Here is a 57,671-nt window from a genome sequence, read left to right as displayed (position 1 = left end):
TGCACTCTTCGAACATGTACTCGAGCAAATATGGCCCAGTGATGCACAGACCGAGTCCGTGGGGAAGTTGTTCGTTGAAGCCACTCAAACCGTGCTCGATCGCATGGTTGGCGATGACACCCGTGAGCGTTTCTGTGATACCCGCTTCGGTGCTCGCCCAGGCGAGGTTCGTTCTTGCCTCGATGTCCTCACCGTTCACGTAGGCTCTCATCAAGAAAGAGACGATCCTCTTCATCGAGTCTATGGCGAGAAGATCGGAATAGGGATTCGCATCGATGTTCAAGAAGGCTTCAAGTGAGTGGTAGAAGGCGTCCATCGAGGTGTACGCAGTTTGATCTTTTGGAAGAGTGGTCATGAGTGAAGGATCGACGATGGAGATCTTCGGGAAGATCACATCGTAGCCTATTCCAACCTTTTCCTTCGTTCTGGGGTTGGTGATCACCGCAAAGGGATCTGCCTCGGTGCCAGTCCCATGGGTGGTGGGGATCGCGATCACAGGCAAGGCTTTGTCTGGTTTCTTGTTGCCACCAGCGTTCGTGTAGTTCCAAAAGCTGTCCTTCATAGCGGCGGCAATCGCTACGGCTTTGGCAGAGTCAATAGCGCTTCCTCCACCAAGTCCAATGATGAATTCAACGTTCTGTTCGATTGCGATCTTCGCAGCTTCATCCACATGGTCACTGATGGGATTGGGTTGGACCTTGTCGAACACCAAAACTTCGATACCGACTTTCTCCAGCATCGCTTTCACTCTGTCCAAAAGGCCTGTGACCTTCGTGCTTTTTCTTCCGGTAACGATCATGGTTTTCTTGCCAAGGTTTGTCACAAGCTTTGGAAGTTTTTCAATCGCACCCACTCCGAAGACGATCCTGGTGGGAAGATAACTTTCGAACATGAAAATCCCTCCTTCAAGAGAATTTCTGTGCGATCTTCTCGATCATCTTGGGATCTTTGTACAAAGCCGTTCCGACGCTGATCGCGTTGGCACCGACTTTGAAGAACTGTTCGGCGTCTTGTTCGTTCATGATCCCACCCGAGGCGATGATGTAGAGGTTGGTTTTCTTCCTCACCTCGTACACCGCCCTCAACGCGATGGGCTTGAGCACGGGTCCTGAGATACCACCTTTTATGATCCTATCGCCGTCCACGTGGAGCGCTCGGATCGTGTTGATCAACGTCACACCGTTCCAACCACAGTCTTCAACGATTTTGGCGATTTCTTCAATGAACGCACCCTCTACGCCAAGTTTGGCGATGAGAAATACGTTCAATCTCTTTCTCAGTTCCGATAGCATTCTCTCGAGTTCAACGACATTGGAGAGCGGATTGAAATGCACGTTCGGACAAGAGAAGTTGCACTCGAATGCGACGAATCTGTCTTGGTAAGGTGCCATCTTTTGAGCGACCAACAGGTATTCTTCGAAGTTTTCCCCTGCGAAGCTGAAGATCACCTTCACCTTCTTGAAGAGTTCATCGTACACTCTATTTTCGAGCTCTTCGATGAACTTCTCAACCCCGACGTTCTCAAGTCCTATGCTGTTGATCAAATAGTTCTGCGTGGCGATGAGTCTTGGCGGAGGATTTCCACGCCTCGGATTGAACGTGATGGTCTTGAGCGTGTAGGCGCCTATATGTTTTGGATCGATCAGCTTGAGATACTCTCCCATGCCTCCAGTTCCAGAAGCTATCACTATGGGTGGTCTCAGCTCCACACCTCTTCACCTCTCAGAACAGGTCCATCGATGCACAGATGTTTCAAACCGTTCTTGGTTTCTTTCGCACAGCCTCTGCACGCGCCGATCCCACAGGCCATGTATTCGTTGAACGAAACGAACACTTCTGCTTTGCCTTTCAAAATATCATAGCTGATCTTCTCCATCTGGTCCGAACCGATCACTAAGAACCAATCGTAACCTTCGAGCGATCTGAGCAGGTTCAAAAACGCTTCGTCTCCCACCACGAGTGGGAAGGGAATTTCGATCGAAAGTTCCTCCAAAGAACCGATGAACACGTCGCAACCGTATCTTTTGTGTAGATCGAGAGCCATTGGTAGACAAGCTGGCGTTGCGATCATCGCACCTTTACCTTCAGGTGGAACGAAGCCTTTGCCGCACGGACCGTGTGCCTCCAAAACGCTCTGTTGTACTATGTAGTTCGTTCCAGGACCTATGATCTGCACTCCTATGGCGAGCTTTCCGTTCCACCGACCGAGGCCGAAAGGCTTTCGAACGATCGAAGTTTCCGTTTCTATCATGATGAACTGAATGGGTTCAAAATCGATCCACTCGTTGAAAGAAATGATGAACGTGTCTGCGGTGAGCTGGACAAGCTCACTCCTCGTCAGAGAGAAATTCTCCATCCCAGTACACCCACCTTCCTGAACGTTTCATTCCCACCACTTTGCCCCTCAGTTTTGTACCATTGAAAACACAATTTTTTCCTTTGCTGTAAAATTTTTTAGCATCAACCACCCATTGAATGCTCGGATCGATCACGATCACGTTGTCCAGCTCGAAGGACCTTTCGATTCCAAGGATCTTTCGGGGTGCCACGGTGAGTTTCTCGATGGTTTTTTCGAGACATTCTGTGGCCGTGTAGAAGGCGCTGAACGCCACTTCGATACCGCTGGTTCCAAACGGTGCCTTTTCGAAATCGTTCGGCTTTTCTGGATGTGGCGCATGATCTGTCGCGAAAACGTCCACCAAATCTTTCTCCACGGCCTCGAGAAGCGCTTCTCTATCTTGCTCAGTGCCGAGCGGAGGATTGATCTTGAAATTGGTGTTCTTCACATCGTCCATGGTGAAGAAGAGGTGGTGTGGTGTGACTTCACAGCTCACCTTGGTATAGTTTCGAAGATGAAGTATCGTTTCGATCGAAAGTTTCGTTGAAACGTGCTGGATGTGGAACCTATTAAAGCCATGTTCGAGACCGAGCATCACGTTTCGAAAGATGGATATGGCTTCGCTGCAGATCGGTCTCTTTGGTACTTCGATCGGTGTAGGTTCGTAGAACAAACCTCCAAGTTCGTGCACCTGACTGTGGTCCAACACGAGGTGTGGTTTTTTTCTCCTGAAAGCGTTCAAGATCTTCAGCGTGTCGTATTCAATACCATCGTTGGAATAGCACAACGTTCTTTCTCCGTCTGGTTCGAGCTCACCGAACAGAGAGACGGACCAGTAGAAATCGACGATCTTGTCCTTGGCGAGTTGAAAGTGCATGTTCAAAACGTCCACGCTCTCAAGCTTTGGATTGGTGTTCGGTTGGATCAAAACAGCACCGAAACCACCTGCGATCGCGGCCTTTTCGAGTGAATCGTAGTCTTCCTGGCCGTTCAACCTCACGTGCGCGTGCATGTCGAAGAAGGTTGGACAAGCCACGAGCCCTTCCTTTGGCTCTGGTAAATCGATCTCAACGTCCAGCCAGCGACGCTTCCATGGATCGTACGCTCTCAACCTCGATCACTCCCATGGCGAACTCCAGAACGGCCATTCTCACGAAGACACCGTTTTTCACCTGCTCCAATATCTTCGATCTCTCCGAGTAAACTACGTCGTCTGAGACTTCAACGTTCCTGTTGAAGGGTCCTGGGTGCATCAAGACGGCGTGTTTTGGTGCGAGTTCTATCGTTTTCGAGTTTATCTGCATCGTGCGGAAGAAGTCGTCGACGTTTGGATAACTTTCCTCAAGTCTTTCCTTTTGGATCCTCAGCGCGTAGATGACGTCGACGTCGTGTATGGCTTCTTCCAGATCGTTCGTTATCAGGCTCACACCTTCGAAGCTCTCCGGCACAAAACCTTTAGGTCCGACCATTCTCACTTCCGCACCGAACTTGTTCAAAAGTTCGGTTAAAGATCTGGCCACGCGCGAATGGACGATGTCTCCAACGATGGCGACTTTGAGTTTGAGCGTGTTGAAATGTTCAACCATCGTCATGGCGTCCAAGAGAGCTTGGGTGGGATGTTCGTTCGTGCCGTCACCTGCGTTCACCACGGGCATTTTCACGTATTTTGAGAACTCCTTTGGCGCACCGTTTCTTCGAATGCGAACCACCAAACAGTCGAAGTCCATCATGTTCAGTGTCAAAATCGTGTCGAGGTCGGTCTCACCCTTCAACAGTGAGGAACTTTCAGGCGCAAAGTCGATGACGTTGGCTCCCAGGTTCATCGCGGCCTTCTGGAAAGAGACCTTCGTCCTCGTGGAAGGTTCGAAGAAGGCGGTGAGCACGAATTTGCCTTCGAGCGTTTTCGGATAAACCTTCAGTGACTTGTACCACATGGCGCGCTCGAGTATGGTCTCGATCTCTTTCCTGCTCAGATCCTTGATGTCCAGCAGATGCCTCACGATATCACCTCCGATGGAGCAAAAATAAAGGGGCCTTTCGGCCCCTCAAATTTCGCTCTTTTTAAAATAAAAGGGGCTTTTGAAGCCCCTTTCGGACTGCTTTCACATCTATTCAAAGCGTGGTCCAAAATCGTGCTCGTTACAGCCAGCACACCGTTCACCCCGTTTTCTGAAACAAAATTATACCCTCGCGCCGGTCTCAATGTGTTTCATCTTCGTTTCTTCACCTTTGAATTTCTGACGGATCGACCCACTCTCGCGAACGAACCGTTCAGCCTCGCTTTTTCGATTCAACGTCCGAGAGCAGGCCAGCCAGAAGAGGTTTTGAGGGAGGTCTGAAGGTGCCCGGATTGAGTTGAGAAATCGAAACACCCTTGGCTTTGGATAACTCCCTGAGCACGATCTCTCTACAGCCTCGTCCTTGACACGGTCCCATCCCGATCCTCAAAAGCCTCTTGAGCTCGCTGAAGGTTGTGAAGCCCATTCGGATGTATCTTCTAACTTCTTCGAGCGTTACTTCTTCGCATCGACAAACGAAAATCTTCTCATCCACGATCTATCACCCTTATCGTCCTGACGTGCATCACCAGATCCTTTGGAACAACCACGTGGACGACGTAGGTTTTATCCTTCCTCGGCTCCTGAACTCTGACGATCTTCGATCGTGCGACTTTTCTTCCACACCTGTCGAGGCAGACCACCTCGTCCCCCACCTGAGGTTTGGCCGACATCTCATAGGGCAACTTCAGAATCGCCTGCTCGCCAGATATGTCGGCGACGAAACAGGCAAGGCCCGGACATGCGGCAACGCACATGGCGCAACCGGTGCACTTGGAATAGTCTATCCTCGGCACATCGTTGATGTTTTCGAAAGGTAGTATCGCACCCGTGGGACAATTGGCATGGCAAGGATCGCACGGAATTTTCTGAGGACACTCTATTATCACCAGACCGTTCTTCTTTTTCTTCCAAAGCTCCATGGGTGGTGCGACGGTTTCAACCATGTTCTCACTCAGCACACCCGATCTGAACTGCTCATCTTGGAGTCGATCTTCCAACGGACTATCACCAACTAACTGAAACAGTGGCAGAGAACCTTCGGTGAAAACCTGACTCAAGCCCCTCCTCACCCTGTAAGAGGTTTCACCCATTCGAAGCTCGTTCAACTTGTTCCAGTATCCTTCGAGTCTGCTCTCGAAGGTGGTTTCATCCACCCTGTTCAAAGCCCTGCTGACGGACAATCCCGCTATGCTTCCTTCGAGCATGGCCGTGGTGGCTTCCTCTATTCCTGCAACATCACCCGCGACCCAGAATCTGGGATTTGAAGTTCTCAACGTGTGATCCCTCTTTGGAACGAAACCACCAAGATCGTTCACGTAAGCCATCTCACAACCCGCTTGCCAAAACAGTTCCACCGTTGGAGACAAACCGACGGCAAGGCAAACCGTGTCGCATTCCACGAATTTCTCTTCACCGATGAGCTCGCCTTTTTCATCCACTTCCTGTATCACAGCACCTTCGACGTGACTTTCCCCTACGACTTTTTTCACCGTGTGTCTGAGCAGTATTGGAACACCGAGACGGCGAACCTTGGCTGCGTGCACCCAGTAGCCTCCAACGCTCGGAGCCAATTCCACGATCGCTGCCACCTCGGCACCAGCCTGGAGCAGTTGGTAAGAAACGATCAGACCGATGTTTCCTGCTCCGACCATCAGCACTCTCTTTCCTGGAAGAACTCCGTAGACGTTCATGAGCGTTTGAACCGCTCCCGCACCGTAGACACCCGGTAAATCGTTGTTCACGAAGGGGACCAGCTTCTCCATCGCCCCCGTGGAGACGATGATGGCCTCTGGCTCAATCATGAAGAGTCTCTTCTCACTCTGCTCGCAGAGAGCCACGTTTTCTTTCGCATAGTAAGCCACGGCGGACGTGTTCGAAAGTACCTTGAGTTGACCTGAACCGATGTATGGACTCAGTTGTCGTTGGAGTATCTGGGCTATCTCTATTCCCCTGACGCCTGCGAAGTCTTTCGATGAACCGAAGAACTTGTGCGTCTGCTTTATGAGCTGGCCACCGAGACGGAGCGATTCGTCGACGAGCGTGACCTTACAACCCCATCGCAGTGCTTCGAGACAGGCAGACAGACCCGCTGGACCGCCTCCGATGATCAGAACCTCGGCCTGGACGATGGACGATCCTTGAGGCTCTTCCAACGCGAGGGTTGAACTTTCAGTGAATCTCCCCAAGCCGTGCTGCGTTTCGATCCTCATGCCTTCCTTGAGTGGTGTGATACAGGTTCTGACGTTCGGTAAACCATCGACCTTCATGAAGCAAGACGAGCACTTGCCTATGGCGCAGAAGAATCCCCTCGGTCTGTGGTACTTCTTCGTGTAGCTGAGAACCTTGACGTTGTTCGCATACAGAGCGACAGCGATGGGTTCGTTCTCGTACCATTCCAAAGGCCTTCCGTCGTGGTAGAAGATGACCTTTCTACCTCTGCTGAAATGTAAGATGGGATGGTCTCTTATGACGTACATTGCTTTTCTCACTCCATCGTTGCACCTTTCCAAGGAAAAGTCCCACCTTTCTCAACGGCAAAGCACACCATGTTCACAAGATCCGTCAGATCGAAGACTGGCAAGTTCGTCACTCTCTGCACATCAGCGGCGAAGGGTGGCAGGTTCGTACACTCAAGCACGATACAACCAAGATCAGATCGTTTTTCAACGAGCTTCTTCGCGGCATCAACAACTTCGGTCCGCGCCTCTTCAAAGTCTATACACCATTCATCGTTCAGCAAAACTCTGCCGAAGTTCGTGTTCTCAAGACCAACGATCTCGACGAAAGCTTCAACTGCTCCCACAGGTAAAAGGTGTGACTGAGAAAGCGCCTGAGAATTCGCCGTCAATATTCCCACCGGCTTCATACCGCAGATTCTGTGAACTAAGGGGACCAACAGCAAAGAGGATGTTACCACTGGCACGCTCACCGCACGAGCGAGCTCTTCCTGCAACACGGCCAAAAATCCACAACTTGTGGTTATCACCTTCACACCCGCAGCTTCCAGCTCTCTCGCAGCGTTCAAGACTTCCTCAACACAGTTCTTTTCTTTCCCTATGATCGCTCTGGGATTCAAACCTTCCAAAACTTTGTACAGCACGGGAAAATTCCAGGTTCTGGCGTTCCCAACGTCTCCCACAATTCTGGGAAAGTGCGTGTGTAGTGTTATCACTCCCAAGGTGAAGCCGTAGAGGGTCTTTCCACCTTGAACGATCATCGTTGACTCTCCAAACTCTTTTCGGACCTCTTCGCTTTGATCAACAAATAGACCAAGACTACGAAAGTAACGGCGGCAATGATATTCCTCGGCATCTTCGCCCAGGCAGCCGAAATGATCAAGAACACGACCACGATTGCGCTCAGGAACCTGCCAAGCGAACTGACGGGCCTGTGGAAGTAACCAGAATTCACCACAGCCAGGAAGTAACTGACACCTGTCATCAAGATTGACACTGAGATCACTTCCATGATCGATCCTTTCAGGAGTATGGCCTTGTTGTAGATGAACAGATAACCTGCTATGTAACCGGTCAGCGACAGTCTCCAACTGATGAATCCAACCCTCATGGGATTCGTTTTCGCGATCGAAGCGGCACAGTAGGACGCTATACAGACAGGCGGTGTCACTTCGGAAAGCAGCGCAAAATAAAGGACGAACAAATGCGCTGCGAGCACGTCCACCCCCATTTTCGTGAGCGCCAATCCCGCGATGGAGGCCGCGATCACGTAGGCCGGTGTGGTTGGCAAACCCATGCCCAGAATCAAACAAACGCCCATCAGCAAGACCAGCGCAGGCAGTAATCTTCCACCGGAAAGACTCGTGATCGCCGAAGCTATGCCCAGACCAAGCCCGGTGTTGGTGAAAACACTCACCACTATTCCCGCACCCGCACAGGCCAGAGCGACCGCGATCATGTTGCGTGCACCCTTCTCAAAGGTGATGACGAGTCTCTTCGGTGTCATAATCGTATCTTTCCTGAAGAAACTCAGAGCGAAGGCGGTCCAGATGGCGTAGTACGCTGCCGAAAAGGGTGAGAAACCCTTGACGAGGAAATAAACCAAAACCACCACAGGCAACAACAGATAGGAATCTCTCACGATCTCACGCCACTTGGGCATCTCCTCTGGGGGTAAACCTCTCAGATTGTCCCTGAGGGCCACCAAGTGCACAGTCAAACCGAGCGCGAGGTAGTAGAACACAGCTCCAAGTATGGCTCTGAAACATATCTCCAAATACGGTACGTTCGTGATCTCAGACATCACGAACGCAGCAGCTCCCATCACCGGTGGAACGAAGATACCACCCGTCGAGGCCACCGCCTCAACGGCGGCTGAGAACTCGGGTTTGTAACCCAACCTAATGCCCATCGGGATGGTGAAGGAACCCGTCGCATAGACGTTGCTCGCGGCCGTTCCACTTATCGTTCCGAACAGGGCGCTGGCTAAAACTCCGATCTTCGCCGGTCCACCAGGTGATGCACCCGTCAATTTCGACGCTATCCTGAGCAAATAATCGCCAACCTTCGTCTGCTCGAAGAACGCTCCGAAGATCACGAACAATGCGACGATGGTGGCAGAGATGCCCGTTATGCTACCGTAGATTCCCGAATCGGTCAGCAAATAAAACATCTCAACCAACCGAGGTAATCTCACAGGCTTGTTGTAAAAGACCCCAGGTAAAAAGGGTGCTATGTAGAGATAACCTATCACACCTAAGATCAGAATGGCCATCGCTGGTGCGACCGCGCGCCTTATCGCTTCGAGGATCAAAACTATGTTGATCAGTCCAAGAACGATCTGAATTGAAGTCACAGGGTCGATGAACTCAAAGCGCATGTTGAGCATGTCATTGTTCAGCATGAGATAGATGGGAGGAACCACTGCGAGTACGGCTAACACGACGTCGAAAATGGTGAATCTGTCTTTGGGAGACTTCTTGGTGGCCGGAAAAAGAAGAAACGCTGCAGGTAAAAGAAACAACAAATGCATGCCCCTCTGAAGTCTCGGTTGCAGTATACCCACGGTCGCGGTGTACAGATGAAACAGGGTGGCGGCGACGAGCCAGCCACCCAGGATCCATCTTTGCCATCCTTTGAGTTGACGCATGTCCCTATCTCCTCGTCATTTCATGTAACCTTTTTCCCTGTAGTACCTCTCCGCTCCGGGGTGCAGAGGAACAGCCACGTGTTGCCATGCGACTTCAGGAACGAAGGTCTTGTTCGCTGGGTGCGCTTGGTATAGTTCCTCGAGGTTTTCACAGAGAATCTTCGTTATCGTGTACACAACAATCTCAGGAACATCCGCGTTCACCAGCAGTTCACCAGCAGTTGTGACTGCAGGAACGTCCTTGTCGAAGCCCGGATACGTGTTCGCAGGTATGAGGCACAAACCGGTTTCTCTGCCGACCGTTCCAAACTTGTTGTGCATGTGGTCGATGCATTCATCCGAGACGGCCAAGAGGACGGACTTTCTGGAGGAGAACATCTCGGTCACCGCTGCTGCAGGAATGGAGAGATGTGTGATGACGAAATCGACATGGCGGTCTTTGTAGAGACTTATCATGTCCGCGTACACCGCGTGGAAGTATTCTCCACCAGCCTTCTTGATGTCATCCAGCGTGACTCCGTAGAAGCGCAGTATTTCCTCCACGATGGGCAAGTCTGATGTTCCTTTCATTGGGATGGCGATCCTCACGGCCTTTTTCGCTTTTATCAGGTCGACGAGTTCTTGTACGGTGCTCAATCCCTTTGCCGCATCCGCCACGAAGTGGATCTGATAATAACCGAAGTAACCTCCGATCGATCTGACCTTCGGGTTCGGTTTCTCATAGAGCGGTGCGGCACCTTCGAGCGCCATCTTGTCGACGAACGTGATGCCCCAACCGAGGTCCGCCTCGCCCATCGAGACACGCACGGGATTGACGACGCCTCCGCCGGGTATGACCTTGATGGATATCTTCGGCTCCTTAGCGTTTATCAGCGCCGCGATGGCACCCGCTTGAGCGTACCAGCCTCCTCCAACACCACCAGCGATCCAGGTCAGTGTTATGGGTTTGAGCTCCTGAGCCAGAACAGTACCGAGACTGAGCACCAGAAGGACCACCACTGCGATCCGTGACAACCTCATCAGAACCTCCCCCTTTCAACAGTTGATTGCTCTTGCTTCTTGGAACTGCGGAATCTCGCAGGGCTCAGTTCGTCGATTGCAAGAGAAGTTTTCTCTCCGCAGATCAGTTGTGTCATCAAAGCACCCGTGATCGGAGCGAGCGCGATGCCATCACCTTCGTGTCCGGTCGCAACGAAGAAACCTGGATTCTCTGGATCTTCTCCTATGACATACTTTCCATCTTCACACGCCGGTCTCAAGCCAGCGAAGGTTCTTATGATACGAACGTTTTTGAAGATGGGAAACAGCTCGACCAGTCGCTTCGCGATCGCAATGAAAGCTTCCAAGCTCGTCGACTTGTCGAAACCCACGTACTCTCTCGTGCTTCCCACCAAATAGTTACCCGGATGAGTCTTCGACATCGCAAAACCGAGGCCAAGCCTTCTGGCGGTCTCATCCTTTTGCATGTGGGACACGTGCTTGGCGATTATGTAGTCAGAATCCCAGACGTTCGTTTCTCCGATCGGTTCGATCGGCTCGGTGACGAGGATCTGCCCTCGCTTCGGTCTGATGGGTAGTTCAAGTCCCACCATCTTGCAAACCTCTCTGGACCACACACCAGCTGCACAAACCACGACTTGAGCTTCGTACTCGTTTTCATTCTGAACCCTCACACGCCAATGATCCGAAGATCTTTCCAAAGCCACGACTTTGGAAAATTTCTTCAACTCCATTCCAAAACGTGCTCCCGCGTTCAAAAGAGCCTTCAGAACACAGAAAGGATCGATCTGAGAATCGTCCGGACAGTGGGTGGACGCCAAGACGCGCTCGCTCACGAAGGGTTGTTTTTTCCTGATCTGCTTTTTATCGAGCATCGTGACGTTCAAACCTATAGATTCTTGCTCAGCGACGAAACGCTCCATGAATGGAAGATGTTCCTCTTTGTCCACGAGGATCATTCCACCGCGCGTTTCGAACCACAGATCCTCACCAAGGTCTCTCTGCCAGGCTTTGTACATCTCAAGACTCAGCAAGGCCATCTTCAAAGGCAGACCCGGAAGTTTCGACTGGAGTAAAATCATGTGATCACACGCACCAGAAGTGCCAGAGCCGACGTCGGATTGTTCCAAGACCAGAACTTTCTTTTTCCTCTGAGCGAGCTGAAAAGCCGTTGAAAGTCCTATTATGCCACCGCCGATGACGACGACGTCATAGAATGGCACTCGTCGACACCCCACCTTGGAAGGTCAGCGGAAACGAATGTGAATCGATGTTTTTATTACTATAGCACCATGCAGACCACATGTCAAGTGAAAGCAGCTACATGAGATCGAGAATCTTGAGCTGAAGAATTCGGTAGAATTTTAGTGACACAGGCTGGGGAGTGATGAACTTGAAAGATTTCAAATGGGCGATCGTGACGGGAGGATCCTCCGGGATTGGCAGAGAGTTCGTTCTGGAACTTTCCAGAAAGGGATTGAACGTTATAGCAACAGGCAGAAATGAAGAAAGACTCAAGCAGTTGGCAGACGAGGTCAAAGAAGAATTCAAGACAGAGATCCACACCTTCGTGGTAGATCTATCCTCACCGCAGGAAGTGGAACGTTTCATCGACGAAGTTTCAAATTTCGAAATAGATCTTCTGGTGAACAACGCAGGTTTTGGCCTTTATGGTGAGTTCGTGAAGCTCGATCTGAAAGAGATGGAAAGCATGATCGAGGTCAACGTTAAAGCGCTCACTGTGTTGAGCCATCACTTCGCAAAACAGATGGTTCAAAGACGTCGCGGAGGCATAATAAACGTTTCTTCCATCGCTGGGTACATGCCGCTCGCTTACTTCAACGCTTACGGTGCCACGAAAGCTTACGTGTACAATCTCTCTTTGGCGCTGTGGGCAGAACTCAGAAAGTACAACGTCCACGTGTTGTGCGTTGCTCCCGGGCCGACTCGAACAAGATTCTTCGAACGTGCGTTCAAAGATCAAAGCTTTCGTACCTTTGGCAAGCTCATGGATCCGAAACAAGTCGCACTCGGTGCGATCGAGGCGTTCGAAAAGAAAAAACCCGTCTACGTACCCGCATTCAAGAACAAGTTGATCAGTTTCACTGCGAAGAAACTGCTGCCAGACAGATTGCTCGCCAGATTCACGGCAGACTGAAACTTCGAGATCTTCACTTGTCCTGGGGACTTAAGGAAGGATTAATAGTTCGACCACGGGGACTGTCAAAAGAATTGTTGTATAATTGTACAATAGTGAAAGGAGGTAATCGATGAGGGTCGAAAAATTGTTCAAAGCTCTTGCCTGCAAATGGAGGATCGAGATATTGAAACAGATCGCCGAACAGGATGTGTGCATGTGCGAGCTTGAAGCTTTGAACCACATAGACAAGACAACGCTATCGAGACACATATCGCTTTTAGAAAACGTGGGAATTGTGGAGTTGAGAAGAGAAGGACAGAGGAAGAGGGTGATTCTGAAAGATCCTCGCGTGATGGAGCTCATCGAACTGGCCGAGCAGATAGCGGAAAAAACTGAGGAGGTGTAGTAGATGGCGAAGAACTGGTATCCGATAATCGATTACAGCAAGTGCAATGGGTGTTTGACCTGTGCCAACTTCTGCCCGCACGGAGTTTATGCAGTTGAAGATGGCAAACCCGTCGTCGTCAACCCACTCGAATGTGTCGAATTCTGCAGAGGCTGTCAAAAGTTGTGTGACTACGGTGCGATAACCTACTCGGCGGAGGTGAGAATCCATGGGTAAAAAGGGTTTGTTGCTCTGTGTCTGTCAGGGGACGTGCCCGTCGTTTCAACAGATGAACATATTCGAGATACTCAACACCGTGAGGAGAGAAAGACTCGTCGACTTTGTGGCGATACACCCACAACTCTGTGCAGAAGACGGAGATGTGTATCTCTCAACACTGCTCAAGGATGAACAGATAGAAAAACTCTACGTAGCAGGTTGCGATCCGAACATGCAGAAAAAGATGTTTCGTGATGCTTTCGAACAGAGTGGTTTTGACAGGTCAAAACATTTCGGTGTGGACATAAGGAACATGACCACAGAGCAAGCCATTCAAGCGATCAGGGAAATGATCCAGAACGGCTGATCTGCAGGAGCAATCAATGCGCAGATGATACTACCGGCCGATGAGGCTGGTAGTATTTTTTCTGAGGTGATCGAATCGTGTGCAGGATGGTGGGCTTCTGTTTTGAAACGAACCAAGAAATCAACGGCTTCTTCGAACATCTACAACGTATGGCGAAAATGGGAAAAAACGCCCCACACAACCACGGCTGGGGCATCTACGCTCTCTTCGATGACGCTGTGATCTACTATCGTTCGCCAAAGCCTGTCTACGAAGAAGAACTCATCCCATTGAAGGCAAGGGTTGGGATTTTGCATGCCAGGAAGGCTTCGGAACATCTGCCTGTGAGTTTCATACAGCTTCACCCATTCACAGACAACCATGGCAAGGCCTTCTGCCACAACGGAACGATCTACGATATTCCTTTCGTCTCGATCGAGAGTGACACATTCTCTTACTTCGTGAAGATCAAAGATTTTTCGTCGTACGAAGAGCTCGCAGAAAGGATTCGCAACGTCGCAGAGAGCCACAAACACACGGGTATGAACTTCTTGATGGTCAACGATGATGAGCTCATAGTGTACTGCGGTTACAGCCAAAACGAAGATTACTACACGCTCTGGTACGACGACAGCTTGGGATTCGTTGTGGCATCAGAGCCCATGAACGACAATTTCAAGCCGATGGAAAACAAAACGATGCTGGTGGTCAGGGACGGAAGAATAGAAAAGGTCTTGAGGGTTTGATTTAATTCTAATGGTTTTCTAATGAACCCACCTTAAAATAGAATCATCTCATCCGAGGAGGGATGGAAATGAAGCGGGCTATCTTGTTTTTGGTGATTTTGGTCAGTGGTTTGATATTTGCTCAGATCGGACAGCTTCAGCCAATCAAACCGAACATTCCCTTCATCCCCATGTTGACGACGACGATCAAGGAATCTCAGCTCATCGGTCCCTACGGTTCTGCTTGGAAGATCTATTGGGATGGTTGGGAAGGCACATTGGTGCTGTTAAAAGGTGGCAAGGGTTACATCGAGGTGAGTGGAACCAGGTACGACCTCGAGTACGTGATCCTCAAGAATCCTCAGGACAACGTTGTGGGAATGACGGGCCCGGGTTACACGGGAAAGAACACCAACCTGGGTCATCGTATCGTCTTCATGGTCGATTTCGCCAGAACACCAACCAACAAGTCTGACGATCAACGCTTCGATGGTTACGTCTTCACCCAAACGATTGATAATGCCAGTAAAAGGGCCATGGCTGGAATCACCTGGTGGGACGGAATACCTTTCGGCTTCTACGCCACCTACTGGTCAGACGTACCGGGCTAAGCCTTCGAGAACCTCGAAATTTGAAGGCGGGCAGCTGCCCGCCGTTTTTTAATACAAAGAATTAGCCACGATTCTCAGATTTTCTCACACCATTCGAGAGTCTCTTCCACGCCTATTGTTGCAACACAGATGCAGGTGTCTGCCGCTCCGTAATAGACGAAGTATTTGCCCTGATACTCAACCATCGCGTCGCTGAAGACGACGTTTGGAACCACTCCGAAAATTTCCCATTCTTCCTCTGGCTCCAAAATCGGTTCTTCACTCCTTTTCAAAACCTTCGTTGGATCGTTGAGATCGAGCAGGATGAACCCCAATCTGTAGATGGGTCTGTCGGCTCTCTCAACTCCATGGTACAAGAGCAACCAACCGTACGGGGTCTTGATCGGTGGCGCACCCGCTCCTATCTTCAAGTTGTCCCAGTAACCTTCTCTCGGTTTGGCTATGCTGACAAAATCCGTCCAGTGGATCAGATCGTCAGAAAACGCAAGCCAAATGTCCGGCTCGATCCTGTGCAACATCACGTATCTGTTGTTTATCTTCTCAGGAAAGAGCGCGGCGTCTTTGTTGTTGACGTCGTGTATCACCACACCGTGTCTTTCCCAGATGAAGAAGTTCTCAGTTGAGGCCATCGACACCCTCGTTCCCTTTGGTGAATAAGCGGTGTACAGCATGTAGTACTTTTCTCCTATCTTCGTGATTCTTGGATCTTCAACGCCGTAAAGTTCGTAGGGGCTGGCCGGTGTGAAGACAGGTCTTTCGAGGCGATTGAAACTGTAGCCATCGATACTGATCGCATATCCGATCCTCGAGACCATGTCCTCTCCTTGAGCCCTGTAAAGCATGTGAAAGACCTTTCCGTCGTGCACCACAGCACAGTTGAAAACACACTTGTTCTCCCAACTGTGCCATGGGATTGGTTCGAGAATAGGTCTTGGATACCTCTGAAGCTTCAACTCCATCTTTTGACCCTCCTTATCTGAGTGACAGGGATATTCCCTGCAAGAAGTACTTTCTGAGCATCAAGAATATTAGAACCATGGGGATGGTTTGAAGCACGGCTCCCGCTAAGACGGGGCCAACGTAACCCGCATACTCATGGTTGAAAGTCGCCAAGAGGACGGCGAGTGGCATCTTCTTGTAGTCTTTCATGACCATCAAAGGCCAGAGAAAGTTGTCCCAGGCACCTATGAAAGTAAAGAGGCCCACTATCGACGCGGTTGATCTCGTCAAAGGAAGCATGAGCCTGAGCACGATCCAGAATCTGTTCGCCCCGTCCAATTTTGCAGCGTCAATGTAATCGTCAGGGATGGTCTTAAAAGATTGCGCAAACATGAAAGCGCCCCAGGAACTCATCAAACCTGGAAGGATCAAGGCCGAATAGGAGTTCATCAGTCCAAGCGTTCTTATTAGCATGAACAACGGTATGAGAAACATGAAACCTGGGAAAAGCATCTGGTACAGAATGAAATTGAGAATCGTTCGAGACAGCAAAAATCTGATCTTTGCCAGCACGAAACCGACAAAGGCAGATGTCATCACAACAGAGAAAGTAACGGTGCTCGCGACGAAAACGCTATTCAGTAATGCTCTAAGGAAAGGTCTTCCGAGTCGACCGGACATGAAGAATATGAACTCATAGTGTTCAAGAGTAAACCTGCTCGGTATGAAAGTCGTGAAGATTTCTCTCGCAGGCTTGAAAGAAGACATGAAGAGCCAAACGTATGGGTAGATCCAAACTAAGGCCAGAGCGATCATCACCGCGTGAAGGATCAAATCAGAGATCTTCATCTTCCTCATACGAAAGCCACTTCCCTTTCAAAGATGCGCCTTATGATCATAACCAGCGAAAAGCTCATGGCCGCAGCTGTTATGGCAACGACCGTAGCATAGGACGGATTTATTCTTCTGAAAGCTGTGTCGTACATGTAGATCAAGAAAGTCGTTGTTCTCATCATTGGTCCACCGCCGGTGATCATGTAAGGTTCGGTGAAGATTCCAAAGGTCAGGGTCGTTGCGAAAACTGTGACCGTTATCAACGATGGATTCAACAAAGGAAGCGTTATGGTCCAAAAAATTTTCCAGTTGCTCGCCCCATCCATTCTGGCAGCTTCAAACACGCTCGTTGGTATGGACTGTAATCCTGCGTATATTATCATCCCGTAGTAACCTATGAACTTCCAGGTGACGATCAGACATATTGAAAAAATGGCGAGCTGTGGATGGTTGAACCACGGAATCGTGAAGCCGAAGAGAGAATACACAAGTCTGTTCACAGGTCCGTTCACTGCAAAGAGATTTGAGAACATTATCGAGTATGCGACGCCAGAAGAGACGTTCGCCACCAGGAAGCTCATCACAACAAATGTCTTAAAATAGCGCATCTTTGAAAGGGCTATGGCGAACAGCAGAGAAGAAAACAAAAGCATCGGAATGAGGTATGCAAGAAAGTTCAGAGTATTCAGCGCCACCCTGATGAAATTGCTGTCCTGAAAAATCCTGATGAAATTCGCAAAACCGACAAAACTTGGTTTACCTACGAATCGCCAGCGTGAGAAGGCTAACATGACCATCCAGACAAAGGGATAACCCCAAAAGATGGCCGTGTGGGCCAGGTAAGAGGCGAGTATTCCGAAGCCAAACCTCTTTTCTTTCGATCTCAAACTGGCCATGGTCACCACCCGACAGTTAAACCTCAGAACAGTATCTTGTTTACTTCTTTAACTGCGTTGTTCAGGATGTCCTTTGGCTCTCCCTTCAAATGCATCAACGGTTCGATCAAGTGTGTCGTCATGGAAAGTTGAACATCTATGGTCTTGTCGATGAGCGCGGGTGGTACGGCGTACGGTACAGATTCGGCGTAAGCTTTGAAAAATGGATCTTCCATGAATTTAGCGAACGCTGAGTTGGTTGCCAGATCTTCTCTGGCAGGTGGCATCCTTGTTTTCTCGATCCACAAAACATCGTGTTCTACGTTCGAAAAAACCCACGAGATGAACTCAAAAGCGGCCTTCTTGTCCTTGCAGTTTTCGTAGATCACCAATCCCTTGGTGTCCGCAAAGGTGTAAACAGGAAGATCGGCTGGATACTCGTCCGGGACAGGAGGTGGAGCCAACCAGACGTGCGGCATCACGTCTGGGAAAGTCTCCTTGGCCCAGTTGATCTCCCATGGTCCTGTGATCTTACCCAGTATGTTGCCCATGTAGAATGGATTTGTACCCAGTTCAACTGCGGTGTGATTTTCCTTGAACATCTTGTAGATGAACTCTGTGACTTTCAGGCCGTACTCGTTGTTAAAGACCGCCTTGCGTTTTTCTGTGTCTATGTAAGCCTTTCCACCGCTGGCTGCGTAGTAGTAAGTTATGAAGTCGAACCACCTGTCCCACCAGTTCCTTCCGGCGATGACCTGCATCACATACCTCTCGTTGATCTTGGTGAATTTAGAGCTCAGTTCGTAGATTTCAGAGTACGTTCTCGGAGGCTTGTCATAACCCAGTTGCTTGAGAAGATCTCCTCTCCACCAGAAAAGCATCGGGTTGGAATAAATTGGAAGTACGTAGTAGTGACCCTTGACTTTCCATCCTTCCACGATGTTTCTCATTTTTCTGTTGCCTACGAGTTTCCAAAATTCGTCCTTGAAGTTGTCCAGCGGGTATATTGCCCCGATGTCTGCCAGCTGGGCCGCGAAACCACTGAATATGTTCTCAGAAATGTCCGGAGCTGTTCCAGCCGCGATCGCAGTGAGAATAGCTTCCTCAGAACTGGCTGCCGCCGGTATGACCGAAACTTCGATCTGAATATCCGGTCTGAGTCTGTTCCACTCCGACACGACCTCTTTCCAGAACTCTTCCTGGAGTGGATTGGGTGCTGTCCAAAACACCAGTTTTGTGGCACCGAATGTGACGACGACCACCAGCATCAGTGCGAAAATCCAGAACCTTCTCACCTCAATTCACCTCCCTCAGACAGACGAAGATCTCTTAACGAAATCCGTGTACAAACACATTCTGTATGGATGGTGACCATGACCGATCAACAGCTCGTACAACCTTTCCACCGCGATTAAACCCATCTCATACTTTTGGACCCTTAAGGTTGACAATGATTCTCTCTCGGCTTGCGGAATATCATCGAATCCTATGACACTGACATTTTCAGGAATCCTGTATCCCCAACTTTTGAGCTCTTTGAGGGCCCTTATTGCAATGATGTCGTTCGAACAGATGAGAACCTGAACTTTTCTGTCTCTGAAAATCTTCTTCAACACCGGAGTTATTTCTTCATGTAAGTCGTCGTACTCGTAGCAGACCGGTAGTAAACCGTTTCTCTGCATCGCTTCCACATAGCCTCTGTATCTGTCTTTGAAGCCGTAAAATCTCAATGGACCATGCAGGTGAACAATGTTCTCAAACCCTCGCTGAACGAAGTCTTGCACGACTTTGTAAACCCCATCGTAGCCGTCGCTCACAACACAGTCGATTCCCAGGCCATCTATGTAGTGGTCCACGAGAACTACTTTCCCGTGCTTGCGGTAGGACATAACCTGCTCAGCAGTCGCGTCGCTTCCTATCAGCAGGAAGCCGTCAAAACCTTTCGGATCGGAAGATTCCAAGATCAATGGAGCTGTCGAGAATCGAAACATTCTTTCCACGTCTTTAATCGCTTGCAGTACTATGGCGTAGAAGTTCCCTGTCTCGCTCCTCAAAAGCTTGTTGATTCTGTCACTTATCACGAGAGCCACCTTGAACAGTCTCTTGCTCGCCAAAGTCCTGGCAGATATTTGCGGTCTATAACCGAGTTCCCTCACCGCTTCCCAGACTTTGAGTTTGGTTTTCTCGGACACGTAGCCTTTGTTGTTCAGAACTCGCGACACCGTCGCTATGGAAACTCCCGCAAGCCTTGCCACATCGTCAATGGACGCCATTGTGAAATTCCTCCATATGTAAGCCTTTTCAGAAAGATTATACCATCACAAGATTTTAGTTCAAATTTAGAAACATCAGATCGAAGGAGAAAACCGAAGATATTTCAAGAAAAAGAAAGGATTTTCACCGTAACTGTTCGTTTCGCCGGCATAATGAGATTCTTGGTCTCATACGGGGTTAGAAAAAACGAAACACGGTTATATAATTAGATATGTAAACGCTTTCAGAAGGGGGTGTTTTGATGAGAAGGTTACTCACTCTGTTATTACTCACGCTCTCGCTCGTGCTCTTAGCCACAGTCTACAAGATACCAGTTAAAGCCGGTGAGGTTGAAGTTCCGATCGTGATCAAAATGAGTGACCTCTTGAGCCTGGTGCCAGAAGACTTCGATGCGGACTGGTCGGCACTGCATGTGGTCTCGGGAAACGCTCACGTGCCCTTCCAGATTGACGACGCCGACGGCAACGGTAGAATTTCTGCAGGAGACTATCTGGTCTTTCTGCTCAAAGATCAAGGAGAAATCGTCATACCAGATGCAGATGAAAACATCGAAGTTCCCAAGTTCGAACCCAAGTTTGACACAACAAAGACTGATGATGGCTGGACCATCACCTCGAAAGATGGCTCATTGAAGTTGCGCGCAAATAAGCACGGTCTGGCACAAGTGATTGCTTTCAAAGGTGTAGAAAAACTACTGCTCGACGAGATCGGTATCGCCCGGGTGAGTGGTTGGCCTGAGAGCACTTACTGGGTCGATGGAAAACTTGGAAATCATCATGAGGAGACCACGGGAAGTTTCAGGATAGTATCGGTCAACGTTTTCAAACCTGGTCCGGTCGCGGTTGGCATCCACGCGCACTTGAAATCTGAAAGGTTTCACGGTTTGAACCAGATCCTGTTGGTATATGTCTTCGCAAACGGCGATATCTTGGTGAACAACACGTTCAAATTCGAAAGTTACGCAGACATGATGAAGCTCCAGACTATGGTTACGCGACCTCTTGTTCCCGCCTTCGACGATGCACTGCACATTCTTCCAGTCTTCAGAAGATTGGTCTGGGCCGATCAGTTGAACATAACACCACTGGAATACTGGAAGATGAGGAATGCGATAATTTACGTCGACGAAACACCTTACATAGCTTTCCCCGCAACCAGCAGTATGAAACCCCTTTGGTGGGGTGCAACTTACATATTCGCATCGATGGAGAGATGGAGGAGTAACTATTCGCCGAACGCCAAGATCGGTGTAGCGCAGATACTACCGTTCGTACCAGTCGTCCATGCGGATTACAAGAAATGGCTCGATTCGGACACTTGGGTCTACGAAAGTTTGGAGTTCCGCGATGGCATATTCAAGTGGATGCCTGGAGAATTCGATGCATACGAATCCACACGCGGAATCTACTCCATGAAGGTTGAGGACATGCCGAATCGCTACAAATTTGGTGATTCAGTCAGCCACCTGAGACTCCTCAGCCTTTACTCGGCACCGAACATCGAGAGCGCAGTGAAATGGATAGAGACCAAGAGTGCTTCTTTCAGATCTGTCAAGGTAGGTGAGTGAAGCCTGGGGGCGGGACCTTACCCGCCCCATGGTGATCATTATGAAAACAGTTTTGATCTGCCTGATTTTATGTTCCCACATCTTTGCTATGAACCTTGTGAAGTTCGACCATCTCGAAAAACTCTCCGAACGGTTCAACTTGAAAAACTCCCTGGTCAAGGGTTACTGGGTCTACGCTGAAAGGTTCAACAGCGATTACAAACCAGTCGGGGCGATCAACGAGGGAGATTTCTGCGTGGACGACGTTGCCAGAGCCGTGCTGGTCTACACCGAAGCCTACCGGTTGACGAAGAATCATGAGTATTTGAACCGGGCAAAAGACGCCTCGAGTTTCTTGATTCAGATGCAGGCCGAAGACGGTGAATTTTACAACTTCGCCTACAGAGACGGAACGATCAACATGTACGGTCCAACGAGTTACAAGTCAACCTCCTGGTGGGCTCTGAGGGCATTCTGGGCTTTGGCTGCGCTTGCCGTTGAGACTGGAGACGAACAGATCGTCGAAGCCGCCCGGAGGTCCCACCAGGCCATATCGAGAAAGCCTCCGATCTTTGCCGATCAACTTTCGGTTTACATTCTCGGTTTGTGCGAGTACAACAAAATCAGGAACGTCACGGATGAGATTAAAGAATCTGTGGAATTGTTGTTGCAATTCCTCATCGTTGAAAATGATCCCATCTTCGGCAGATTCTTCAGCACTCAAAAAGGAGAGTTTCGCTGGAACGGCTGGGGAAACCGCTACGCCGAAGCGTTGATCGAATCGTACAAAGTACTGGGGGAGGAAAACCTACTGAACATCGCAACTGAATCAATTGAGCTGCAAATACCTTTGTTCTCCTCAAGTGGTTTCATTTACAACGTGGGTAGATATGTGAAACTCACACCGGAGTTATCGTATGCCGTCGAGCCTTTGGTCGTCGCAGCTGCCAAAGCGTACGAACTAACGAAGGACGAAAACATGGCTTTTCTCTCGGCTCTGACCGCGGCCTGGTACTTCGGCGCGAATAGACTGAACGAAAGAATGTACGGGCCCAACGGGGAAGGTTACGATGGACTCGAGTACGTGCACGTCAACAGAAATGCTGGTGCGGAATCGACGATCTGTGCCATCAGAAGCATGATCTATCTGAGCTCTTTACCAATTTTCTTTCAAAAGCTTGCCACGTCGATGGAAAGCTTCGCCCAGAAAGGAATGCTTGTACTGGAAGCGGAAACAGCAGACCCAGGCATTTCACCAATATCATTCGTCACGGGTGATTATGGAGCGAACGTTGCTTGCAGGTTCGAATCGAGAACGCATTTGAGATGGACTGATGTTCCTGAGGGGAAGTATTATGTCTACGTATCGGGGGAGTTTGCCAAAAACCGTTGCACAATTTCGAGTGGCCCCAAATCTATTTCCACAACGTTGGATGGAAATGGGGTCTTCTACGCTGGACAGATCGAAGCCGTTTCGAATTTGAGGCTCAGTCTTGAAGGCTCTGGTGTCGTTGATCAGCTCATTTTGATTCCGGTAGTCTTCGGTGTGTCCTTTGAACTTGAAAATCAAGCCTGGACCGTGGCTTACTCAGTTGAGGAATCGAAAAAACTCAAGATTGTGCCAGAAAGATATTTTCATCGCCAAGCAGCGAAAAAGGAACAAGTTTTCAACGTTCATTTGGAAAAGATCGATCGCTTTCTGCTCGTACGGCTCGAAGAAGTTTTCAACAACGACGGGATAGCCACTCCCGAAATGCCTGGTAATTTCGACAACCTTGGTGGAGCTGTTGGAGCTTACTTACCTGTGGAAGAACTCAGTGAAGGTGTGAAAGTCATCAACGGCATATCATTTTTACTCAAACCGATCGGCTTGGACAACTTTCGTGTGTCAGACCAAAAACTCATACTGCCAGAGGCTGTGAAAGTGAAAAGTGTGCATTTGCTGGCTGCTTCAAACCACGGAGATTATGAGCTCACACTTATGTGTGATGGAGACAAATTTTCTGTTCTGGTTTCCGATTGGTGCAGGGGACAGAAGGATTTGGTGCTCGACTTTCGCTACACGGCGAGCGGGCAAAAAGAGTTCATAAAATGTGGTTTGAAAGTTCATTCGTTCGAATTGAACAAGTCCATCAAGGAAATGTTGGTCTCAGGGAACATTAACACGCACATTTTTGCGATAACTCTGGAATTGGAAAACGAATGATCGCATCGATCTTTTCGAAAGGCGGGCAGCTGCCCGCCTTTCAACTTACAGTTTGTACACTACGATTTTTTGAACTTCGAAAGAACTTCAAGTCCCTCAGATCAGTACTGCACTATTACACCTCTACTGCGAAGAGTCTCGATGTTCTGCACATCGTCAGAGCCTGGGGAAAGGTCCAATAGATTGTTTCGAAGTTCAACCAGTTCCCCTTTTCCTAACCCAGTGTTTCTGACCAACGCGCCGATGTCACTTATCTGGTTGTTGTTGAGGATCAGCCATTTGAGGTTGGTCAGGTTGGTCAACGGACTGATATCGCCTATCTGGTTGTTGGAAAGGTCCAACCATTCCATGTTAACGAGATTGGCCAACGACTGGATGTCACTCACGTGGTTGTTCGAGAGGCTCAACGTGTGCAAGTTAAAGAGGTTAGCCAGCGGAAGAATATCACTTATCTGGTTGTAGTCCATGTACAACCACTTCAGGTTCGTAAGAGTACTCAACGGACAAAGATCACTTATCTGGTTGTTGTTGAGGCGCAATTCTTTCAAGTTGATCGCGCATTCAAGTCCAGAGAGATCCTGTATGGACTTGTTACGCACAGAGAGGCTCGTCAACCTCGCCATGTCCGCTCTGGTGATAGGTTGGTCCGAGGATATCTTCAAAGCATTCCGCACGGCTTTTTCAAGGTTGAGATCCACAAACGTCACTGGTTGCTTGGGATCGCCAACGCTCACGCTCACCGTTGGACTGGTCCTCACATTGCCAGCCTTGTCGTAGACCTTCGCTTGGATCGAATGAACAGAGCCACGCTCAAGCGTATCCGTGTTCCAGCTGTACTCGTATGGAGCAGAACTGTCTTCTTCCACTTTGATTTCATCAACGTAGATTTCCACCTTCACTGCGTCCACGTTTTGATCGACGGCTATCAGTACAAGGATTGTGCCAACTACCACTGAGTTGTTTGCTGGGTGAACGACGATCACATCTGGTCGCGTGGTGCTTTGACCTGCTAAAAGTACAACTTGTGCCATCAGAAACAAAGCAAGCACCACAAACCTTCTCATACCCCTCTCCCCCCCTATTGTTCCTCGCCGTGGTGTTCTCATTATACCTCGTTGTTCTCATTAGAGTTGCGAATCACCATCGTCGAACCTTTCCACAACTCAGCAGAGAGTGTCACATAGAGCTTCTCAGACACATAGATGTTAACAGCGTTGACATGGAAAGTAACATGTGGTAAAAATAGGGTAGAAAGTTTTCTCTGTGGATGGTAAGTACGAAAAAAATTTTCACCTATAGGAGGGGGTGTTCACATGAGGAAGTTGCTGGTTGGTTTGATCCTGGTTGGGTTCGTGGCATTTGCTTTCGCAAAAGTCAACTTCGGTTCCACACAGATGACCCCGGCGGCGGAAAGGGAGTTCATGATCAGGCTGCTGGGCGATTTCTCGAAGAGATCCGGTGTCCAGATTGAGTTCCTGAACTTCGAGTACACCGATCTTCTGAGCAGGGTCGAAGCCGAGCAAAAGGCCGGAAGAATTGTTCTGAACTTGATCGCGGACCTTCAGAGCGGTCTCAACACGATGGGTGCGAGCGGATTTCTCGCAGACCTGTCTGGCGTGAAGTTCGAAGGCAGAACCTTCGTACCGACCTTCGAACGCTACACCTACGTCGGCAAAGAAAAAGTCTTCATCCCATGGTTACAAGCAACCTACGCGATGGCGATCAACAAGAAGGCTTTCGATTATTTGCCCAAGGGTTTGACTCAGCAGGATGTGCTCAACGGAACGGAAAAGTGGACCTACGATGCGCTTCTGGAATGGGCGAAAAACCTGCAAGAAAAGACAAAACAACCACAGCTTGGCTTTCCGCTGGGTCCAAAGGGTCTGTGGCACAGATTTCTGCATGGTCACATCTATCCTTCCTACACCGGCGCACAAGCGGTGAAGTTCGATAGCGTGAAAGCCATTGACATGTGGAACTACATGCGTGAGTTGTTCAAGTACGTGCATCCTGCGTGCACGACGTGGGACAACATGGACCAACCGCTCCTCAGAGGCGAGGTCATGATCGCTTGGGATCACACGGCCAGACTCAAGCAGGCGATCGTTGAAAGACCGAACGACTTCGTTGTCGTCCCTGTGCCGAGAGGACCGATGGGTAGAGGATACATCATCGTGCTCGTGGGCCTCTCGGTGCCGAAGAACGCGGACATGACCGAGCCGTTGAAGGTGTTAGACTTCTTGACGAGTCCAGAGGCTCAAACCGCGATCCTCGAGAACGTGGGCTTCTTCCCTGTGGTTCAGGAAGCGATAGGTCGAATACCCGAAGGTGGCTTGAAGATCCTCGCGGAAGGTGTGGTGAGACAATCTTCAACGCCCGATTCGATCGTGTGCTTCATCCCTGGGCTTGGAGCGAAGGGTGGCGAGTTCAACGAGACTTACCGCCAGGCGTTCACAAGAATTGTTTTCAACAAAGAAGATCCCGCAAAGGTGATCTCAGAGCTCGGTGAGAAAATAAGACAGCTCTTCAAAGAAACTGGTGCGCCACTGCCAGAACCCGACTCGAGCCTGTTTTGAGGACGTGGCGGGTGGTCGAACACCACCCGCCCTTCAAACTCTTCCTGGAGTGAGATCCGATGAGGAGAGAATCTTTCGTTCCATTTCTTTTGATCCTTCCGACGCTCGTTTATCTCATGGTGTTCATAGGTTATCCCATAGTGGGAACCTTTCAGCTTTCCTTCACCAGCGATGAGGGATGGCTTGGAAATTTCAAGTACGTCTTTTCTTCCAAAGATTTTCAGAACGCCTTTTTGAACACGCTGATCCTGGGTGCGGTCGTCATACCGATTCAGTTCGTGCTCGCGATCTTGTTCGCGCTGTTGGTGAACAAAAAATGGCGTGGCTACAGAACGCTTTTGTACATCATCGCGGCACCGCTCGCGCTCAGTGACGTTACGGCCGCGCTGATCAGTTATTCCATCTTCGCGCCCAACGGTTATCTCAACAAAATCCTGCTCAGTTTGAACTGGATCGAGAGGCCTTTGTACTTCTTCGGATACATGTTCAAATCCAGAGAGTTTCTTGTCATCGTTCTCACGGAAATTTGGAGGGCGACACCTTTGGTGTTCGTGATCTTGCTGGCAGGACTTCAATCTATAAACACAGAGTATCTTGAAGCAGCGGATGTTTTTGGCTTTTCATCGTGGAAGAAGTTCTTCAAGATCACCTTACCCTTGTTGAAACCTTCCATCGTCTCTGCACTCTTGATCAGAACTTTGTTCGCGTTCCAGATCTTCGGTGTCGTTTGGCTTCTGGCTGGCAGGGACATTACGGTGCTGGCGGGAGAGACTTACTATTGGTACGTGCTCAGAAACAACAGATACATCGCAAGTACTTACGCGTTGGTGATAGCTGTACTCACGTTCATCGTTGGTTGGTTCTACATAGGCACGATTCGTTCCAAACACCTCGAAGAGGGTGTGAGACAATGAAAAAGTTCTTCTACGCGCTGGCCTTCGTCGCGATTTCGCTGTGGTTCTTGGGACCACTGTTCTTCATATTCCTCGCATCCCTGACCCCTTCTTCCGAATTTTACCAATGGGACAGGATCTTTCCTTCTAAGCTCACCTTCGATCACATATACAAGCTACTCGTGAACCTGGGTGGCTGGCGAGCCATGCTTTCCAGCATTCAGGTCGCAGGCATAGCGATTGGAATCTCTTTCGCTCTGGGCATTCCTGCAGGTTATGCGATCACGCGTTACAAGTTTCGTGGTAAGGACTTCATAAAGCTCGTGATGCTCTTCACAAGATCCATCCCACTCGTGGTGATCGCGGTTTCCTTGGTGACGCTGTATTTGAGATTGAATCTGGCCGACACGGTGTTGGGCGTTGGTCTGGCGCACGCGGCGATGGTTCTACCCTTCGTCGTGCTGATCACTTCGAGCATCTTTTCTGGAGTCTTCGTGGAGTACGAAGAAGCGGGGATGGTCTTTGGGCTTTCAAGGTTTGGAGCTTTCCTGAGGATCACGATGCCTTTGGCACTGCCTGGACTCGCTGCATCTGCGATCTTCGCGTTCATCATGTCGTGGAACGAGGTCTTCGCAGCCTCGGTGCTCGCGATAACGAACAGAACTTTGCCCGCACACATTCTGAACACCGCGATGGCCTCACCCGATTATTTCAAATTTGCTGCGGGCACGATCATGGCTGTTCCAGCATTGGTGTTCATATTCATAATCAGAAAGTATTTGATCTCGATGTGGGGAATATCGCTCAAGTAGGTGATAAGATGGCCAAAGTGAGGATCGAAAATGTGAAAAAGTACTTCGGTAGCGTGAAAGCGTTGGACGGGATAGATCTGACGATCGAGGAAGGTTCTTTCGTGGTATTGCTCGGTCCTTCGGGTTGTGGAAAGACGACTTTGATGAGATGCATCTCGGGACTTGAAAAACTCACCGAGGGAAAGATCTATTTCGATGACAAAGATGTTTCCAACGTTCCCCCAAAGGACAGAAACGTGGCGATGGTGTTTCAGAGTTATGCGGTTTGGCCTCACATGAAGGTGAGAGACAACATCGCATACCCCCTGAAACTCAAGAAGGTGCCGAAGAACGAGATAGAGGAAAGGGTCAAATGGGTCTCGGAACTTCTGCACATAAGCGAGCTTCTGGACAGGTTCCCCGCGCAACTTTCCGGAGGTCAGCGACAGAGGGTTGCCGTGGCGAGGGCGATCGTGCACCAGCCAAAGGTGCTGCTCATGGATGAACCACTGTCGAATCTGGATGCACTGTTGAGAGTGAAGATGCGAAGCGAGCTGAAAAAGCTGCACGAGAGAGTCAAGGTCACCACGATATACGTTACCCACGACCAGACGGAAGCCATGACCATGGGCGACAAGATAGCGGTCATGAACGCTGGCAAGATCGTTCAGTTCGGCACTCCCGAAGAGATATACAAAAAACCAAAGACGATCTTCGTTGCGGGTTTTGTTGGATCGCCCCAGATGAACTTTTTGAGCATGAAGGTCGTGTCCTCTGGGACGCAATTCCATGCGGAGAACTTCGGTCTGAGAATTCCTTTGAAGAGCGATCCAAAGTCAGAACACGTCATAGTTGGTATCAGACCGGAACACATACACCTGCAGCAGACTGAACGTTGCGTTCCGATCACTGGAACGGTCTACTTCGCCGAAAAGCTCATGTCGGAAACGGTGATACATCTTTCCATAGACGCCGAAAAGAACTTGGTCATTAAGGTACCGTACGATCTGTCCGTGAAAGAAGGCGAGAAGATGCAGGTGTATTTGGATTTAGATCAAATTCACTTCTTCCATCCAGACACTCAGGAGCGGATCGAGCTTTGAACCGTGTGATCTGTCACACACATTGGGACAGGGAGTGGTTCGCCCCTTCATTCGTCACAAACGAATGGCTCAAGGAGCTCTTCGAAAGGCTTCTTGATCTGATTTCGACAAAAAGAGATTACCGTTACGTTCTCGATGGTCAAACGCTCATCTTGGAAGATCTTCTGAGCACAGCACCAGAGTTCCGGGAAAAAGTGAAAGAGCTTGTTCGGTCCGGCAACCTCTTTATCGGACCTCTTTACGCTCAAATAGATTTCAGGCTCTCTCCAGAGGTGGCTATCATCAAGAACTTCGAGCTTGGAAAAGAGGATGTGAAGAAATTCGGCGGCGATGCGTCTGTTGCTTGGATGGTGGACAACTTCGGCTTCATATCTCAGCTCCCGCAGCTTTTCAAACGTTACGGCATCGAAGGTGCGTTCCTCTGGAGGGGAGTGAAGCTTGAAAAACCTTCCATCGAGTTCTTGTGGGAGTCGAAGGATGGCTCTTCTGTGAAATGCATCTTCCTCATAGGTGGTTACAGAAACCTCTATGGACTATCACGCACCAGAGATTTGGCTAAGAAGCGATTGAAACACGAGATAGAAAAGCTCAAGATCTTTTCTCTTTCCGGCTTCGTACCGCTCTTGGATGGTTACGATCTGGATGTGAATCCGGAAGATCCACGCGATCTTCTCAATGAAGAAATCGAACTCTCATCTCCAGAGAAGTATTTGAATGAAGCCTTTTCGAAGATCGCAGAACCTCCAAAGATCAGTGGAGAACTGCTGAGTGGAAAGTACGCGTGTGTCTTTCCTGGCACGTTGTCTTCGAGGGTTTATTTGAAGCGTCAGGCTTACGTCGTGGGCAAATTGCTCAGATACGTCGAACTGTTGAGTTCTCTTCACAACGAGCGCGTCGATGAACTGTACAGAACGTATCTGAAAACGCTTGTGCACGACAACATCTGTGGAGTCTGCGTGGACACGATTCACAGAAAGATGCAGTCTGTCTACAAAAAGTTGTTCGGCTCGCTGGAAAAATCTCTCAAGAAAGAGTTGAAAAAACTCGCAACTCACCTCGAAAAGGGTCTGTACGCCGTTTCTTTCTCTCCCTTCGAATACGATCATTACTATTGCGACGGCGAAAGATGCTACAGGTTGCAGAGTGAAGGCGTTGGACTTTTCAAGGTGAACGAGTTCGATGTAACGCGCTCAGATGAGACACTTTCTTTCAGGAACGATCATTACGAAGCCTTATTCAATGAGGATGGAAGTTTGGATGTCAATGGGATCGTGACGGGTGTTCTGCACCTGGAAAGAGAACTTGGTGACTGTTACTCCACGGACACGGAAGAAATCGACTTCTCTTGCCGAGTCTCAGAGATGCAGGTTGAACGCGCAGGTGAGAGACACAAGATCGTTCGGTTGAAAAGGATCATCGAAGCCGAAGGTGTGTCCATCGAAACGGAGGAAAGGATAATCTTCGACGAATCTCCACTCGTTAAGTGGAACATAATTGTTCACGCTTCTGGAAGAAACTATCTTCTGAGCTTCATCACCAAGAGCTTCGACAGAACTTCCAAGGTTTTCGCAAAGATGCCGTTCGATGTCGTCGAGAGGGACAGGATCGATACCGATTTGTTGCCACAGAACGCTGAGAAGAACCTCAATTCGGTTCTGCTCGCCGCAAGGGAAGTTGGATCGATAAGAAAATTCCCGTTCCAAGGTTTTGTCGCTCTTCAAGGTGAAAAAACTCTGGCCGTGATGGCGAAGGGTGTGCATCAGTACGAGGTGGATGAAGAAGGCGACATAAAGATAGATCTGATCAGAAGTGTCGAATGGGTCGCAAAGAACAACGTGAGAGGTCGAACGGGCGATGCGGGACCCTTGATGTACGTTCCAGATGCCAGATGTGAGGGAACGATCGATTTCGAACTCGCTATCTGTGATCTGAACACGGATGTGCGGTCCGAAGAGTTTTTCAAGTGGTTCAACCTGTTCGACGATCCACCGATGCTTCTTTCCGTGAATAAACGAGATGATCGTGGTTTGGAATCTCTGAAATTCTTTTCTGGTTCACTTCCTTGGATCTGCGTCGAGAACAGCGAACTGTTGGTCTACAACCCTTACTCCAAACCGATGCATGGTTTGAAGCCAAGTCAAATAAGCACGATTCCAATCGACGTGGTTTTCCCCAGTGGTGATGATCGAGCTGAAGTTGAGATACTCAGCTCTTTGAGATTCCCGCAGTTCGTGTTCAAAAAGATCACAGAGCATGAGCTTGAGCAGATGAAGGAAAAGATCGAAATCATCGAAGAAGAGATCGAGCAACTCGAAGAGATTCTGAAAGGTTTGAAGAAGAACTCGCGCGAATACCATATGAGCAAGCATGAGCTACTGAGCAAGAAAAGAACGTTGCTCGAACTGATAGTTTCTCTCGCGTTGAATCGGGGAAAGGTATCAAAGCGTCTGATGAGAAAGCTCAACGAACTTCGTGCAGAGAAAAGAATCTACGACTACATCGTCGAACTTCTGAAGGAGGGTCCAACATGAAGTATCACAACGATATTCCACAGGTTGAAAAGTGCGACGTCGTGGTGGGTATACCGAGCTTCAACAATGCGACCACCATAGCCCACGTCGCACGAACGGCCGCGGAAGGTATCAAAAAGTTGGGACTCAAAGGCCTCATCGTGAACTCGGACGGAGGCTCAACGGACGGAACTGTGGAAGCCTTTCTGGCCAGCGATACTTTTGAAGTTCCGAAGTTTTCACTGAGATATAGAGGTATCCCCGGAAAGGGAAGTGCCGTCAGGGCACTGTTTGAGACTGCGCACAAGGCAAGGGCCAAGGTTTTCATAATGCTCGATTCGGACCTCAGGAGCGTTGAACCTTGGTGGATAGAACGCATGGCGAGACCCATACTCGAAGACAGAACCAACTACGTGACACCGCTGTACTTGAGACACAAGTACGATGGTACCATCACGAACAACGTGTGTTATCCGCTAACTTCAGCGCTCTACGGTGTGAAGGTGCGTCAGCCGATAGGTGGAGACTTCGCCGTGGGTTCGAAATTGATCCAAGTCTTTTTGAGCAAGCCTGAGAAGGTCTGGCAAAGCAATGTCGCGCGCTTTGGTATCGACATATGGATGACGACGACGGCGATCAACGAGTTGGAAAAGTTGCCCGTTCAGGCGGCACTCGGTGCCAAGGTTCACGACGTGAAAGACCCTGGTAAACAACTTCAAGGAATGTTCGTTCAGGTCGTGCAAACGCTCTTCGAGCTCATGATCGAATATCAGGACAGATGGAAAAACGTTAACGATCTGATCGACACAGAAATCTACGGTGAACAACCCGCACAGCGAGTCGAAGAGATCGTTGTGGACTTGAAAAACTTGAAAGAAAAGGCGAGCAAAACTTTGAGAGAGAGGATGCCGGTCAGAGCATCGTTGCGAAGAGAACTTCTCGAATCGATACTCAAAAACGGCACACTGGACGTAGAACAATGGGTTGAAACTGTCTACGAGTTCGCGTTAGCATACAAAAGAGAAAGGAGCGAGGAAATCGTTCTGGATCTTTTGCCGTTCTACTTTGCGCGCGTTGCGGACTTCGTCGAGAAAACCAAGGACATGGACAGCGCCGAGGCAGAAAAACTGATAGAATCTCAACTTCAACTCTTCATACGGCTGAAAGAACCGTTCAAAAGGAGATGGTTCGTTGATACTTGACAGTTTGCTTGGAATGTACGACAGGCTCAGCGAATCTGAAAAGAAAGTGGCTTCTTACATTCTCGAAAGACCCGACGACGTGATTCACTACTCGATAACCGAATTTGCGAGGATCGTCGGTGTCAGCGAGACAACGATCTACAGGCTGGTCAGAAAGCTGAAGTTCGATGGGTACCAGTCCTTCAAGATCGAACTCACGAAGCAGATCAGTGGTGCGAGAATCTATCCAACCAGCCCCAAGGACGCTTTCGTTGAGTACATAGATCAGATGAGGTCCTTCATAGATCGCTTGCCCTCGACGCTGAAAAAGGAAGACGTCGAAAAGGTTGCAGAGTGGGTGATCCAGTCTCAAAAAACGATCTTTTTTGGTGTGGGGCTGTCTGCGGTCGCAGCGGAGTACGGAAGCCTTTTGTTCTCACTGCTTGGTTTTCCCTCCTTCTACTACAACGATCCGCATGTGCAAGTGATCGTTGCGACAAGCCTTTGCGACAGAGATCTGGTCGTATCGGTCAGCCACAGCGGTAACATTAGAGACACCGTGAAGTCCACACAGGTGGCGAAGGACGTGGGAGCCAAGACCGTGGCCATCACGGCGGGCATAGGTTCACCCTTGGCTTCGGTTGCCGACATGGTCCTCTACAGCCCCACCGCGAGGTTTGAGAAGCACGAGTTTCTCAGGGGAAACTTGGGTGAGTTGGTGGTGGTCGAGATACTCTTCAGAACGATTCTCAAAAAGATATACTCGGAAAAAGAAGAACATCTGAACGGTTTGTCTGAAGTTCTAAGGCCAAAGAGATACGAGGAAGAGAAGAGATGAAGATCGCTCTGGTCCACTTCAGGGCTGGTTTCACAGATGGGGTCTCTCTGGAGATGGAGAAATGGAAGAAAGTGCTCGAAGAAATGGGGCACGAAGTGATCTACGTGGCTGGAGAGTTCGATCAAGCTGGTGGCATACAGATACGTTTCCTTTCGATGAACGATGCCACGAACCTGCAGATCCACAAGAACGCATTTGAAAAGTTGACCGTAAGCGAGCGGACCTTCCAGGAGATGTTCGAGAACTACGCTGGCAGAATCGAAGCTGAACTGAGAGAGAAGTTACCCAAGCTGGATCTTCTCATCGTCAACAACATCTTCTCGCTCGGATTCAACCTGGCCGCCGCAGTCGCACTTGCAAATTTCGTGAGAGAAAAGAATTTGAAAGTCATAGCCCATCACCACGATTTCTACTGGGAGAGGGAAAGATACTCAACGCCTCAGTGCGAGTACGTGAAGAGGATACTCGAAGAATACTTCCCCCCGAAAGATGAACTCATTCTCCACGTGACGATCAACAGGCTCGCGCAAGAAGAACTGAGGCGAAGAAAGAATATCGATTCTGTTGTTGTACCGAACGTGTTCGACTTCAACCAACCTGCTTGGCAAATCGATGAGTACAACAGAGATCTCAGATCCGCTCTTGATATATTTGAAGACGATCTTGTGGTACTGCATGCCACCAGGATCGTTCCAAGGAAGGCCATAGAGATAGCGATGGACTTCGTGGCGTGCTTGAACGAAAAAGTCGAGAAAAAGGTCCACTTCGTCTTGGCGGGTTTCCCAGAAACCGAATCTCAAGAGTACTATCGAAAGATCTTGAAGAAAGCTGAAAGCATGCCTTACGAAACTCACTTCGCGTTCGAAATGGTCAGATCGGAGAGGTTCGTGAACGACAGGAAATACTACTCACTCTGGGACATGTACGCCATCTGCGATGTCATCACGTACACGTCCTTACTCGAAGGCTGGGGTAATCAGCTCATCGAGGCCGTTTTTGCGAGAAAACCACTCGTCGTGTTCGAATATCCCGTCTACAAAAGCGACATCGCGTCTTTAGGTTTCCAGTTCATCTCGCTCGGTGATACTGCTCATTACGACGAGAACGAGGGTTTGTACAGAGTCGACGTTCAGAGGTTGGACGATGCTGCAGAAAGATTGAAAGAATTGCTCTGTGATCCGAAGCGGCTTTCAGAGATCGTGGAGAAAAACTTTCAGATAGGAAGAACACACCTTTCACTCGAGAGTCTGAAGCTTTTGCTGAAAAACATTCTGATGCGAATCGGTTGTTGAAACCACGAATCAAAAATGTCCCCATCGGAGTATCAACACCTATGTTCTAATCGCTTTCTAATCCCAGAGTTGCACACTTCCAATGGAAAAACACTCTTTTGAGGTGTGAAAGTCTCAAGGGGGTGGTGTTGTGAAGATCAGGATTCAACTCCTGTGGCTGATGATTTCGTGTCTGTTATCCTTTCTCTGCGCTGCTGAGCTCACCTTCAACAACTGGCAAGTGCTCATGGAAAGCAAGGATGAATCTCGCTACAGGCTCACCTTGGAGCAGAATTTCTTCGAAGCCGTTGAACTGCGCTGGTACGGTGTTTCTTCCCCAGGCTCTGTGGCAAACGACAGGGTCACATTCATCTGCTACGATGGTTCGGACAGACCCGTGGCAGCCTTTCGCTGTGGTCGTGAGAACGACAACATCGACAACTTAACAGGTTGGCACACCGCCTATTTGATACTTCCTCACAGAACATCCCTGAGGTTCATCGAGGTCCGCCTTTCCAAGCCCAACAGCAACCCGAGATTGATCACGAAACTATCTCACGCAAGAGCTTTCAACTGCACCGTCAACGACGCGTTTCAGCCACTCCACTATGAAGGTAAAGTTTCCTATAGTGCTTACGACGCTTTTTCGACTGGCAAAGTTTGGATGCACGCGGCGGGCCTTGGAACCATCTGGGGTTGGGGTGCTCCACAAAAGGCATCCATCGACTACGTGATATTCAGAAGCTTTTCCAAGCCCAGCGTTCCGGCGGGATTTTCGAGCAATCCTGACGTCTACTTCGACGTTGCGTACGCCGGTACCATCAACGTGGTCGGCGAGGGTTGGACCGGTCAAGGTGGTTACAGCGTTGCGATAGCGGCTGGATTGGGACAAGGATTCTCCATTAACCAAGTCCTTTCAAAATCTAAGGTTCAACTATTGTTCAAATCTGTTAGTCACAGCACCGAAGGTTACATTCAAGATTTGCTCCAAAACTATGCGAGTGGTATTACGGATATCATCATCGATGTGGTCGAGATGAGCCAGGCTGGATATTTGAAATTCGCGCTCGAATCGATGAAGTTGGTCGCGACGCTGTTCGAAATCGATGAAAAAATTGCCAAAGCTTCAACGCTCATCTTCGAGAACCTCCAGCTTCCCTACACTGACCGGGTTCATCTGTGGTTGAGGCTGAAGGCAACCGTAGCCGCGGCCGGTCTCGCCCACAGCGTCTTGAGCTTTTACACCGATGGTACAGTCGAAGGGGACCTCAATGGAAACCGTGGACTGAAGATAGGGCCCGCGCTCTTACACTACAGAGGTCCAAGGTCCCCAGAAGTTCTCGATTCTTCTTTGAAAGATGGCTCCACTGAAGTGAGTTTACAGCCACAGATAAAACTGTCTTTGAGTTCGAACGTGTCTGGCTACGATGGTTCAAAGATCTTGTTACGGAAGGTTGGAACGAATCAGAGTGTCCCCACAAATGTGAGCATCCAAGGCTCTACAGTCACTCTCTCACCGAGAAACTCACTGGAAGGTAACACACTCTACGAGTTGATCGTTCAGCAGAACGCCTTCAGAGACAGTTCAAATGTTGGAAACCTGAACGAATTTCGTCTCACTTTCACGACCGGTTCACCACTCATCGTCGTGAATACTTCGATCAGAAACGGCGAAAGCAACGTGCCCATCAAACCATCGATCAAGTTTGTTTTCAACAAAACCTGCACGTTGGTTCGAAGGGATGCCATCGTTTTGAAAAAGTCTACCGGTGAGTACGTGACCGACGCCAGTAAAGGTGCGAACGTCAGCTTGAGCAACAACGAACTCACCGTATCCTTCAGTTCCCCACTGGCGGTCGATCAACCGTACGTTCTGGAAATTCAAAGCGGTGCGTTGAAGGATTCCAGCGGAAATCCGAACTTAGCCTTCTCACTGAATTTCAAAACTGCATCCTTCGTGAAGGTTGTTTCAACCGATCCAGCGGACAAACAACGGGATGTGCCAACGAGCAAATCCATAGTGATTCGGTTCGACAGAAATATCAAACCGGGTCCGGCTTTCAACAACGTACAGTTGAAGTCTTCCAACCAAATCGTTGCGATAGATAAAAGCATCAGTGGTGCCTCGTTGGTAATAAGACCACGTCAAAACCTTGAGATCAACAAGGATTACAGCGTAACGGTACCGCAACACGCGGTCCTCGATTCGCAAACCGACGCCCCGAACCTCGCGCACAGCTTCTCTTTCACGTCCGCAGTTCCTCCACAGATCGTCAAAAGTTTTCCACCCAACGGTGCGACAAACGTGTACCGCGATCAAGTTGTCTGGATAATCTTTTCAGAGGGGATGAAGAAAGGAACCAACTTCTCACAGATGAGTGTGAAGGTGAACAACAATCCTGTGAGCTTCGATTCGAGAGTCGAGTTCGACACCCTGACAGAAAATACTGCCCCGCAAGCCCTTCTTCTTCAGGCGAATGGGTAAGGGGCTTGATTTTTATTAGCACTTGTGTTATCATTGTAACACGGGAACTATGCCATTTGGCATAGGTATCTTGGGAAGAAGTCCCAAGTAGTAGCGGGATTGGCACCCGCCAGAGGTGTAAGGTTTAAACCACACCTCTGTGGCCATGGAGTATCAAATGCTCCATGGAAGGCAGCCTAAAGAGCTGCTAAGAATCCTATCCCCTTCAGGGGATTGGGAGTGCCAAGGTCTTGTCGATCTGCAAGGCAATCCGATGCAACAGGTTTACGTCCTCTCTTTCACCACAGGTTCTGTCGCGAGTCCTCCAGAGATCTTTTGGACTTCACCGAGAGATTCAGAAGAGAACGTTGCTCTGAATTCTTTCCTGTACGTCAGGTTCAACAAGAAGATCTCGCAGGGACCGAACTGGGAGCAGATCGTGCTGAAGACGGAGGCTGGACAAACTGTGCAGATACAAAAGCTCATCAGTTATGAAACTCAGCTTGAGATAAGGCCTCTCGAGAGATTGAAGCCAAACACGGTCTATCTTCTCACGCTTCCTGCAGGTTGTGTGATCGAGCCGACGGGGGCAACTTTCCAGTCAACGACGATCATCAAGTTCAGAACGGAGTATCGGAGCGGTTCCATTTGATATCCTGATTCGAGAATTTGCCTCTTCTAATCGACTAATGGCCGCGGTCCATACACGCAAGAGTGGGATAGGGGTTGGTCCTCGTTGCTGCGACTTTCAAAGATTGAAAAAGTTGCTCTCCGACCCGAGCTTGCCGTGAACTGAGAGTCCGTGCTCGATACCTGTGAGTTCACCGAAGCAGTCTCAGAACACTCTGACGTGACACGTTCGAGTGGATCAGGTTGATCAAAGAAGATTGCTGTAAAAGCTGGGTTCTGAAGAGTTCCATCGTGCTTCTGGCAAAATCTGTGTCGGTGAGTCTGCTCACGCTCGAAGTCAAATTGATCATCGTACCACTCATCTCGTTGATTGCAGAAAGCAATCTGTTCGTGGTCGCTCCAATATAAGAGCGCGTTCTCGAAACGCTTTCGGTTGCCCGATCGATCGCTTCGAGTGCTCGTTGAGCGTTCTCGATGTTAGTGACGTTCGTATTGGAAAGGCCCAACCTTTCGCTGTCTACGGCGGGGAGCGTGATAGTCATCCTCTGACCTTCGTTCGGTCCAGTTTGAACGCTGAAGTTCGTGACTTCTCCTGCGAGAACTCTGATGTTGTTGTAACTGACGTTCTGGGACGTCGCGTTGATCTGTTGCAACAGTTGGGAGTATTCTTCTTGTAGTGCAGACCTTTCAGAATCGCTGAGCGTGGAGTTCGAGGCCTGAACGGCGAGCTCCCTGAGCCTGTTCAGAGCAGAATGGATCGATCCCAGGCCCGCCTCGGCAGTGGAAAGCATTCCTATAGCGTTGTGCGATTCGTACATGGCTCTTTGATAACCGCTGATCTGCGCCTTCAACCTTTCGGCGATCGCAGAGGAGGAAACGTCCTGATTGAAAGGTATCGTGGCACGCGAAAGCTGACCGATCAAGCCAGATTGCTGGCCTGAGAGCAGCTGCAACTGACGTATCGCCCACATACCACTGACCTCGTTGATCCTCATGTGTTTTCCTCCCACAACAAATTTTACCACTTGCCGTAAAATATTGAAAGTGAGATGAAAAATCAGGAGGTGGAATCGTGTTGAAGTTCAAGATGAAAAATGTTTGGCGCACGCATGACAGAGCTGAGATTGAGCAGTTCAGCAGGCAGTACGCAGATTTCATGAACACGGCCAGAACCGAACGCATGGTGATCTGGGAAGCTGAAAAGATGCTTAAAGAAGCTGGTTTTGTGGATATCGAGCATTTCGATGGAACTCAGGACAAAGTTTACGCCGTGAACAGGGCAAAATCACTCGTAGCAGTGAGGTTGGTCGGCAAACTTCAAGACGGCTTGAACCTGGTGGTAGCACACATAGATTCACCCAGGTTGGATCTCAAGCCTCAACCGATCTTCGAAGAAGAAAACGTCGCTTTAGCGCGCACGCACTACTACGGCGGTGTGAAGAAGTACCAATGGTTCAGCTTGCCTCTGGAGCTTCACGGTTTCGTGGTGAAGGCAAACGGAGAAGTGGTTGAAATCCACCTGGGCCAGTGTGGTGAAGATCCCGTTTTTGTCATACCTGACCTTCTCCCACACCTCGACAAAGAGGACGGGCTGGTGAGTCAGAAGTTCGACGCGGAGAAACTTTCCGTGATTCTCGGAACAATACCTCTGGCAGGTCAGGAGAAAGAGGCTGTGAAAATACATGTTCTGAAGATCCTCAAGGAACGCTACGGCATCGAAGAGGAAGATTTCGTGAGCGCGGAGTTTCAACTTGTTCCAGCGTTGAAGGCTCGAAGCGTCGGTTTGGACGAAAGCCTGCTGGGCGCTTACGGTCACGACGATCGCGTGTATGGTTACACCGCTTTGAGAGCGCTCATCGAGGCAGAAGGAGCAAAACGTTCCTGCGGTGTGATCCTGTTCGACAGGGAAGAGATAGGCAGCGAAGGCAACGCAGCAGCGAAGGCAAGCTTCTACGTACTGTTCCTCAAGAAGATTCTGAAAGTACAAGGTTGCACCGATACATCCCTCGGCATAGACGAACTGTTCGCGAAAACCAACGTGATCTCTGCCGATGTCTGTCCAGGCGTGGATCCCATGTTCAAAGACGTTCACGATGTTCAGAACGCGGCGAAGCTCGGATACGGTGTGGGATTGGTCAGATACACCGGAAGCAGGGGGAAGTCTGGCGCGAGCGAGGCGCACGCGGAGTTCGTGGCGAAGGTGAGGAAGGTCTTGAACGAAGAAAAGATCGCTTGGCAGGTGGCAACGCTCGGTAAGGTAGACCGTGGTGGTGGCGGAACGGTAGCGAAGTTCTTGGCAGAGAAGGGTGCTTGCGTTTTGGACATGGGACCAGCTCTGCTTGGGATGCACTCACCGTTCGAGCTGGTTTCGAAGGCAGATCTTTTTGAAACTTACAGAGCCTACAAAGCCTTGCTCGAAAAACTCGAATGAAAAGGGGCCGAAAGGCCCCTTTTCTTTCAGAACCTGGCGGAAAAGCTCAACGTGTATTTTCTTTCTCCCATCAATCCTGCGTTCGGTGAGAACTCCACCACGTACGTGCTGAAAGCCACGTTGAAGAAAGGCACATCGAGCTTCAGACCACCGGTGAGCCAACCTGCGTGTAAACCCGCGTAGAGTTTGAGAAATCCAAAATCGCTCTCCAGACCGAGGTTCATCTTTCTGTAGAAGGTCTTTTGTGTGTTCAAAACATCCTCCACTTCAAAGGCCAGCTTCAGTATCTTCAGATCGTAAGATACACCGGCCGACAGAACCTGTGAAGGAGCGCTGTTCAGCACGTTTTTCGAATTGTAATGAAAGGCCACACCCAAAGAGAGATCGTTCCATCTGTAGAGAGCACCAACGTTGAACACGAAGAACGGTGTATCGATGTAACTGAACAGCTTGGAAACATCGGGAACAACGGCGTTCAGAGAATTTTCGTCCAAGACGTTGACCGTCGCTGGATAAGACGTACCAGTCGCAGGTATGAGCGTTCCTGCCATTCCAAAACCCACAGAAAGACCTATCTTCAAATCTCTCGTCAATTTCAAAGAACCTCCGACCATGCCGAAATAACTTGCCCACGCGCCGAGCTCAACTTGGGTTAAGTTCGTGAGCGAAAGATTCCAGAAAACTTCTGTTTGAAAGGCTCCAAGACCTCCAACGTTTGCCCAAACCACGTTCGTTCCGTAACCGCCGTAGAGATCCAGGCCATAGCTGTGAACACCTTGCACGGCTCTGAGAAACTCTGTGTCTGTGGCGAGTTGGGTGATTTTGCTGGGATCTTTCAATAGTTCAAAGAGTTTGGGTGCTATCGTTACGACGTTGTCCGACATGTTCAGATTCAATCCAACAGCACCGCCAGCTTCGAAGAGCGCGGGGTTGAGCAACAGAGATTCGATGCCTTCCGCCGTCGTGACGTATGTTCCACCCATCGCCGAATTCTTCATGGGTTTGAAGAAGCCAGGCCAGCTCTCCCACTGGTAGGAGAAGGCGAGCAAGACGAGCAACGTGAGCAAAAATGACAGTGTTCTTCTCATCTCTCATCACTCTCCAAACAAGATGTCGAAGATATCCGAGATGTGTTCTTTCTCAGAAAGAGTCGTCGCATCGAGGGTCACGAAGGTCGCTTGAATATCGAGAATTTCGAACATCTCTTGCAATATTCCGTAAGCCCAGATGAATTCAAGACAGTCTTCTCTATCTTTGTACAACCCGCTCGTCGCTTGCTGTGAGAATTCCACGATAGAAGCAGGTTTGCTTATGACATCTTTGACGAACTTCTCGTCTGTGACGTTGCCATCGTCATCGATGTCCAGGAGCAAGTTGAACATGTAACCGATGTCGTAGAAGGAGCACAACACCGCTGGGAGAGTGTTATCAGTGGAATTCTTCGCGATGAAGTAGTAACCACTGGTGAGAAGTTTGAGAGTGTATCTTCCATCGAACGTCTCTGCGAGGAACTTCACGATCGTTCCAGCGTTGGTTTCGAACTCCGCCCAGAAGTCTGAACCGTTCGATTTGCTCTTGGTGAAACCAAGATCGATACCGAGCTCCTGCAGGATCTCAATCACCTCGTCCGCGAGGCTCGAGATGTCCTTCTCCGTTTTGAACGCAACGGCTTCAACCAAAATTTTCACTGCATCGAACAGATCCTCTGTGACCGTGGCACTTTGAATCGCTCGAGCCAAATCGTAGACGGTGGACGCTGAATCGAGCAGTTTTTCCAGATCTTCGATCTTTAGATCGAGCCCCAACTTTTCGTTGATCACAGAAGCAGCCAGTGCGATCGCAGCATCGTAGTTGCCACCAGAAAGAGCACTCGACGCAGCCTCAAGCCTTTGCTCAACTGTTCCGCTTGTGAGCAAGTTTCTCAGTTCAAAATTCGCAAAGAGATTGAGCGCACAGGAGCTGAGCAGAACTAACGTGATCGTGGTGAGACATAAAATCAGCCAGCTTCTCCCCTTCAACTTTCATCACCCCCATGAGTTTTTTCGATCAAATTCTATCAAAAAATATGATGATACAATACGTTTCAAGCGATGGAGGTGAGAGCATGGACGAACCGATCAAGATGAGTTCGGCAGAAAAACTGACTCCTTTGATCGAGGGATTGCAGGCAAGAAAGATCAAGTTCGAAAGTCCTTCCGTTGGTAAGGCGGAGATTCACAGAGACTGGCACGATCTCTATGTCGTTCTCGAAGGCAGAGCGAAAGTTCAGCTCGGTGAACTTTCAGGACAGATCGACGAAGTATCTGTGGGCGAGCTGAGGAGCAACGAGATGAAGGTTGAACAAGAGATCGAGCTCACAGAGGGAGACATCCTGTTGATCCCCGCAGGCGTTGCCCACAGAACGATCGTGGATAGTTTCTATCTGCAGTGGGTGTTCAAGATACCACGGGTCAGAGGTTGAGCCCGACTTCCTCCAAGACTTTCTCCAGACGCTCTCTCAGCTGCCGTGCCTGGTCTTCCGGCAGGAACTTCAATGGGGCGCGGCAGCCTCCAGCTTTGACCCCTCGCCAGTTCAAGACCATCTTGAGCACGGGAATGCTCGCACCGTCCAAAATCGTGAGCGAGACTTTTGTCAGTTTCTTTTGTGTTTCTCTCGCAGACTCCAAATCTTTCGATTGGAACTGCCTGTAAAGCTGCACGAAGAACTCTGGAAAGACTGCCCCAGGTCCAGAGACGCAACCTTTCGCGCCCATTTGAAGGACCGTCAGAAAGGCTCTGTCGGAACCAACGACCACATCGAAGCTCTCGGGTGTATCGTTGATCAGCGAAAGCACGTGCAAAAGGTCTTGCGAGCTGTCCTTGATGCCAACGACGTTGGGTCTTTCTTTGTGCACCTTTGTGGCGATCTCCGCACTGATCCAGTTGTTCGTGAGCGCGGGTATGTTGTAGAGGTATATGGGGAAGTCTTCGATGTCTTTGCTGCATTTCAAGAAGAACTCCACCAGTTCTTCTGGTCTGTATCTGTAGTAGAAGGGTGAAACGATCGATGCCCCATCCGCGCCGACCGATCTGGCGTGTAAAAGAAGATCTCTCACTTCATCGATCCTCAGCGCACCACAGTGTGCTATCAGAACGACTCTACCATCGACTGCCCTCACAAAACTTTCGAGTGCTTTCTTTCGTTCTTCGATCGATAATAAAAGTCCTTCACCCGTCGTACCGAGCGCGAAGATGCCGTTCACACCCTTTTCTACGAGAAAATCTACATAGTCCTTGATCACCGCATGATCCACCTTCGAACCATCTTCGTTCATGGGAGTCAAAGCGGCGACTGTCACACCGTGAAGTCTCTTCATGTGAAATCCTCCTTCAGATCTTTCCAAGTTTCTTCAGCACGACCTTGAGTCTTTCCAGTTCCGACTTTGTGGCTGGTTTCAACGGAAGCCTCGGCATAGATGTTGGAAGATCGCTGACCAGCTCGAACGCAGCCTTGACGAGTGGTGTCGGATTCGTCCTGCCTTCTCCTTTGAAGGCGACGAAGAGTTCGTACATCGAAAAGAACGTTTTTCTCGCTGCTTCGACGTCTCCTTCGAGGAACGATTCTATGGATTTTCTCATCAGATCGCCTACGACGTGCGAACCTCCACTCACGACGCCGACTCCACCTTGGAGCAATACTTGCAGGACCATCGTATCGTCACCTGAGTAAACTGGAATCTCACCTTTCGTTGCCAAGATGTAGTCGGTGGTCTGCAGGGGATTGATCCCCGCCTCGTCCTTTATGGCAAAGATATTCTCTATTTCAGAAAGCTTTGCCAACGTTTCGGGTGCGAGGTTCACGCCCGTGAACAGAGGAATGTTGTACACCATGACGGGTAATTGTGTGCTCTGCGCTATCATTTTGTAGTGCTCGAAGATGCCTTCCTGCTCAGGTTTACAGTAGTATGGCGTGACGACCATGACGGCGTCGTAACCGAGCCTCTCCGCCTCTCGAACGTATTCGATCACTTCTTTGGTCGAAACAGCTCCAACTCCCGCGATCAAAGGCAGTTCACTTCCGATTTCATCTTTTATCTCCGCAAAAAGTCTTATGCGCTCTTCTTTTGTCAGGGAATGGAATTCTCCGGTGGTGCCCGCGACGATGATCGAGTCGCACAGTTTGTGTTCTTTCAAATACCTCGCAACTTTTCTGGCAGTTCTGTAATCGACTGATTGGTCGTCGCTGTGAAATGGTGTGATCATGGGAATCAGTATTCGACCGAACCTCTCGAAGTTTCTCATGTACTCTCATCTCCCATAGCCTAAAAGTCTCGGCAAAAACAACACGGTATCTGGAAAGTAGGTTATTATGATCAGCGCGGCGATCTCTATCGGTATCCAGTACTTCAACATCTCCTTGAAGACGTCTTTCACGGGTGTTCCACTGATCGCGCTCGTGATGAACGCTGTCTGAGCATAGGGTGGCGTGTCGAGACCTATCATGATGTTGAACACGCTCAACACACCGAAATGAACCAGATCGATCCCTGCAGCCTGTACCACTGGAAGCAGGAGCGGAATCACCACGAGTATCGTCACAGATGCGTCGATGAACATACCGAGAATGAAATACAGAACGTTGACTGAAGCCAGAAGCAACAACGGTTTCGATGCCAAACCTGCGTTTACTAAAGCTTCGGTGAGCCTTATCGCGAGCCTCTCCCTCGTTACCACATAGCTGACGAGTTGAGCCGCCGCGACCATGATACTCACATAACCAATGTCCTCAGCGCTCTTGATCAAGATCTTGTAGAGTTTCTTCCAACCCAGTGTGCGGTAGATCAGAACACTCACTATTATGGAGTACGCCACAACTATGGCCGCAGCCTCCGTCGCGGTGAAGACGCCAGTGTACATGCCAAGGAGCAAAACGACAGGAGCGAACATCGCGGGCAAAGCCATCAGGAAAGATTTTGCAATCTGTGATGTGGGCACTTTACCTTCCACCGGATAGTTCCTCACACGGGCGAGGACGTATACCAGAACCATTTCAAGACCTGCGAGCAAAAGACCTGGGATAAGACCACCTATGAAAAGATAACCCAGCGAAGCTCCGGAAATCAAAGAATACAGAACCATGGGAATGCTCGGTGGAATGATCGGTCCTATGGTTGCCGAGGCTGCGGTGACTGCACAGGAAAAGGGACCATCGTAACCGGCGTCCATCATGGCTTTGATCTCTATCTTTCCAAGGCCGGCGACGTCTGCGAGCTGTGAACCGGTCATTCCGGCGAAGATCACACTCGCAGCTATGTTCGCATAACCTAACGAACCTCTGAACCTGCCGAAAGCCTTTCTCACAAAGTCAAAAAGCCTTTGGGTTATCTCCGTGTCGTTCATGATGTTTGCCGCGAGTATGAACAGTGGAACGGCTATCAAGGTAGTTTGATTGGAAAAACCTATGACCAGCATGTCCAGCACGTTGGCTAAGCTGAGACCCTTCATGATCAGATAAACGATACCTGCAGCGAGCATACCGAAGGCGATCGGATAACCCAAAGCGAAAGTTCCAGCGAAGATGATCAAAAAGATCGTCAGCGCCACGGTCTTTCCTCCATTTTGTAAGGCTCTCTGAAGAAAAGTTCTCTCAGGTTTAGAAAGATGAACCGAACATTGTCGATGATCATGAGCACCATCGCGATGGGAAGACACAAAGCCAAATAAGTCCAAGGAATACCGAGCACTTCAGATCTTATGATCTTATACCATAGAGCCTGTGAAACGACTGGTTTGAGCGAGATGATCAAGAGCGAGCTGAAAAAGACATCGAAGAAGACGTCTGTAACGATCTGTGCTTTTCTTGGAAATTTGTTGTATATGATGTCGAATTTTATGTGATTTTTGTACCTGTTCGCTAAGGCGGCACCGAGCAGAACGCTCCACACGAACGAGTAAGATGAGATCTCGAAAGCTTCAGGCGAAGGATGACGGAAAACGTAGCGCAGAACAACTTGGCTGAACATGCTCAAAAACAGTATCAGAACGCACACCGCTGGAACGTGTATCTGAAAGATGTCTTTGATCTTTTTCAAGACTTTCACATCGCTCACCCTTAAAGGACCGCTGGACAAACGTCCAGCGGTCAAAGATCACATGTTCTGAATCTTTTCGTACATCCCGGGACCCCAAGCTTTGTCGAATTCGGGCTGGCTGTAGTACTTTTTCGCATTCTCTATGAAGGCTGCTTTGTCTGGAACGATGATCTCCATGTTGTACTGTTCGACGAAGAGCTTCAACAATTTGGCTTCCTGTTCGAGCACCGTGTAGTTCATTAAGGTTCTGGCGACTTCCATGGCTTTCTTGATGTAAACGCGGTATTCTTCGGGCATGCTCTGCCACAGTTTTTCGTTGATCACAGGACAGATCATACCGATCTGATGGTCCGTCAGGACTATGTACTTGGTGACCTCGACGAATTTCGCGGCCAAGTCCGTGGGCAGTGGGTTGTCTTGTCCATCGATCGTGCCGGTCTTGAGCGCCATGTAGACTTCACCAAACGCCATGGGCGTTGGTGTTGCACCGAGCGCACGGCCCATGTCAAGGAAGGTCTTGTTGTTGGGCATTCTCAGCTTGACACCTTTCAGATCTTCCGGTCTTTTCACTGGTCCCACTTTCTCAACCAAGTTGAGCTGTCTGGTTCCGAGATACCAAACGTCCAGAACCCTGAGGCCAGTCTTCTGCGCGAGCTTGTCGAACATGTCCTGAACCATCTTGCTCGTCATGACCCTATACATGTGGTCCAGATCTTTGAAAACGTAGGCTGCTTCGAACACTCCAAACTCGGGCATCGCACCGAGATCAGCGAACCAAGAAGGAGCACCATCTCCAGCCATTTCCAAATCTCCGCGCATCACGGCGAGCAGGGCCGTTTTTTGATCTCCAAGCTGTCCTGAGTGGTAGACTTCCACTTTGATGGCTCCACCGCTCAGTTCTTCGACGATCTCGGCGAACTTCTGCATCGCCAGGACCTGAGGTTGTGTTGGCGCCGCGACGGTGTTGAATCTGAGGACATACTTCGGAGCCGCGAGCGCTGTCAGAGTGATCATCAGAGCTAAAACTAACAGCAGTTTCCTCATGAAAACCCCTCCCCTTGAGAGAATGTTTCACGCGTAGACCACGAAATCTATGCCTGAGAGCTTACAGAAATGCACGAGTTCTTCGACATAATCACCGTACACGCCGTGTATGTGGTTGGAGCTGTAGCTCGACAGGAATTCCTCGGCGGATACCTTCAGCCTCGCGAAAGCGTGTGGCCATTCGATCTGTGTCGCGCGAGCCTTTTCCTCGTTCTTTTCCTCACCAAAGTCCAGAAACTCTCCTTTGATGATCCTCATCACGTAACGGCCGTCTTTCCTCGTCAAACGGGCGAGTGTGACTTCGCCGGGTGCGGCTATGTGGCGTACAGACGCCCCACCCGCTGGGAAGTAAAAGCTTTCCGGATAGAACTCCACCTTGGCGAGGTTCACCACAGGATCGTAGGATCTCGCCGCAAAGAACGTTGCGTGTTGACCGGAATTGCAGAGATCGAAGAAATTGTCATCACTGTCATAGTGTCGAACATCAGCAAAGAGTACCGGCTGGCTCGAGATGAGTTTGAAGATCTGCATCGTCAGAGCACCATCCGAATCTGCTTCCGTTGCACAGACCAATGGTTCTTTGGGACCGTCCCAGTCGTAAGGATCGTTCAGGAACGCTTCAGCCACGTCCATAGTAACGAAGTGCTCGGTGAGCTCAGGTTGAGCCTTTACACCGATGAAGTCGAGTTCGAGATCTTCGGCCATTTTTCTGAGCGCGTAGTAACTCTTGATTTGCAACTGTAGTTTCTCTGGTGTGAGTTGTTTTCCATCGTAATGGATCTTTTTCGCATGTTTCTCGAGCCATTCTCTCGCATGTTCCGCGACTGAATCTGGAACTTTCTTGCTTTTTTCGATTATCTCGAGCTGGTCTATGTGTTCGACGTCGATGCCGAACAGTTTGTTCCACAGATCGACGTTCGGCACCGCCGTGTACATACCCATGGAACGACCACCGAACATTCCATAACGTTGACCTTTGAGCATGTTCCTGGCCGTCGCAGCCCTTATGAAGGCCATGAGTTTTTTCAAAACCTTTGGATCTTTTGGATCGCCCCACATTCTGTACGTTTGCGTTCCGTCCTGCTCGAGCGCACCCGCCGCAGCCAGCATACCCACCATGCCGGGATATTTGGGGTTCACGTTGCCGAAAAGCAAGAACGGGCCCGGTGCGAACTTGCTCGCGATGACGCTGAAGTGTGGAAACGCCCAAACCGCATAATGGAATATGGTCATCTGTGCTCCTTTGTCACGAAGCTTCAGCGCTTCTTCCTTTGCTACCGATGGTTTATCAACAATTCGCTCCGCCCTGATGACCTCGACCTCTCCAGTCGAATTCAGCGCTTCAACGACGGCCTGTTCGAAGCGTGCGTTTATCTCCACGAGGTCCTTGTTCACGTAGTCCCTGCCGTCTGAAAAGGTTAAGAGCCCTACCTTTCTTTTCACGTTAACTCCCCCTTAGGTATAACGCAACGCATTCGTTTGCGTAACCCACGCATAGTATAGTCTTTCTCAAGACCACAAGTCAAGCCGAGAGAGAGCGAGAAAAAGAGAGCGACGGCGAGGTTTAAAGACTTATTCGAACTTTTCGGACAAAACGAGATGAAAGTGCCCGCTGTTCGTCTGTAGCGCCGGGTGATCACCAAGATGAAGAGTCTCCACAACGCTCTGGTGTTAGAACTCATTTCGTCAGCGTAACTGAACTGTGGTCCTCTGTCGTGCAACAGTGAAGGTACTATGATGTAGAATAATCTTGAACACGAAAACAGGGGTGAACGGTCCTGAAGGTTACTCTCAAAGACATAGCGAGAGAGCTTGGAGTTAACGTTTCCACAGTGTCGCGGGCGTTGAACGGAAAACCCGGCGTGAGCGAAGAGTTGCGGAACAGAATCCTGGAATTCGCCAGAATGAAGGGATATTCCCCAGACCTTGCCGCCGTTGGTTTGAGGAAGGGAAAGACGAAGATCATCGGAGTTCTGATCCCAGACGTTTCTAATCCCTTCTTTGCGCAAATTCTGCGTGGCATGGAGAGGGTGTTCTACCCGCTGGGGTATCACCTGCTGTTGTGTTCGACGGACGAGAATACCGAAAAGGAAGAAGAGAATCTCAGAACACTCCTGAGTCAGAGAGTGGAAGGCATCCTCGCCGCCCCCACCGACTCCGGTGGCAACAGATCCATTTACAAAAAAATCGTGGACTCGAACGTGCCGCTGGTCTTTTTCGACAGGATCGTTCCGAATCTTGAGACGAGTTACGTGATAACAGACAACGAGGGTGGAGTTGCGGAACTCGTGCGTTACGTGTACGAGAAAGGTCACAGGAGCCTCGGTGTCATCACTCTCAGATCACGCTCCTACACTGGCAAAATGCGCCTTTCAGGCATACTGAAGTGCTGTGACGAACTCGGGATGCTGGTTAAGGAAGAGTGGATCTTAGATGGCCATTCAACTCAGGAAGGTGCGTACCAGGCAGCGAAGAAACTGTTTCAACTCGAAGACAAACCAACGTCACTGATCGTCTGCAACAACCTCATGATGCTCGGAGTTATGAAGGCGGTGAAAGAGCTGAACGTGAAAGTGCCCGAAGACATTTCCGTGGTCTCATTCGACGACTCTTACTGGAACGAGATATTCGATCCACCGATCACGTGCGTGGCTCAGGAACCAGAGCAGATGGGCTTGATCGCGGCGACCATGATGATGGATCTTTTGATGCACGGCTCCAGACCCGCAAAAACTGTCCTGAAGGCGCACTTCATTGAGAGAGCCTCTGTGAAGCAAATAAAATGAGGGGCGCTGGCCCCTCATTTTTTGAATATCACCCCGTATTCGTCCGCGTCGATCGTCAAGGTTTCACCTTCCGCGAACTCGCCAGAGATGATCTTGTCCGCCAGGATCGATTCGACCTCGTTCTCTATGATCCTTCTCAGAGGCCTTGCTCCCAGCGCGGGAAGATATCCCCTGTTGGCAAGGTACTCCTTCGCCGCCTCGGTGAAAACGATGTTTCTCTTCTGCTCCCTGATTCTCTCTTCGAGCCTCTTCAGCTGTAGCTCGACGATCTTCTTCATGTGTTCCAGAGTCAGTGGCTTGAAAATTATGGCCGCGTCGATCCTGTTGATGAACTCGGGTTTGAAGTGTCTCCTCATCTCATCTTCGATCAAGCCCGTCAGGTTCGTTATGCCCTCTTCGAGCGCATCGAGTATCTGCTGACTCGCTATGTTGCTTGTCATTATGATGATCGTGTTTCTGAAATCGACCGTGTTGCCCTTGCCATCCGTGAGCCTTCCATCGTCGAAGACCTGCAACAGCACGTTGAAAACTTCGGGATGCGCCTTCTCTATCTCATCCAGTAGGATCACGCTGTAAGGCCTTCTGCGAACCGCTTCGGTGAGTTGACCACCCTCTTCGTAACCGACATAGCCAGGTGGCGCACCTATGAGTCTGCTGACAGAATGTTTCTCGGTGTACTCACTCATGTCGATCCTGATCAGTGCGTCTTCCGTTCCGAACAGCACCTCGGCGAGCGCCTTGGCAAGTTCAGTTTTACCAACACCGGTAGGCCCGAGGAACAGAAACACTCCCGAAGGCCTCTTCGGATCCTTGAGTCCCGCACGTGCCTTTCTTATCGTCCTGGCGACGGTTGAGACTGCGTCTTCCTGATCAACGACTCTTCTGTGCAACAGTTCCTCGAGATGCATCAACTTTTCACGCTCAGATTCCATCATTCTCGAAACCGGTATGCCTGTCCACTGTTCGACGACCTTCGCTATTTCGTTCTCGTCGACTATCTTTTGATCCTCCGACAATCTCTTCATGGCGGCCGCTTCGTCGATCAAGTCGATCGCCTTGTCTGGCAAGAACCTGTCGGTGATGTACCTCGCACCAAGTTTCGCCGCTGCGACGAGCGCCTCATCCGTTATCGTCACGCCGTGATGCTTCTCGAACTCTTTCTTGATGCCTTTAAGAATTTCTATCGTCTCTTCGACGCTCGGTTCACCGACCATCACGGGTTGAAACCTCCGTGCGAGCGCCTTGTCCTTCTCAACGTATTTCCTGTACTCGTTGATCGTGGTTGCTCCAATCACCTGCATCTCGCCACGCGCCAACTCTGGCTTGAGCAAGTTCGCTGCGTCCACAGCACCTTCTGCTGCGCCCGCTCCCACCACCGTGTGGAGCTCGTCGATGAAGAGAATATACTGGGCCGAGTTTTTCTTCAGCGCATCGATGAGTTTCTTCATCCGCTCTTCGAATTCACCGCGGAACTTCGTACCCGCAATGATCCTTCCCATGTCGAGCTTGAGCAACTTCTTGTTCTTCAAAAAGCCTGGAACCTCACCTTTGACTATCTTTTGTGCGAGTCCCTCGACAATCGCGGTTTTTCCAACACCTGGATCGCCTATGAGAACAGGATTGTTCTTGAACTTTCTTCCGAGTATCTGTATCACTCTCTGTATCTCTTTTTCCCTGCCTATCACTGGTAAAAGCTTTCCTTCCTTCGCCATGCGCGTGAGGTCCTCTGTGAACTTGAAGAGGACATCGACGTTTTCATCCTCTACGGTTTTGCCGCTCGTTCTGAGATCCCTTATGGCCTCGTACACCTTGTCGGGTGTGACACCGTAACGCGTCAACAATCTGTAAGTCATCGAACTGGGCGAGAGGATCATTCCCAGTAGCAGATGGTCCGTTCCGACCTTTTCATCTCCCATTCTGCGAGCTTCTCTTTTAGCTTCTTCCAACACGTGCCTGGCATCGGGGGTTATGTAGATCTGAGAAATTTGACCATGACCGTAAGGGTTGTGCGATCGCATGCCGTATTTACTCACAAACGAGGACGTTTCGTCCCTCAAAGAGTCTATGTTAACGCCTATCTTTCTCAGTATGTCGACGGCAGCGTTGTCACCGTCTTCGAGTATGGCGAGCAGGATGTGCTCGGAAGACATCTGATTCTGGGCGTACCTGCTGAGTATGTCCTGTACAGCTCCGAGCACTCTCTGCGCGCTCTCCGTGTAGTCTTTGAAGTCTATCAAGGATTTCACCTCCTTGAAAATTAAGGGGCGGTTGCCCGCCCCTCGTATCTCACTCGACTTTCACATCCACGACCTTCGCCTTCACTTCCTCGCGTTTCGGGATCGTGATGGTGAGAACTCCGTTTTCATACTTTGCCTTGATCTTTTCGGTATCGACGTAGTCGGGCAGGACCATGCACCTTTCGAATTTTCCGTAGGACCTTTCGAAGACTCTGTAGTTCCTGTCTTTGTGCTCGCGCTCGAGCTTCTTCTCACCGGAGATCTTGAGCACGTTGTCCTCGACTTTTACGGTGATGTCTTTTCTGTCCATTCCTGGGATCTCAGCCTCGATGACCAGCTCTTTCTCCGTCTCGTACACGTCGATGTCTGGCGTGAAACGGTAGACATCTGCGCTTCTTCTCAGACTCGGAGTGAAGAAGTCTTCAAAGAGTCTGTCGATCTCCCTCTGAAGTTCTCTGAACGGTCTGAAGAAGTCCTCGCGTCTTTCGAGCAACATACACATCCCTCCTTTCACAGGTCAGGGTTTTATTTGATTTTTCATTGAGCACCCGGTTCTTGTTTACGCACGCTTTCGTACAGATACTGGCCTATCTTCATGCTCTCGCGCTGGAGATCGTCGAACAGCAGTTTGACCTTTGCTATGTCGTCGCGGTTGATCGCATCCCTCAGATCCTTTATGAGATTCTCGAGCCTGTCTTTTAGATCCTGTGGCAACTTATCTGCATGTTCTTTCAGTGTCTTGTTCACACTGTAAGCAAGATCGTCTGCTTTGTTCTTGAGTTCGACCTCTTCACGTTTCCTCCTGTCTTGTTCTTCGTATCTCTGAGCTTCCTCGATCATCTTTTTGATCTCGTCTTCTCTGAGCTTGTGCCGACCTGTGACCACCATGGATTGTTCTTTGTTGGACGCCAGATCTTTCGCCGAGACGTGCACGATACCGTCGCTGTCTATGTCGAAGGTCACCTCTATCTGTGGCACTCCCCTTGGTGCTGGCGGTATGTCCACGAGCCTGAAACTTCCGAGGAATATGTTGTCCCTCGCCATGGCTCGTTCGCCCTGGTAGACTCTGATCTCCACTTCAGTCTGGAAGTCCTCGGCCGTGGTGAAGATCTTGCTTTTTCTCACGGGTATCGTCGTGTTGCGTGGTATGATGGGTTCCATGAGCCCGCCTTTCACTTCTATACCGAGCGTCAGCGGGGTGACGTCGACCAGAACGATGTCCTTTTCCTTGGCACTGCCGGCGAGTATGGCTGCCTGTATTGCCGCACCGATCGCGACCGCTTCGTCTGGATTCACGCTCTTGTTCGGTTCTTTTCCGAAGATCTCGTAGATCAGCCTCTGGACCATCGGAGTTCTGGTCATTCCACCAACGAGTATGATTTCGTCAATATCTCTGGGCGAGAGCTTCGCATCGTTCAAAGCCCTTTCGATCGGACCTTTTGTCATCTCGACGAGGTCTTTCACGAGTGATTCGTAAAGCGCCCTGGTCAATCTGGTTTCCAAATGCAGTGGTCCAGAACTCGTTGCGGTGATGTACGGCAAGCTTATGTCAGTCTCAAGCTTGGTCGAAAGTTCGATCTTGGCCTTTTCCGCAGCGTCTCTGAGTCTTTGCAACGCCTGCTTGTCTTCCCTCAGGTCTATACCATGCTGTTTCTTGAACTCTTCTGCAAGCCAGTCGATGATCCTCTGGTCGAAATCGTCGCCACCGAGATGGTTGTTACCACTCGTGGCTATGACCTGTATGACACCTTCGCTGATCTCGAGTATCGAAACGTCGAACGTGCCACCGCCCAGGTCGTAGACGAGTACTTTCTGTTCCTTCTTTTTATCGAGACCGTAAGCGAGCGCAGCGGCTGTCGGTTCGTTGATGATCCTCAACACCTCGAAACCAGCTATCTGGCCGGCTTCCTTGGTCGCTTGTCTCTGGGCGTCGTTGAAGTACGCAGGACACGTGATGACCGCCTTCTTGATCTTGCCACCCAGGTACTGTTCGGCGTCCTTCTTCATCTTCATGAGTATGTACGCGCTGATCTGTTGTGGCGTGTATTCTTTGTCGTCTATCCTGACTTTGTAGTCCGAACCCATTTTGCGCTTTATGGATTTGATCGTCCTTTCGGAGTTGAGAATCATCTGTCTCTTGGCGGGTTCTCCAACCAGTATTTCACCCGTTTTCGTGAACGCCACAATGGAAGGAGTGAGTCTGCTTCCTTCGGCGTTCGGTATGACCTCTATCGAGCCATCTGGCTTCATCCACGCTATTACAGAGTTGGTCGTTCCAAGGTCGATACCCACAACGAATTCCCTATCACTCATTCTTTCCACCTCCTGGATCGTTTCCACTTCCATTATATTGAGGTGACAACAACCTGTCAAGGGGTCTGGAAAAAATTTGCTTAGGACTATATTCCATATCAACAAAAGAATTTCTATATCATAATGTTTTCGCATATAAATTGTATAGCGCTCGTATCATTTAACTGCTACCAGTCCACTTTCGATGGATGAGCATGAAACATCCTGTTATAATCGAATCGAGGGGGGAACGTTGTGAAGCTCACATGGTTTGGACACGCCTGTTTTCTCATCGAGCATCAGGACATCCGTATCCTGACAGACCCGTTCGACAGTTCCGTTGGCTACAAAGTACCGAACGTTTCTGTCGACATCGTCACGGAGAGCCATCAACACTTTGACCACAACGCACATCATTTGCTCAAAGGAGATTTCCAACTCATCAAGGAACTGGGAGAGTACAGTTTCAAGAAACTGAGAATCAAGGGCGTGAAGAGCTTCCACGACGAAGCCGGCGGAAGCAGAAGGGGCACAAACATCGTGTTCGTGTTCGAATTTTCGGATTGGACTGTGGCACACTTGGGAGACCTTGGTCACGTGCTGAATCCTCAGCAGGTTGAACAGATCGGTCAAGTGAACGTGCTGTTGATCCCTGTCGGAGGCACCTTCACCGTTGGTCCCGAAGAAGCCAAAAAGATCGTCGAACACTTGCAACCAAACGTCGTGGTTCCCATGCATTACAAAACCAAATACATCAAGTTCGATCTGAGGCCTGTCGAGGATTTCCTGAAATTATTCACGAACGTTAAAAGATTGTCGGAAAGCGCCTTCGAACTCACAGAAGAGGTAAAATCTCATCGAGCAGTCGTTTACGTTCCATCCATCTGAAAGGAGGCTCTCTGTGAGTGTAGAAGTCCTGCTCGATGAAAAGATCATCAAAGAGCGTATCAAACAGCTCGCGAAGGAGATTGAGAATTACTACAAGGACAAGACCGAAACGCTTCATGCCATCTGTGTTCTGAAAGGTTCAATCCATTTTTTCAGCGAGCTCATGCTGAATCTGAACATGCACGTGAACTACTCCTTCGTGCACGTCTCAAGTTACGCGGGCACCGAATCTACCGGCAGGATCAGGGTCAAATCCTGGGTGGATGAACCACTCCAGGACAAGTACGTGCTCGTCGTGGAGGACATAGTCGACACGGGCAACACGCTGAGGTATATTCTGAATTACTTGAAAAAGTACAGGCCAGCCGATCTGAAAGTGGCCACTCTCGTCGAGAAGGAGAAATACCAGCACGGTATTCCCATCGACTTCGTGGGCTTCAAAGTGCAGGATGTCTTTTTGATCGGTTATGGTCTGGATTACGAAGAAAAGTACAGAAACCTTCCATACATAGGATACCTGAAGAACACATGAAGAAGGCTTTCATGATCACCGCAAGTATAGTTTTAGCTCTGATCGTTTCGATGCTCCTCATCTGCCTGGATCAGTTGATCAAGGCGAGAATCGGTGTGATCTATGAAAAAAGCACGAGAACCTCTATCCACGCGCCCCATTCTCGTTGAAGAGTTCCTCAAGGACCTCGAGGAACTCATCATGAATGTCCTCGACAGTCGAACCTCGCTGGAGGAACTATCTGGGTGGATCGATCAATCACGAGAGCTCCTACAAGATCCACTGTTGGACGATGCCGATGCACGCGAAAAATTGGATCAACTCATCGACTATCTGAAACCAACCGTGGAACTTCCGAAAGAACGTGCCCTCAAGCGTCTGACCAACGCTTTGGGCATGATCGAAAGGTACAGATCCTGGCATTTCTTCGCAAAACCTGACCCGTCTCAAGCAAAGCAGCTCTCGCTGGACATAAAGTCTGCACGAGGCGTTGGACCAAGAAGGGAAAAGCTACTTCGCAAGCTTGAGATAAACAGCTTGAGGGATCTGGTGTTTTACTTTCCGCGAGATTATGAAGATCGGCGCAGAGTGATATCTTTGAAGGACCTGTTGTTAGGCGAAAAAGTCACCACGAGAGGAAAAATATCGAGCGTGGAGATGAAAAGCGTTTCGGGCATGAAGATCGTGGCGGCGGTACTCGCAGACGGAATACACCATGTTCTGTTGAAGTGGTTCAACCAGGAGTTCATTTACAGACAGCTTCAAACTCTCAAGGGCAAAGAAGTGTACGTGACCGGGACCGTGAAGAAAGGCATGTTTGGGGGCCTGGAGATCGTCAACCCCGAGGTGGAACTGGTTGAGAACTCGAGCGCGCTTGAGATACTACCTGTCTATCCGCTCACCGAGGGTATGAGCCAGAAAGAATTTCGTAGGATAGTTCGGCAAAACATAGATTGCGTTGCCATCGTTCAAGACGAATTACCCCTCGAGCTCACCGAAAGAAGAAAACTCATCGACTTGGCCATTGCACTGTACGGGATGCACTTTCCAAAGACGACGTACCAGCTCGAAAAGTCCAGAGAGAGACTCGCCTACGAAGAACTGCTCTATCTACAACTTGCGATGCTGTTTTCGAGACACACACTGGACAGCATCGGCGGTGTGGCGAAAAAAATAGAGGGAAAGCTCGCACAGGAGTTTTTGAAGAAGCTACCTTTCCAGCTGACGAACGCACAGAAAAGAGCCCACGAAGAAATAAGGCAAGATCTTCGTTCGACGCGTCCCATGAGCAGGTTACTCCAGGGTGACGTTGGTTGTGGCAAGACCGTGGTGGCGCAGCTTGCGATCATCGACAACTTCGAGGCCGGTTTTCAAGCGGCCGTCATGGCGCCAACCTCTATCCTTGCAACTCAACATTACAGGAGGATGGCTCCGAGCTTTGAGAACTTGGGCATCAAGACGGCGTTGCTGTTGGGTGAGACGAACAAAGGCGAGAAGGAGAGGATCAAGAGACTGTTGAGAAGCGGAGAGCTTTCCGTCGTCATAGGTACC

53 protein-coding genes and 1 pseudogene (2 of these 54 only partly in view) are annotated in these 57,671 nt (G+C 49.7%); 25 read left to right on the top strand and 29 right to left on the bottom strand.

The annotated features are described in order from the left end of the window. From AJ81_RS05995 to AJ81_RS05945, 11 genes are all read right to left on the bottom strand, one after another. Positions 1-892, bottom strand: partial view of an iron-containing alcohol dehydrogenase gene (locus AJ81_RS05995; RefSeq protein WP_031505441.1) — the 5' portion only. Its footprint begins 266 nt before the window's first position; the window shows 892 of its 1,158 coding nt (coding positions 1-892); it begins with the start codon at positions 890-892; the stop codon falls past the left edge of the window. A gap of 13 nt (positions 893-905) precedes the next feature. Continuing rightward, positions 906-1,709, bottom strand: coding sequence for a HisA/HisF-related TIM barrel protein (locus AJ81_RS05990; protein ID WP_031505443.1), 804 nt, complete (start codon positions 1,707-1,709; stop codon positions 906-908). Next, on the bottom strand, positions 1,700-2,356 hold the full coding sequence (locus tag AJ81_RS05985) for an iron-sulfur cluster-binding protein (RefSeq protein WP_031505445.1): 657 nt from the start codon (positions 2,354-2,356) through the stop codon (positions 1,700-1,702). Before AJ81_RS05985 ends, AJ81_RS05990 begins: the two co-directional genes overlap by 10 nt. Further along, positions 2,328-3,449 (bottom strand): dihydroorotase, encoded by a 1,122-nt coding sequence (locus tag AJ81_RS05980; protein WP_031505446.1) that lies wholly within the window; start codon positions 3,447-3,449, stop codon positions 2,328-2,330. Before AJ81_RS05980 ends, AJ81_RS05985 begins: the two co-directional genes overlap by 29 nt. Beyond that, complete coding sequence (locus AJ81_RS05975) at positions 3,406-4,338, bottom strand: aspartate carbamoyltransferase catalytic subunit (RefSeq protein ID WP_051368720.1); 933 nt, start codon at positions 4,336-4,338, stop codon at positions 3,406-3,408. Before AJ81_RS05975 ends, AJ81_RS05980 begins: the two co-directional genes overlap by 44 nt. Positions 4,339-4,609: 271 nt before the next feature. Beyond that, positions 4,610-4,891: a (2Fe-2S)-binding protein gene (locus AJ81_RS05970; RefSeq protein WP_197536854.1), complete on the bottom strand. Its 282-nt coding sequence runs from the start codon at positions 4,889-4,891 to the stop codon at positions 4,610-4,612. Beyond that, positions 4,884-6,908, bottom strand: coding sequence for an FAD-dependent oxidoreductase (locus AJ81_RS05965; RefSeq protein ID WP_064462330.1), 2,025 nt, complete (start codon positions 6,906-6,908; stop codon positions 4,884-4,886). Before AJ81_RS05965 ends, AJ81_RS05970 begins: the two co-directional genes overlap by 8 nt. Further along, positions 6,884-7,615, bottom strand: a complete 732-nt coding sequence (locus tag AJ81_RS05960; RefSeq protein WP_051368719.1) for an aspartate/glutamate racemase family protein — start codon at positions 7,613-7,615, stop codon at positions 6,884-6,886. The genes AJ81_RS05965 and AJ81_RS05960 overlap by 25 nt, the downstream gene beginning before the upstream one ends. Continuing rightward, complete coding sequence (locus tag AJ81_RS05955) at positions 7,612-9,504, bottom strand: TRAP transporter permease (RefSeq protein ID WP_031505453.1); 1,893 nt, start codon at positions 9,502-9,504, stop codon at positions 7,612-7,614. Before AJ81_RS05955 ends, AJ81_RS05960 begins: the two co-directional genes overlap by 4 nt. 15 nt (positions 9,505-9,519) lie before the next feature. Beyond that, positions 9,520-10,524, bottom strand: a complete 1,005-nt coding sequence (locus AJ81_RS05950) for a TAXI family TRAP transporter solute-binding subunit (protein ID WP_031505454.1) — start codon at positions 10,522-10,524, stop codon at positions 9,520-9,522. Beyond that, the gene (locus AJ81_RS05945; protein WP_051368718.1) at positions 10,524-11,726 is read right to left on the bottom strand and encodes an NAD(P)/FAD-dependent oxidoreductase; all 1,203 of its coding nucleotides are present in this window, start codon (positions 11,724-11,726) and stop codon (positions 10,524-10,526) included. The genes AJ81_RS05950 and AJ81_RS05945 overlap by 1 nt, the downstream gene beginning before the upstream one ends. A gap of 164 nt (positions 11,727-11,890) precedes the next feature. On the opposite strand from AJ81_RS05945, the gene AJ81_RS05940 reads away from it, so the two are divergent. The 6 genes from AJ81_RS05940 to AJ81_RS05915 all read left to right on the top strand — a co-directional run bounded on the left by AJ81_RS05940 (position 11,891) and on the right by AJ81_RS05915 (position 14,929). Further along, positions 11,891-12,661: an SDR family NAD(P)-dependent oxidoreductase gene (locus tag AJ81_RS05940; RefSeq protein ID WP_031505456.1), complete on the top strand. Its 771-nt coding sequence runs from the start codon at positions 11,891-11,893 to the stop codon at positions 12,659-12,661. Positions 12,662-12,773: 112 nt separating this feature from the next. Then, positions 12,774-13,049: an ArsR/SmtB family transcription factor gene (locus AJ81_RS05935; RefSeq protein ID WP_031505458.1), complete on the top strand. Its 276-nt coding sequence runs from the start codon at positions 12,774-12,776 to the stop codon at positions 13,047-13,049. 3 nt (positions 13,050-13,052) lie between these two features. After that, the gene (locus tag AJ81_RS05930) at positions 13,053-13,265 is read left to right on the top strand and encodes an ATP-binding protein (protein WP_031505459.1); all 213 of its coding nucleotides are present in this window, start codon (positions 13,053-13,055) and stop codon (positions 13,263-13,265) included. Next, entirely contained in the window at positions 13,258-13,614 is a 357-nt protein-coding gene (locus AJ81_RS05925; RefSeq protein WP_031505461.1) for a hypothetical protein, read from the top strand. Before AJ81_RS05930 ends, AJ81_RS05925 begins: the two co-directional genes overlap by 8 nt. A gap of 77 nt (positions 13,615-13,691) precedes the next feature. After that, entirely contained in the window at positions 13,692-14,339 is a 648-nt protein-coding gene (locus AJ81_RS05920) for a class II glutamine amidotransferase (RefSeq protein ID WP_031505463.1), read from the top strand. Positions 14,340-14,407: 68 nt separating this feature from the next. Beyond that, a complete protein-coding gene (locus AJ81_RS05915) occupies positions 14,408-14,929 on the top strand; it encodes a hypothetical protein (protein ID WP_231845450.1) in 522 nt (173 codons plus the stop codon). A 74-nt stretch (positions 14,930-15,003) separates the two neighbouring features. Here the strand turns inward: AJ81_RS05915 and AJ81_RS05910 are convergent, their stop codons facing one another. The 5 genes from AJ81_RS05910 to AJ81_RS05890 are packed head-to-tail and all read right to left on the bottom strand — an operon-like array spanning position 15,004 to position 19,850. Beyond that, complete coding sequence (locus tag AJ81_RS05910) at positions 15,004-15,888, bottom strand: glycoside hydrolase family 130 protein (protein ID WP_031505466.1); 885 nt, start codon at positions 15,886-15,888, stop codon at positions 15,004-15,006. Between the two features lie 13 nt (positions 15,889-15,901). Continuing rightward, positions 15,902-16,726, bottom strand: a complete 825-nt coding sequence (locus tag AJ81_RS05905) for a carbohydrate ABC transporter permease (RefSeq protein WP_031505468.1) — start codon at positions 16,724-16,726, stop codon at positions 15,902-15,904. Then, positions 16,723-17,598 carry a carbohydrate ABC transporter permease gene (locus AJ81_RS05900; RefSeq protein ID WP_031505469.1) on the bottom strand — a complete coding sequence of 292 codons (876 nt, stop codon included), beginning with the start codon at positions 17,596-17,598 and terminating at the stop codon, positions 16,723-16,725. The genes AJ81_RS05905 and AJ81_RS05900 overlap by 4 nt, the downstream gene beginning before the upstream one ends. 23 nt (positions 17,599-17,621) lie before the next feature. Beyond that, positions 17,622-18,845 (bottom strand): extracellular solute-binding protein, encoded by a 1,224-nt coding sequence (locus tag AJ81_RS05895; RefSeq protein ID WP_031505470.1) that lies wholly within the window; start codon positions 18,843-18,845, stop codon positions 17,622-17,624. Between the two features lie 42 nt (positions 18,846-18,887). Further along, positions 18,888-19,850: a LacI family DNA-binding transcriptional regulator gene (locus AJ81_RS05890; protein ID WP_031505471.1), complete on the bottom strand. Its 963-nt coding sequence runs from the start codon at positions 19,848-19,850 to the stop codon at positions 18,888-18,890. Between the two features lie 242 nt (positions 19,851-20,092). Between AJ81_RS05890 and AJ81_RS05885 the strand changes: the two genes are divergently transcribed. Both AJ81_RS05885 and AJ81_RS05880 read left to right on the top strand, forming a co-directional pair. Further along, positions 20,093-21,418 carry a hypothetical protein gene (locus AJ81_RS05885; RefSeq protein ID WP_031505473.1) on the top strand — a complete coding sequence of 442 codons (1,326 nt, stop codon included), beginning with the start codon at positions 20,093-20,095 and terminating at the stop codon, positions 21,416-21,418. 40 nt (positions 21,419-21,458) lie between these two features. Next, positions 21,459-23,603, top strand: a complete 2,145-nt coding sequence (locus AJ81_RS05880; protein WP_031505475.1) for a glycoside hydrolase family protein — start codon at positions 21,459-21,461, stop codon at positions 23,601-23,603. 101 nt (positions 23,604-23,704) lie between these two features. On the opposite strand, the gene AJ81_RS05875 is transcribed toward AJ81_RS05880, so the two are convergent. Beyond that, positions 23,705-24,667 carry a leucine-rich repeat domain-containing protein gene (locus AJ81_RS05875; protein WP_051368716.1) on the bottom strand — a complete coding sequence of 321 codons (963 nt, stop codon included), beginning with the start codon at positions 24,665-24,667 and terminating at the stop codon, positions 23,705-23,707. Positions 24,668-24,916: 249 nt separating this feature from the next. Between AJ81_RS05875 and AJ81_RS05870 the strand changes: the two genes are divergently transcribed. The 11 genes and pseudogenes from AJ81_RS05870 (at position 24,917) to AJ81_RS05825 (ending at position 37,882) form a co-directional block, all read left to right on the top strand. After that, complete coding sequence (locus AJ81_RS05870; RefSeq protein WP_031505479.1) at positions 24,917-26,179, top strand: ABC transporter substrate-binding protein; 1,263 nt, start codon at positions 24,917-24,919, stop codon at positions 26,177-26,179. 59 nt (positions 26,180-26,238) lie between these two features. Further along, positions 26,239-27,093: a carbohydrate ABC transporter permease gene (locus AJ81_RS05865; protein ID WP_031505480.1), complete on the top strand. Its 855-nt coding sequence runs from the start codon at positions 26,239-26,241 to the stop codon at positions 27,091-27,093. Continuing rightward, positions 27,090-27,884: a carbohydrate ABC transporter permease gene (locus AJ81_RS05860; RefSeq protein WP_031505481.1), complete on the top strand. Its 795-nt coding sequence runs from the start codon at positions 27,090-27,092 to the stop codon at positions 27,882-27,884. The genes AJ81_RS05865 and AJ81_RS05860 overlap by 4 nt, the downstream gene beginning before the upstream one ends. An 8-nt stretch (positions 27,885-27,892) precedes the next feature. Continuing rightward, the gene (locus tag AJ81_RS05855; protein ID WP_031505483.1) at positions 27,893-28,966 is read left to right on the top strand and encodes an ABC transporter ATP-binding protein; all 1,074 of its coding nucleotides are present in this window, start codon (positions 27,893-27,895) and stop codon (positions 28,964-28,966) included. Positions 28,967-28,971: 5 nt separating this feature from the next. Beyond that, complete coding sequence (locus AJ81_RS05850) at positions 28,972-31,497, top strand: glycoside hydrolase family 38 N-terminal domain-containing protein (RefSeq protein ID WP_162181444.1); 2,526 nt, start codon at positions 28,972-28,974, stop codon at positions 31,495-31,497. Continuing rightward, positions 31,494-32,678: a glycosyltransferase gene (locus AJ81_RS05845; protein WP_051368715.1), complete on the top strand. Its 1,185-nt coding sequence runs from the start codon at positions 31,494-31,496 to the stop codon at positions 32,676-32,678. The genes AJ81_RS05850 and AJ81_RS05845 overlap by 4 nt, the downstream gene beginning before the upstream one ends. Next, the gene (locus AJ81_RS05840; protein ID WP_096325185.1) at positions 32,668-33,495 is read left to right on the top strand and encodes a MurR/RpiR family transcriptional regulator; all 828 of its coding nucleotides are present in this window, start codon (positions 32,668-32,670) and stop codon (positions 33,493-33,495) included. The genes AJ81_RS05845 and AJ81_RS05840 overlap by 11 nt, the downstream gene beginning before the upstream one ends. Next, positions 33,492-34,787, top strand: coding sequence for a glycosyltransferase family 4 protein (locus tag AJ81_RS05835; protein WP_031505489.1), 1,296 nt, complete (start codon positions 33,492-33,494; stop codon positions 34,785-34,787). Before AJ81_RS05840 ends, AJ81_RS05835 begins: the two co-directional genes overlap by 4 nt. A 130-nt stretch (positions 34,788-34,917) precedes the next feature. Beyond that, on the top strand, positions 34,918-37,251 hold the full coding sequence (locus AJ81_RS05830) for an Ig-like domain-containing domain (RefSeq protein ID WP_031505491.1): 2,334 nt from the start codon (positions 34,918-34,920) through the stop codon (positions 37,249-37,251). Between the two features lie 42 nt (positions 37,252-37,293). Beyond that, a pseudogene (locus tag AJ81_RS10810) lies at positions 37,294-37,431 on the top strand (RNA-guided endonuclease InsQ/TnpB family protein); the annotation flags it as partial. Between the two features lie 73 nt (positions 37,432-37,504). Then, positions 37,505-37,882, top strand: coding sequence for an Ig-like domain-containing domain (locus AJ81_RS05825; protein WP_031505492.1), 378 nt, complete (start codon positions 37,505-37,507; stop codon positions 37,880-37,882). A gap of 169 nt (positions 37,883-38,051) precedes the next feature. Here the strand turns inward: AJ81_RS05825 and AJ81_RS05820 are convergent, their stop codons facing one another. Next, on the bottom strand, positions 38,052-38,855 hold the full coding sequence (locus tag AJ81_RS05820) for a flagellin (RefSeq protein WP_031505493.1): 804 nt from the start codon (positions 38,853-38,855) through the stop codon (positions 38,052-38,054). A gap of 80 nt (positions 38,856-38,935) precedes the next feature. Between AJ81_RS05820 and AJ81_RS05815 the strand changes: the two genes are divergently transcribed. Next, on the top strand, positions 38,936-40,291 hold the full coding sequence (locus AJ81_RS05815) for an aminopeptidase (protein WP_031505495.1): 1,356 nt from the start codon (positions 38,936-38,938) through the stop codon (positions 40,289-40,291). A gap of 26 nt (positions 40,292-40,317) precedes the next feature. Here AJ81_RS05815 and AJ81_RS05810 read toward each other — a convergent pair whose 3' ends face one another. Both AJ81_RS05810 and AJ81_RS05805 read right to left on the bottom strand, forming a co-directional pair. Continuing rightward, complete coding sequence (locus tag AJ81_RS05810) at positions 40,318-41,379, bottom strand: hypothetical protein (RefSeq protein WP_031505497.1); 1,062 nt, start codon at positions 41,377-41,379, stop codon at positions 40,318-40,320. Positions 41,380-41,385: 6 nt separating this feature from the next. Beyond that, positions 41,386-42,309, bottom strand: a complete 924-nt coding sequence (locus AJ81_RS05805) for an outer membrane protein assembly factor BamD (RefSeq protein ID WP_031505498.1) — start codon at positions 42,307-42,309, stop codon at positions 41,386-41,388. An 86-nt stretch (positions 42,310-42,395) separates the two neighbouring features. On the opposite strand from AJ81_RS05805, the gene AJ81_RS05800 reads away from it, so the two are divergent. Then, positions 42,396-42,752 carry a JmjC domain-containing protein gene (locus AJ81_RS05800; RefSeq protein WP_051368714.1) on the top strand — a complete coding sequence of 119 codons (357 nt, stop codon included), beginning with the start codon at positions 42,396-42,398 and terminating at the stop codon, positions 42,750-42,752. On the opposite strand, the gene AJ81_RS05795 is transcribed toward AJ81_RS05800, so the two are convergent. The 6 genes from AJ81_RS05795 to AJ81_RS05770 are packed head-to-tail and all read right to left on the bottom strand — an operon-like array spanning position 42,742 to position 48,849. Then, entirely contained in the window at positions 42,742-43,647 is a 906-nt protein-coding gene (locus AJ81_RS05795; RefSeq protein WP_051368713.1) for a dihydrodipicolinate synthase family protein, read from the bottom strand. The genes AJ81_RS05800 and AJ81_RS05795 overlap by 11 nt on opposite strands. A 13-nt stretch (positions 43,648-43,660) precedes the next feature. Then, positions 43,661-44,572, bottom strand: a complete 912-nt coding sequence (dapA, locus tag AJ81_RS05790; protein WP_031505503.1) for a 4-hydroxy-tetrahydrodipicolinate synthase — start codon at positions 44,570-44,572, stop codon at positions 43,661-43,663. Positions 44,573-44,578: 6 nt separating this feature from the next. Then, positions 44,579-45,874: a TRAP transporter large permease gene (locus AJ81_RS05785; protein WP_031505505.1), complete on the bottom strand. Its 1,296-nt coding sequence runs from the start codon at positions 45,872-45,874 to the stop codon at positions 44,579-44,581. Next, on the bottom strand, positions 45,865-46,371 hold the full coding sequence (locus tag AJ81_RS05780) for a TRAP transporter small permease (protein ID WP_051368712.1): 507 nt from the start codon (positions 46,369-46,371) through the stop codon (positions 45,865-45,867). The genes AJ81_RS05785 and AJ81_RS05780 overlap by 10 nt, the downstream gene beginning before the upstream one ends. 48 nt (positions 46,372-46,419) lie before the next feature. Continuing rightward, positions 46,420-47,406 carry a sialic acid TRAP transporter substrate-binding protein SiaP gene (locus AJ81_RS05775; protein ID WP_031505507.1) on the bottom strand — a complete coding sequence of 329 codons (987 nt, stop codon included), beginning with the start codon at positions 47,404-47,406 and terminating at the stop codon, positions 46,420-46,422. A gap of 27 nt (positions 47,407-47,433) precedes the next feature. Further along, the gene (locus AJ81_RS05770) at positions 47,434-48,849 is read right to left on the bottom strand and encodes an L-fucose/L-arabinose isomerase family protein (protein ID WP_031505509.1); all 1,416 of its coding nucleotides are present in this window, start codon (positions 48,847-48,849) and stop codon (positions 47,434-47,436) included. Between the two features lie 335 nt (positions 48,850-49,184). On the opposite strand from AJ81_RS05770, the gene AJ81_RS05765 reads away from it, so the two are divergent. Then, a complete protein-coding gene (locus AJ81_RS05765; protein ID WP_031505512.1) occupies positions 49,185-50,192 on the top strand; it encodes a LacI family DNA-binding transcriptional regulator in 1,008 nt (335 codons plus the stop codon). A 14-nt stretch (positions 50,193-50,206) separates the two neighbouring features. Here AJ81_RS05765 and AJ81_RS05760 read toward each other — a convergent pair whose 3' ends face one another. The 3 genes from AJ81_RS05760 to dnaK are packed head-to-tail and all read right to left on the bottom strand — an operon-like array spanning position 50,207 to position 54,742. Further along, a complete protein-coding gene (locus tag AJ81_RS05760; RefSeq protein WP_031505513.1) occupies positions 50,207-52,429 on the bottom strand; it encodes an ATP-dependent Clp protease ATP-binding subunit in 2,223 nt (740 codons plus the stop codon). Positions 52,430-52,478: 49 nt separating this feature from the next. Further along, positions 52,479-52,925 carry an Hsp20/alpha crystallin family protein gene (locus AJ81_RS05755; protein ID WP_031505514.1) on the bottom strand — a complete coding sequence of 149 codons (447 nt, stop codon included), beginning with the start codon at positions 52,923-52,925 and terminating at the stop codon, positions 52,479-52,481. A 41-nt stretch (positions 52,926-52,966) separates the two neighbouring features. Continuing rightward, complete coding sequence (gene dnaK / locus AJ81_RS05750; protein WP_031505515.1) at positions 52,967-54,742, bottom strand: molecular chaperone DnaK; 1,776 nt, start codon at positions 54,740-54,742, stop codon at positions 52,967-52,969. Positions 54,743-54,976: 234 nt separating this feature from the next. Between dnaK and AJ81_RS05745 the strand changes: the two genes are divergently transcribed. The 3 genes from AJ81_RS05745 to recG form a co-directional block, all read left to right on the top strand. Next, entirely contained in the window at positions 54,977-55,609 is a 633-nt protein-coding gene (locus AJ81_RS05745; RefSeq protein WP_031505517.1) for an MBL fold metallo-hydrolase, read from the top strand. Positions 55,610-55,622: 13 nt separating this feature from the next. Further along, on the top strand, positions 55,623-56,141 hold the full coding sequence (hpt, locus tag AJ81_RS05740) for a hypoxanthine phosphoribosyltransferase (protein WP_031505519.1): 519 nt from the start codon (positions 55,623-55,625) through the stop codon (positions 56,139-56,141). Positions 56,142-56,243: 102 nt separating this feature from the next. Then, positions 56,244-57,671: the 5' portion of an ATP-dependent DNA helicase RecG gene (gene recG / locus AJ81_RS05735; protein ID WP_031505521.1), read on the top strand. Its footprint extends 942 nt past the window's final position; only the first 1,428 of its 2,370 coding nucleotides appear in the window; it begins with the start codon at positions 56,244-56,246; the stop codon falls past the right edge of the window.

This window comes from Pseudothermotoga hypogea DSM 11164 = NBRC 106472, assembly GCF_000816145.1.
Lineage (GTDB): Bacteria > Thermotogota > Thermotogae > Thermotogales > DSM-5069 > Pseudothermotoga_A > Pseudothermotoga_A hypogea.
The sequence above is the reverse complement of the archived record's forward strand: the minus strand, read 5'-3'. Positions and strand labels throughout refer to the sequence as shown.

Bases quoted from the DNA above. Each gene is read 5' to 3' on its own strand.
- AJ81_RS05985 (WP_031505445.1), bottom strand. From the start codon at position 2,356: ATGGAGAATTTCTCTCTGACGAGGAGTGAGCTTGTCCAGCTCACCGCA.
- AJ81_RS05960 (WP_051368719.1), bottom strand. From the start codon at position 7,615: ATGATCGTTCAAGGTGGAAAGACCCTCTACGGCTTCACCTTGGGAGTG.
- AJ81_RS05955 (WP_031505453.1), bottom strand. From the start codon at position 9,504: ATGCGTCAACTCAAAGGATGGCAAAGATGGATCCTGGGTGGCTGGCTC.
- AJ81_RS05950 (WP_031505454.1), bottom strand. From the start codon at position 10,524: ATGAGGTTGTCACGGATCGCAGTGGTGGTCCTTCTGGTGCTCAGTCTC.
- AJ81_RS05940 (WP_031505456.1), top strand. From the start codon at position 11,891: ATGAACTTGAAAGATTTCAAATGGGCGATCGTGACGGGAGGATCCTCC.
- AJ81_RS05935 (WP_031505458.1), top strand. From the start codon at position 12,774: ATGAGGGTCGAAAAATTGTTCAAAGCTCTTGCCTGCAAATGGAGGATC.
- AJ81_RS05930 (WP_031505459.1), top strand. From the start codon at position 13,053: ATGGCGAAGAACTGGTATCCGATAATCGATTACAGCAAGTGCAATGGG.
- AJ81_RS05925 (WP_031505461.1), top strand. From the start codon at position 13,258: ATGGGTAAAAAGGGTTTGTTGCTCTGTGTCTGTCAGGGGACGTGCCCG.
- AJ81_RS05915 (WP_231845450.1), top strand. From the start codon at position 14,408: ATGAAGCGGGCTATCTTGTTTTTGGTGATTTTGGTCAGTGGTTTGATA.
- AJ81_RS05910 (WP_031505466.1), bottom strand. From the start codon at position 15,888: ATGGAGTTGAAGCTTCAGAGGTATCCAAGACCTATTCTCGAACCAATC.
- AJ81_RS05905 (WP_031505468.1), bottom strand. From the start codon at position 16,726: ATGAGGAAGATGAAGATCTCTGATTTGATCCTTCACGCGGTGATGATC.
- AJ81_RS05900 (WP_031505469.1), bottom strand. From the start codon at position 17,598: ATGGCCAGTTTGAGATCGAAAGAAAAGAGGTTTGGCTTCGGAATACTC.
- AJ81_RS05895 (WP_031505470.1), bottom strand. From the start codon at position 18,845: ATGCTGGTGGTCGTCGTCACATTCGGTGCCACAAAACTGGTGTTTTGG.
- AJ81_RS05890 (WP_031505471.1), bottom strand. From the start codon at position 19,850: ATGGCGTCCATTGACGATGTGGCAAGGCTTGCGGGAGTTTCCATAGCG.
- AJ81_RS05885 (WP_031505473.1), top strand. From the start codon at position 20,093: ATGAGAAGGTTACTCACTCTGTTATTACTCACGCTCTCGCTCGTGCTC.
- AJ81_RS05880 (WP_031505475.1), top strand. From the start codon at position 21,459: ATGAAAACAGTTTTGATCTGCCTGATTTTATGTTCCCACATCTTTGCT.
- AJ81_RS05875 (WP_051368716.1), bottom strand. From the start codon at position 24,667: ATGAGAAGGTTTGTGGTGCTTGCTTTGTTTCTGATGGCACAAGTTGTA.
- AJ81_RS05870 (WP_031505479.1), top strand. From the start codon at position 24,917: ATGAGGAAGTTGCTGGTTGGTTTGATCCTGGTTGGGTTCGTGGCATTT.
- AJ81_RS05865 (WP_031505480.1), top strand. From the start codon at position 26,239: ATGAGGAGAGAATCTTTCGTTCCATTTCTTTTGATCCTTCCGACGCTC.
- AJ81_RS05860 (WP_031505481.1), top strand. From the start codon at position 27,090: ATGAAAAAGTTCTTCTACGCGCTGGCCTTCGTCGCGATTTCGCTGTGG.
- AJ81_RS05855 (WP_031505483.1), top strand. From the start codon at position 27,893: ATGGCCAAAGTGAGGATCGAAAATGTGAAAAAGTACTTCGGTAGCGTG.
- AJ81_RS05845 (WP_051368715.1), top strand. From the start codon at position 31,494: ATGAAGTATCACAACGATATTCCACAGGTTGAAAAGTGCGACGTCGTG.
- AJ81_RS05835 (WP_031505489.1), top strand. From the start codon at position 33,492: ATGAAGATCGCTCTGGTCCACTTCAGGGCTGGTTTCACAGATGGGGTC.
- AJ81_RS05825 (WP_031505492.1), top strand. From the start codon at position 37,505: ATGCAACAGGTTTACGTCCTCTCTTTCACCACAGGTTCTGTCGCGAGT.
- AJ81_RS05820 (WP_031505493.1), bottom strand. From the start codon at position 38,855: ATGAGGATCAACGAGGTCAGTGGTATGTGGGCGATACGTCAGTTGCAG.
- AJ81_RS05810 (WP_031505497.1), bottom strand. From the start codon at position 41,379: ATGAGAAGAACACTGTCATTTTTGCTCACGTTGCTCGTCTTGCTCGCC.
- AJ81_RS05800 (WP_051368714.1), top strand. From the start codon at position 42,396: ATGGACGAACCGATCAAGATGAGTTCGGCAGAAAAACTGACTCCTTTG.
- AJ81_RS05795 (WP_051368713.1), bottom strand. From the start codon at position 43,647: ATGAAGAGACTTCACGGTGTGACAGTCGCCGCTTTGACTCCCATGAAC.
- dapA (WP_031505503.1), bottom strand. From the start codon at position 44,572: ATGAGAAACTTCGAGAGGTTCGGTCGAATACTGATTCCCATGATCACA.
- AJ81_RS05775 (WP_031505507.1), bottom strand. From the start codon at position 47,406: ATGAGGAAACTGCTGTTAGTTTTAGCTCTGATGATCACTCTGACAGCG.
- AJ81_RS05755 (WP_031505514.1), bottom strand. From the start codon at position 52,925: ATGTTGCTCGAAAGACGCGAGGACTTCTTCAGACCGTTCAGAGAACTT.
- dnaK (WP_031505515.1), bottom strand. From the start codon at position 54,742: ATGAGTGATAGGGAATTCGTTGTGGGTATCGACCTTGGAACGACCAAC.